This is a genomic window from Paenibacillus sp. cl141a, from assembly GCF_900109305.1.
Lineage (GTDB): Bacteria > Bacillota > Bacilli > Paenibacillales > Paenibacillaceae > Paenibacillus_AQ > Paenibacillus_AQ lautus_A.
The window spans coordinates 173,015-230,685 of sequence record NZ_FNZO01000011.1 but is presented as its reverse complement, the minus strand read 5'-3'; the positions used below and the strand labels follow the sequence as shown (position 1 = coordinate 230,685).

The window sequence follows — 57,671 nt, the reverse complement described above, 5'->3', positions numbered from 1 at the left end:
TTCTCGGCCGGAAATATAATATACCATGCGTCGATTCGGAACGCAAGTGTTTTTTGAAAAAATATTCATAGAGAGAATTCTACTATAATGCAGTTTAGTATAACCTGCGTTTACTGAGCCCCTAATATATTAAACGTACGGTTTCATATTAAAGGCACTTATGGCATGGAGAGAAGCCGTCATTTCGTATTACGGTTTGATGATCTCGCCGCGTACCGCTCACATCATCCAATACCAGCCTGTGCGCTTAGAGGTCATTAAAGCTTCACAGGTTTATTCCGCAGTATAACCTGCGGTTAATCCTTTTTCTTCTTAATTATATAAAATGCTAGCTTAGTTCAACAGATTCTATAAGACTACCGAATCGTTTGTCTCTCAACCGCTGTTGCGGACCTAAGAAAAAAGCGAAAGCTCGGGACTGACTCCCAGAGCTTTCGCTTTATTTGTACATCATTTAGATTCGAATTTAACTATTCTGCACCGAGGAACGCATATCGGATCAAGATGATCACAAACAAGATCCACATCAGCCAATGCACCTTGGTATCCGTGCGGCCAATCAATTTGCCGAATACCGCAAGAACCACATAAGCAATGATACCAGCGGAGATCCCGTTCGCGATACCGCCTGTGAATGGCATCAGGATGATCGTCAAGAATGCCGGGAAAGCTTGCATGAAATCATCCCACTCGATATCGCGTACCTGGCTCATCATCAGGACGCCGACGATGACAAGTGCGGGTGCCGTAGCTGCCGAAGGAACAACCAGCGCAATCGGAGCCAGGAACAATGCCAGAATGAAGAGTACGCCTGTGGTGACCGCAGTCAAGCCTGTACGTCCGCCTTCAGCAACACCGGAAGTACTTTCTACGAAGGCCGTGATCGTACTAGTTCCGAGGAATGCGCCTGCGCTTACGCCGCCCGCATCCACGAGCATCGCTTTGCCGAGCTTTTTCTCGCCTTCTTCTTTGTTCTTCAGAAGTCCGGCACGGCCGGCCGTACCAACCAGCGTTCCGAACGTATCGAACAGCTCGACGAATGTGAAGATGAAAATAACTTCGATAAGACCAATCCCGAGCGCGCCCTTCAAGTCCATCTGACCGACAGCCAGATTATCGAACGAAGGAATCCAGCTCGCGCTGCTCAGACTCGACAAATCGGTAACGCCCATCGGAATACCGATCAGCGTCGTCAGCACGATACCGATAAGCAGAGCGCCTTTCAGCTTCAGGACCATCAGGATGGCAATCAGGAACAGCCCGATGATCGCAAGCAGCGTATCCTTGTTTTCAACGAAATTTCCAAGACCAAGATTGAAGGCACCGCCTGGTACCGGATGAGAGATATCCGTTCCCGGGTTGATGGAAGCCGTAACGATATTGCCCAGCTTCAGGCCAACGATCGTAATGAACAATCCGATACCAACGGTAATGGCGATCTTCAAGTTGTTCGGAACCGCCGTCAACAGCATTTGGCGTACTTTGGTTACCGTAAGAATGATGAAGACGATACCGGAGATGAATACGGCACCGAGCGCCGCCTGCCAAGTAATCGCACCGTTCGAGCTTAATACAACTGTCATGAAATACGCATTCAAACCCATGCCTGGTGCCAGCGCAACCGGAATGTTAACGAAAAAGCCCATGGCCATTGTCACGAGACCGGCACCAACAGCGGTAGCGAAGAATACGCCTTCCTGTGGAATGCCCGCGCCGTCAGGACCCAGGAACAGATTGTTGACCAGCAGGATGTAAGCCATGGTCATAAAGGTCGTCAAGCCTGCGATAATCTCGGTTCTTACATTCGTTCCGTGTTCCTTTAGTTTAAAGAAACGCTCCATTGTAGAGATATCCCCCTTAAATTAATGACCGGCAACATACAAATAGACCCTAAGGATAGATCCCTAGGGCCGTCGCTTGAAAAAAGAGCCGCAAAACAATCTTTCGCATGCTGCCGGGCAGCATCCTTATCGAATAACCGGTCTGCTGCATTGGAGCGTTGCTCCAGCTTGCAGGCCGATCTCGAATGCTGGACGAGTCCGCATCATTATATTGCCGCTCTTCTTTTCGTAGCGAGATCATTACGGTGACCTGTAGAGACTCCCGGGCCCATTCCCGGGATTATACGAAAAAGCTCGTTATTTGTAGTTGTCGTGTCGGTTTCTACACATATTCTAGGACGAGAAGCCCAGCCTTGTCAACAACAAAAACGAATATTAAACTTGTCAGTTTAAAGAAATGTTCGGGAATCGCCCTTCCAAAAGCTTTCTGCTCTAGGACGACCGACCTACATACGACTAAAAATAACCCAAAACCTGGGAAGATGCGCACTTGATCATCGAAATCCGCCCGGTGAGGTGTTTTACATCCGATGGTGGCAGACGCGGGTCGAAACCGACACGCAGGATGAAATCGGAATCGTCTATCTCCTTAGGAGAAACTTATGGCTATTTTACCTACAGCATGGTGGGTCTCACTTAATGCATGGGCATCGTAGAGCCCTTTCCGCGAAAAAGGAAACGTAGCTCCCACGACGGCTCTTACCTTTTTTTGCTCTAACAGATCGGCTATTTCCTGAAGCTGCTGGCCATTCGGATCCAGCCATATATTTTTGGCGGTCACGTCGTATTTTCTTACCAGTTCTTCATCAAAATCGCTGACAATCGATATGATTCGCCCGGTATGCTGTTTCAGTACTTTAAAGCTGTTCTTCTGCACGTCACCGCCCATCGTATCGAACACAACGTCCACATCCGATAATTCATCTTCAAATCGGGTCGTGCGATAGTCAATCATCCGATCAGCACCGAGCGAGGCCAGCAGTTCATGATTGCGTTCGCTGGCGGTCGTCATGACGTAAGCTCCCGCTTGTTTGGCAAACTGGATAGCGAACATGCCGACGCCGCCAGCGCCTGCATGAATCAATACCTTCTCTCCTTTGGTCAGTTCACCATGTGTAAACAGCGCCTGCCAAGCAGTGAGTCCCGCGAGCGGAACGGATGCCGCTTCCTCCCATGAGATAGCAGCAGGCTTGCGTGCCAACAGGTGGTCATCCACCAAAGTAAACTCGGCATATGTGCCAAAACGGGTCGTTTCCGGGCGGGCAAACACTTCGTCCCCCACTTTCCAATCCGTTACCTCGCTCCCGATTTCCGAGATGGTCCCGGCAACATCCCATCCTAAAATAATGGGAAACTCCCAATCCATCATTTGTTTTAAATAGCCTTCACGCAGCTTCCAGTCAATTGGATTGATCGAGGTGGCGGCCACTTTGACTAAGACCTGGTGCGCTTGCGGTGCAGGAGTGGGTACTTCTCTTTCCTGAAGCTCTTCCTTGCCACCATAACGGTCAATGACGATAGCTTTCATTCTTTTCCTCCTTACAGGTTCGGTCTTGGTTCAACTTCCCAAAAGCTCGCTCATACCCATTGCACCTTAACGTAAAATTCATCTTATTAGACAAAAGATGCATGCAATAAACCAGAGCCTCAATCCATTGTTTAAAGAGAAAAGCTCATTGACCAACGCAAAAAAACCTTCAATCCCACGGATGTGGATTTGAAGGTTTTTATGTTTAGTGCGGCAGTATAAAAATTACTCCCACTCGATCGTTGCTGGCGGCTTGGAAGTCACGTCGTACACGATGCGGTTGACGTTCTCGACTTCGTTCACGATGCGGACGGAGATTTTCTCCAGCACATCCCATGGGATGCGCGCCCAGTCCGCTGTCATGCCGTCGATGGAGGTTACGGCGCGGATGCCTACGGTGTAGGAATACGTGCGCGCATCACCCATGACGCCGACGCTCTTCATGTTCGGAAGCGCCGTGAAATACTGCCAGATTTCGCGATCCAGACCGGCCTTCGCGATTTCCTCGCGCAGGATGTAGTCGGAGTCGCGGACGATTTGCAGCTTGTCCTCCGTTACTTCGCCCAGTACGCGAATCGCAAGACCCGGGCCAGGGAAAGGCTGACGATGAACGATCTCGTCAGGCAAGCCAAGCTCTTCGCCGACTTTGCGAACTTCGTCCTTAAAGAGGGCTTTGAGCGGCTCGATGAGCTCGAATTTCATGTCTTCAGGCAGCCCGCCGACATTGTGGTGGGACTTGATCGTATGTGCCGTGTCCGTTCCGCTTTCCACGATATCGGTATACAGCGTGCCTTGAGCCAGGAATGCGAAATCATCGAACTTGCTGGATTCCTCATCGAATACGTAGATGAACTCGTTGCCGATGATTTTACGTTTTTTCTCCGGATCGTCCACACCCTTCAGCTTGGACATGAAACGCTCCTGAGCGTCAATCTTGACGACCTTCATGTCGAACTTGCCGACAAAGGTCTCCATCACGCTCTCGGCCTCGCCCTTGCGCAGCAGTCCATGATCGATGAACATGCATGTCAGCTGATCGCCGATGGCTCTGTGAATCAGCATGGCCACAACGGAGGAATCAACGCCGCCGCTCAGCGCGCACAGCACTTTTTGCTCGCCGACCACTTCACGGATTTCGCGAATCTGATCCTCGATGAAAGTCTCCATGCTCCAGTTGCCTTCGCAGCCGCACACTTCGTACAGGAAATTCTTAATCATTTCATTACCATGGACGGAGTGGCGAACCTCCGGATGGAATTGCACGGCGTACAGCTTCTTGTCTTCGTTACTCATCGCGGCGATCGGAGCCGATTCCGTTCCTGCATCCAGCTTGAAGCCGGAAGGCAGCGATACCACGTGATCGCCATGGCTCATCCATACGGTTTGTTTCTGCTCAATCCCTTTGACAAGCGTCGAGTTCGGAGCGAACTCCAATTCGGCTTTACCGTATTCGCGCTTCGAAGCACGCTCTACTTTTCCGTCCAGCTGCTGAGCCATCAGCTGCATGCCGTAGCAAATGCCAAAGATAGGCAGTCCCAGATCGTAAATGGCAGGATCCACATGCGGTGCATTCTCGGAATACACGCTGGAAGGACCTCCTGAGAAAACAATGCCGCGCGGGGAGAGATCTTTAATCTTCTCGACCGGCGTATTGTATGGCAGAAGCTCACTATAAACGCCAAGATCGCGAATGCGTCGTGCTATAAGTTGGTTGTACTGTCCACCGAAGTCCAAAACAACGATGATTTCATTAGGCTTATTCATTACCGGGCCTCCCTTGATTAATGAAATTAATTATACGCAACCCCAATTCATACCGTCAAGAAAGAGGGCCCTTTGTTTTCATGCCAGTTTTTTTACAATTCGAATGCATTGGCGCAAAAAGAGTACTTTTTCCGTACGGGACCACGGTTCATCCTGGTACGCAGCCCGCTCCCAGCGCGACGCGAATGCCTCCAGCTCCCTCCTGAATTCGGCATCGGCTATCGACAGGGCGCTGACGTATTGACGCAGGGTCTGCCCTCTTTCCAGATCCCCATACGTGCGCTGCAGCTTGTCCCAGACCCATACCGCCGCCGATACGAGTCCCTCCCGCCCGCTGACCGCTATCGTCCGGGCCATCCTCATGAAGGCCCAACTTTGGCGCAGGGCCGGAATTCGGCAAATGACGGCCACAATAAGAGGGAGGATCAACAAAAGCGCGACCCCAAACATCACGGGACCGATGGCGGATATCACAAGGAGCACTTTAACGGCAGCGTAGATCATGGTACTCCACAAGGTATGCCATGACATCATTCCGGCGGAGCCGGAATCGCCGGCAGCCGGAGGCATGGACATCCCCTCGACCCCAAAGCCCGGAGTCGGATCAAACAGGACCCACCCCTGTCCCGGGAAAAACACCTCAACCCACGCATGCGCATTCTTTTGGGCGACCTCGTAACGATCCATCGTGCCGGCCACCCGATCGCCAGGCGCGAATCCCGTTACATAGCGTGCGGGGATGCCCTCGGATCGGAGCAGGACAGTCATCGCCGTAGCAAAATGAACGCAGTACCCTTCCTTCGCATCGAATAAAAAATGATCCGTAAAATCCCGGCCCCCCGGTGGCACGGAGGTTTGCAGCGTATACGTATAGTTCTGCTCCAAATAGGATTCGATAGCTTGCGCCGTTTCATACCTTCCCGCGGCGTCCGATGTAATCTTCTGAGCTAAATCCTTCACCCTGGAGGGCAGCTCCTCGGGAAGCTCCAGATACATTTCTTCCATATATTCGGGATCGTCCCCGTTCGCCCTGCGGAGCGCTTGCTCCTCCGGCTGCGCGTATAAAGTCTCTACGGTGTAACCGGACACCGCCCTCTCGCCTTGCAAGGAAATCGTTTCGGACAGCCTGTCGACGGCCAACCTAGGTGTACCTAGCTCTTTGGAAGAATGCATCTCCTTCACGCGGGTAATAATGCCTCCCGACAGCAAAGACGGGACGGGAGTCTCCTGTACAAAAGTCAGCGACTGCACGATCGTCTCTCCAGAAGGACGCTCCCAATACGGCAGGAAACCGCTCAGGTCCTCGGATAGCTTGACTGGCTTGCGGATGGAGGGATCTGCATCCCATTTCCGACCGTCATATCGATTATACGTGTCTCCGCGCCAATACGTCGGTACAGGCGATTGCGCCGTAAAATACAATGCATCGCTGAGCGTCAGAGGGCCTCCCAAATCTTCTCCTTGGGAAGCATATCCCGCAACCTGCGAGGCAGGAATCGACGGTTCCGCATTTCCGCGGAGCCGATCCCCCCATCCCGCCAGTCGTTCCGCCATTTCCGCCACACTCAATCCCATGCCTGGCGAAGGCTCGCCCAAGCCCCCTCCTACTCGGGTAATCCCCGCGATCAGAACAGAGGCCAGCAGCACAAACAGGCTCCAGCGCAGCACAGGCAGCCCGGACAAGCGGCCGGTTCGCATGGGTTCGGGGAGGTCCATTTCCGAAGAGGTCCCCTCCACGGTTTCCTGTTTCAGCTTAAGGATCTGCATCATGCCCTGGGCCAGCAACATGTACAGCACTGCGCGCAGCATATCCCCATAGACGCTTTCTTCCATGGCAGACTCCAGCACCGCCAAATAAACCAGCGTCGAACCGCCAAACAGCCAAACCGTCCGGCGATACAGAGCCAGCATATGGACTGCAGATACCATAATGCCCCAACCGACAAGGAGGATGATCGTCCTCGTTTCCTGGCTTAAGATCGTAAACTCCCACGCATTTCTGAAAGCCGAAGCGTCGCCTGGAAGTATCAGCGAAACGTAATCGGACAGCCATGCGAACGGATCGCTATATTCAAACAACCGGGAACAAAGCCAGACCACCAGCCCGGCATTCAGCGGCAGCCATACCCAGCCTCGCCATGTAAACAACCCTTGAAGCAGCAGAAACAAAGCCCATAGGAATAAGGTTTCCAGCACAAACCGGCCGCCTGTTTCACCCGCATTCCGAAGGGGCAAGAGCCACTCTGACAGAAGTCCCATCACCGGCAGCGTGATTAATATGCGATGAAGCAGCGTTCCGTGCGACAATCTGGAAACGAATACCGAAGGCACATTCCTTGATCCGAATGACCCTGTTTCCCGACTGCCGCCAGCCCTAACGGGCGAGCTGCCCGGTCCTGTCATGGACGGCACCTCCGATCTTGATAGGGTGCTCTACCTCTACTGCTAGTTTTTCATGTACATACACCAGCTTCCCGCCTTTGCCGAAAAATTCCTGCGCCCACGGCGGATGCGCCTGATTATCTGATGGAGCCGCCAATGTGCTTTCAGCCGATTTCAACCGCCTTACGCTTAGAGTACAATAAATGGTCACCTTTCTGCAGCCTGCATTCAGGAGGCTTATCCCGGTGTCAGCAGCGCCTTGATGGAAGTAACCGGTGATGATAGCCCAATCCGTATTCTTTTGCGGGGAATTAAAGGATTGCTCGAATCTTCGGTTCCGCATCGCATCATTCCCGGTTAGCTGAACAGAGGCCAGAGGCACCAACGAATCCGGCTGCCCCTTGGACCCGTCTTTGCGTTCAATCGATGAACCCTCTAAATCCGTCCCACCCATGCATAATTGATAGGGGATTCCATGGCGTATAAGCCGGGATACCATTCCCGCTGCAGCCGATACCGCTTCTTCAAATACTTCCTGCGGTTTCCGGGCTTCATGGCCCTCATACCCTTGGAGCGACGTATCCAGCACAACGCCCTGCCTTGCTCCAAAGCCCTCATGAGGCATGAAAGATTGCAAGCGGCCAAGCTTCGCGGAATTCTTCCAATGAATCCGGTTCATGGGATCCCCTGGAACATAATCGCGCACGCCCGATCCTCTCATTTCATTCCAAACGCGGAAGCGTACGCGTTCATCTTCCGTATCCATATCGCTTCCATGCACAGGCATCTCGGCCACAGGCCACGCCGCAGGCTTTGGCAGCACGATCAGGCCGCCCGAATCGCTGAGCAGACTTCGGTTTGTTCTGAACCAGCCGAACAGATCACCCCATTCCACCTCGCTATAGATCGAAGACCAGACTCCGCGGGGAACCTGGTTCAGCCGGTAGGTATACTCAAGTCGTCGCCGCATGCCCGGGAACAGCAGTTTGCGATATGTCCTGCTGCCGATGCGGTCGGTGATGATAAGCCATGGCAGGGGAAGCATGCAACGGTAGGCAACATGAACCGTCATCTGGACGGAGTCTCCAGCCTGAATGCACAAAGGGGAGCTTATGTGCGAGATGGCGATTCGGGTCGGACCGAGCAAGCTCGTCATAGCCCCTCCCAGCAATAGAATCGTGGATGCCCACCAAACAAGCCGCAGCGCTTCCCCGCCTAACCAAAGATAGAGCCCCCAAGACACCGACCAGATGGCTATGCCTCTCAACCATTCCAGCAGACGCCGTCTCATGAGATGCTTCCCTTCCGGCTGCGCTGGCGCGGCAGATCAAACCTCGTAAGGATGGATTCTACCATTTCATAAGGAGTCACGCCGGCAGCGCGTGCATCATGACCGAGGTGAATCCGGTGGGTCAGCACCGGTACGGCAACGCGCAGGCAGTCATCCGGGATGACATACATTCGGCCTGTCAAGAATGCGGCTGCCTGCGAAGCACGGAGCCACGCCAATGTCCCTCTCGGACTGATGCCCAGGGATACGCCCTGCTGCCTTCGGGAAGCATCGGCCACACTGACCATGTAGCGTTTGATGGTGTCATCCACGAAGACGCGGGACACGCTCTGCTGCATCCGGATGAGCTCGGAGCCCATCATGATCGGCTTCAGATCATCCAGTCTGGAACTGCCCATTCCCCGCTCCAGCAGCTCCAATTCGCCTTCCATGTTGGGATAGCCCAGCGATAATCTCATCAAAAAGCGATCCAGCTGCGCCTCCGGCAGGCGGCTTGTGCCTTCATATTCGTACGGATTTTGCGTTGCCAGCAGGAAGAACGGGGCAGGCAGCGGATACGTATGACCGTCCACGGTGACGCGCCCCTCTTCCATCGCCTCCAGCAGCGCGGATTGCGCCCGCGGCGATGCCCGGTTAATCTCATCGGCCAACACGATATTGGACATCACCGGTCCGGGCCTAAATACAAATTCTCCCGTGTGCGGATAATAGACCGATGCGCCCGTAATGTCCCCTGGCATCAGATCATAAGTAAACTGAATGCGGCTGAAATCGCAGCCGATTAACGCAGCCACCGACTTCACCAGCATGGTCTTCCCGACTCCCGGCACGTCCTCCAGCAGCACATGGCCTCCGGCCAGCAAGGCAATCATCGTTAACGAGATTTGCTCCTCATGTCCGACGATGACGCTGCCGATCCGTTTGGTAACCCTCCCCAGAAGATCTGGCGCCCACTCCGGATGATCGGCTTCTTCAGCATGAACGGATGAACGATACAAGAACATCAACCTCCAACCCATATTCATAGATTATTTAATAGCGTTAGCTTAGAATCTTGAATCTATGAATAGGTTTTCCAAGAAAGCACGAAGATAGACGTCTTTTGCTAGAAAAGGCTTCGCCTGTCCCGCATGATTTAAAGCGCGCCGCCCGCCTGGCCTGAAGGATCTGCACGAAAAAGGCCACCCGTTGCAACGGGTGGCCTCCATCTCATTCATACGCACATGCTGCTTTTCATCGTTCACGTCCGATCATCGCATTAACGATTCACGGTCTTAATCAGTTCCCAATTCCAAATCCGTTCCAGAATCACGGCAGCCTGGGCACGCGTAAAGTAAGCCTTCGGCGCGATTTTGCCGTTCATGCCGTTCACGATGCCCGACCCTGCAAGCAGAGCTGCACTCGATTTGGCATATTCGGCAACCTCATCCCCATCGGCAAAAGCATCCAGCGCCCCTTCGCCTTCCAGCTTCTTGTCTGCCGCCTCCAGGGCACGCTGCGTGATCAGCATCATGTCCTGGCGCGTCACCGGCGTGTCCGGCGAGAAACGATTTCCGCCGACGCCTTGAACGAGCCCAAGCTCTGCGGCGATTTGCACGTGTTGGTAATAATAGGCCGAAGACGTAACATCTCCGAATGCTGCCCGGCCTTCGCCCGAGCCTTCCAGCTCCAGCGCGCGTACGAGCATAACGAGGAATTCGGCCCGGGTGATTTCGTTCTGCGGATCGAACATCGTTTCGCTTACCCCTTGGATAAATTCGCGGGATGCCATCGTTTCGATCGCATCGATCGCCCACGGCACATGCTTCAGGTCATGAAACGTCTTGAATGCGGAAGCGACTGCAAACGTGCCGCCATGCGGCAGCGTTGCGCGAACGATCCCCTGTTTCGCATCATAACGGCTGTCAGCAAGTGGCCCGCCTTGCCCGTTGGCATCGATCTCCCTGACAAAGATATGATCCGGTTGTGCCAGCTCTTCCTTGGTTGGGTTGTAAGGCACCGACCAGATCAGGCGAGCTTTGCCCGATTTCCACGACAGGGCCCGGTCGCCGGCAAGAGCCTCTACCCGGAACACCGGACGATCACCGATCTCCTCGCGAAGGGCTGCACCCGGATTGCTGCCCGAAGCTTTCGCCAGACGCAGCGTGACGGTTTCCGTATCCTTTACTCCGGCTCCCCGAACCCATGCGCTTGGCAGCTCCAGTGCGCCGAACTCCGTTTGGAGGATCAACACAACCTCCGAGTTCCCCAGCAGCCACTTGCCCGGCAATTGATTTCGTAGGACTGGGCCTCTGTTTGAGCCGGGATATCCACGATTGCTCGCTTCGGTCCTTCCACACCGGCTGCCGCCCTGTCCAATGCCTGCTGAAGGACTTGGCTCGAGAGAACAGCGAGAATCAGCCCGGCGTTGTTCCGGATTTCGAGTGAAGGCGTGTTTGGAGCTGGACTTGTACTGCTTCCGCCTCCGCCCGCGTTCGCACCGCTTCCTCCGTCACCGCCGCTGTTTCCGTCTCCTCCGCCAGGAGCGGAGCTCTTCGTGAATTCCAGCACGCCGAACCTGGAGGTGTTCTGATAGGACTGGCCCGTCGGATCCGACCAGATGGCCACGCTGTCTCTTGTGCCCTGGCCGTCTTCATCGTTGTTCACCTGCAAATCGAATCCGATGACCGTCCCTTTCTCAGGTTTGATCTTGTCGAGGCGGATCGCTGCTTCAACGACATATCCCCCGTCGATCACCTTCGCTGCCGAAGTGAAGTTATCCTCGCCCGCATAACCGCCAAAGGAACGCAGATTGTTGAAGTTCATCCGGTACTGTCCATCATCTTCTTGGTAAGCATCCGTCTTTCCATTATTCTGATCCACAAAAATCTCTACCGAATCCTGCTCCCATACGTTGGGGCTAGCATCCGACAACAAGCTGTCGCTAACCATGGCGTAAACATACAGGTAATTCTCATCCCATAGCGTCCGGAATGTTGCGGTTGCGCCGCTGTTACCCTCGACCCACACGTCGGTTGCCAGTTCCGCGGCGTCCTTCCAGACGCCGTCCAGCTCGCCGTCCACCTTCGGGGTGCCGTAGCGGGCCTGGGCCGATTTCGGCGCAGCAGCGAGCGTAAGAATGCCGAGTCCGTCTTGATCGCTCTCCTGGGCATGCCTTGGATCGCTCCAGGACACCACCGCTCCATTCTTGCCATGCTCGGAACCGTCATCCGAACCGGAATCCGTTACCCTGACATCGAAATAAATGTCGCTGCCCAATGCCCCTGTTCCGTGTAGCTTAAGAAGAGCCTCCCCAGCGTAACCTCCCGCGGTCTCTGCCGTGTTGGCGGCTCCACGCTGAATCCGGACTTCTTGCAGGGTACCGTTCACCACCGCGAAGATATCAACCTGATCCCCCGGGGCTATCGATCCGTCATTCACGTCAACCCTGACATAAATATGGTCCTTGTCCCATAGCGTCTTAAATTCGGCAGACAACGATCCCAGCTTCTCCGTCTTAAGTGCCGGAACCAGATTCCAGGAAGCATCCGGTTGTCCGTCGATGACGGCCTTACCCTCCACAGCCATTCCGGTTTTTCTCACAATCGTTAGCCTGGAGGGATCGACCATTCCCCAATAAGCTGGCTTGGCCTGATATTGCTTGTCAAAAGGAAACGGGGCATCCTGGCGGCCCGTCCCCGCGGGACGATCATGCAGCCAGGTATGGTCGTCTGCAATCCCCCAAAGGGTGACATTGCTGATCCAGCCACCCTCCACGCCTGCATCAACGCCCATTTGGTCCAGCCGCTTCAATTCTTCAAACAGCTCTTTGTACCGATAGCCTTGTTTGTCGAGCAATTCCTGAGGAACGGTCTGGAAGGCGTCGGTATTGTTCGTGTACACCGAAACGTCCAGCTCGGTAAGCTGATTATCAAAGCCCGCCTCGCCGAACATCCGGATGGAATCCGAGATTTGCTGGATGGAGGGCCCGCTGATATTGATATGCGTTTGATGGCCCACGCCATCGATCGGAACGCCTTCCGCCTTCAGCTGTTTTACGAGATTCAGCAAATAATCGCGTTTCTTCGGGTTGTGCGTGCTGTAATCATTGATGTACAGCTTGGCCTCGGGTCCGGCTGCGTCTCGCGCCGCATGAAATGCGGTCCGGATATAGTCGAGTCCCGTTATCCGGTACCACTGGCTGTCCCGCATGCCGTCCGGACGCCCTTCGTCAATGACCTCATTCACGACGTCCCAATCGCGGACATCTCCCTTATAACGGCCGGCCACCTCATGGATATATGCTTCCAGCCTCTGAAGGACGAGCGCTTTATTCTCCGGCGTGCCTTCAAGATATTGGCCCTTGTCGTCCTTCAGCATCCATTCGGCGCCCTGCTGATGCCACAGCAGCGTATGGAACCGGAGATTCATATCATGATCCCTGGCATAATCCCTGATCAGATCCGCGTTGGTAAAGTTATAGGTTCCCTCTCTCGGATTGAGAGATTCCGGTTTCATCACGTTCTCGGCAACAAGCGAGTTGTAGTGGTAATCCAGAAGCTCCTTGTGCACGCCGGACAGATGCTTGGGCTCCACGGCTGCCCCGATCTCGAAATACTCTCGATACACATCCTTCAGTGCGGGTATATCCGTCTGAATGGAGCCCGGCAGAGCGAGCTTAATGTCATCGACATAGAAATTGGAAAGATCCGAGGTTTCCACGTACAGCTTCAATGTTTCCATAGCCGAGCTGAAGCCGAAGGTTCCTTTCAGTTCCACCCACTCCGTGCCGCTCGCGGAGGCTGAGGCGAGGGTCGTATAGGACGTCTCTGCTGCGCCCGCCGCTTTATTCTCCATCGAAAGCGATAGTTTGACAGAAGCGGCAGGAGCCTGCTCAAGCCTGGCATAGGCTGAGATCGTATACGTTTTTTGGCTCACCATGATGTCTTTGACGTCCTGGCTGGGCCCGTTCCAGTTGTTCGTCCGATCATGGACCTTTAAACCGTAGCCGCCGCTATGGGCTGCTTCTGGCAAAGCTTCTACGGTCTCCGAATCGCGAGGTACCCAATCCATCGTCGTTCCGTCTTCAAAATCCCATACGACCGTATTCTCTCCTCCCGGCATCCCATTGCCCGGGTCCGGTGCCGGCTCAATCAGCCGGACTTTGAAGTCGTCCATATAATAAGCGGCGTCCGGACTGCTCGGACTCTGCAAATACACCTGCAGGGCTGATGCATTGGCATCGTATTTGTAACGGCCTTTTACCTCCACCCACCCGTCGGCGGTTACATCGACCGGGCTGCTGAAGTTCACGTATTCGGGCTCGGCCCCGGTTTGCTGCATGGCAAGCTGAAGCTTCTGAGACCCTTGGGTGCCCTCCTTCAGATGGACATAAGCGGAAATTTCATATGTCGCTCCCTTGTCCAGCCGATTCGTGGCGGATAGATTAAACCCCGGTCCGTTCCAGGTCGCTGTCCTTCCCTCCGTCAGCAAGCTCCCTGTTCCTTCATAAGCATAGGTAGCGGAAGTCACCGTCTCCGTCCCCCGTTTGAACCACCCCTCCGTCCCGCCATCGAAATGATGGTGAATCACAAGATTCTGATCAGCGGGCGTTTGGGCCGGTTCAACTGCCGCCGCGCTCCATCTAGGCGGAATAAGCAGCAAGAACGCGATCAGCATCAGGCTGATCTTTCTAATGATCGTTCTCTTAGACACGAAATGCTTGCCTCCTCATCGGTTGCCGTTATGATCTGTCCTCCAGCAAAATCTTGTTCATTCTTTGACGCTGCCCACGTTCAACCCGACAACGAAATATTTCTGCAGAAACGGATAGACCAGCAGAATCGGAACGGATGCCACGACCGTTACGGCAGCGCGAATCGAAATCGGCGTTACCATATTCACCGCAGAGTCCTTCGTCATCCCCGCGCCGGCAGCTACTGCCGGGTTGCTGTTCGCGTTCATACTGGATGATAGGAGCTTCATCAGCTCATACTGCAAAGTACTCAGCTCTTGACGGGAGGAGGTATAGATGAATGCATCGAACCAGGAGTTCCAAGCCCCCACGGCCACGAACAGTGCAATGGTTGCCAGCACCGGTTTACATAGCGGGAAGATGATCCGGATGAAGATTTTGAAATCTCCGGCTCCGTCGATTCTTGCCGATTCAACCAAGCTTTCCGGAATCGTTCCGATATACGTCCGGATAACGATCATATTAAATGCGCTGATCATCGACGGGATCACATATACCCAGAACGAATTAATCAGGTTCAAGTCCTTCATCAGAAAGTATCCAGGAATCAAACCTGCGTTAAAGTACATCGTCAAAATAAAGATCAAGGTAATCGGCTTACGAAATACATATTCCCGGCGGCTCAGCGTATACGCCAGCATCGTGGTCAGACCCAGATTCAGCAGCGTCGACAGCACCGTTCTTGCCACGGAAATCCAGAACGCGTCATATATCGTTCCAGAAGCGAATACCGCCTTGTAATTCTGCCATGTAAATTCCCTTGGCCAGAGATAGATTCCGCCTCGGATCGTATCATTCCCCGCATTCAGGGAAACGACGATCGTATTCAAGAAAGGATATAATGTGACAACGACAAGACCAATCATAAACAAGGTATTGAACGTATTAAATAGGATCGACTCAACGCTTTTTTTTCTGACAGGTTTAGTCGCTGCGGCAGCAGTTGCTGGCCCAGGGCTGATTGTTTGATTGTTCACTATAGCAGCCTCTCTTCCCCTAGCCGTTTCGCGACTCCGTTTGCAATCAATAACAGCGTCACACTAACGACCGTTTTAAATATACCGGCAGCCGTTGCTAATGAGTAATTGCCTTGGGCAAGCCCGTACTTCAGTACGAAAATGTCAATCGTTTGCGACCAGTCGACAACAAGACCGTTGCCCAGCAAGTATTGAACCTCGAAGCCTGCCTCCAGAATGTGGCCAACCTGCATGATCAACAGAATAATGATCGTTGGCTTAATGCCCGGCAAAGTGACATGGAACATTTTCCGATAGCGGCTTGCCCCGTCCATATCGGCAGCTTCATATAGCGCCGGGTCGATGGATGCCATCGCAGCCAAATATATAATCGTATTCCAGCCGACTTCTTTCCAAACATGCGACGCTCCGACGATTCCCCAGAAGTATTTGCCTTCACTGAGCCATTGGATCGGCTCCTTGATGAGATGCAGCTTCATAAGAATATCATTGATGATACCGTCCGAAGCCAAGCTCGTCGCGACAATCCCGGTTACGATAATCCAGGATAGAAAGTGCGGAAGATAGGAGATCGTCTGTACGGTTCTTTTCCAAAATACTTTTCTGATTTCATTCAGTAATAATGCAAGAATAATTGCAGTCGTAAAACCAAGAATTATATTGATAACACTCATTGCCAGCGTATTGCGAAGCACCTGCAGGAAACTATCGTCCTTAAAAAGGAATTCAAAATGTTTAAATCCTACCCACTTCTGTTCACTAAAGTCTCTAGCCGGCTTGTAGTCCTGGAAAGCCATGGTCCATCCCCAAATAGGAACGTAGGCAAACAAGATGATGTATGCCATCAGAGGCACTGACATATAGATCAACTGTCTCTGTTCTTTGAGGACGGCCCAGGTGATTTTCTTGTTTTTCTTAGGCTTGCGGACGGCAGAGTCTTTGACTACGGTCTCTTCCATAAGTTTGTTCTCCCCAAAACCCTATATTTCGTAAAAAGGAAGGCAAGAAGCCTTCCCCATTCCGATTCATGTACCTTCCGCTGCTTTACTTAACAGACCAAGTGTCTCTTCTCCATTGCAGCACTTCATTAATCCGATCCTCGTAAGCCTTGATGTTGAGCTTGCGGATTTCGCTGACGTACTCATCCCAGACGCTGTCGAATTCTTCCGGTTTAGCAAGAATGGCTTTTGGCAAGTACTTCGTGGACAACTCATTTTGCTTCGTATTCACGATTTTCGCCTCAGATCCGTCTACCAGGTCGACCGACCATGCCGGGTAAGCAATCTCGTTCTCAGGAGCTGGACTGAAGAAGTCAACATAGCTGTTGAAACCGTATTGGGCAAGGAAGTTCTTGTCATACTCTCTCAAAGCGGCTACCATTTCTTCAGGCTGTGCAGCGCCGTCCGTAGCGTTGCCGTCCGAGAATAAACCTTCCATTTTTGGTGCTTGACCGTGGAAAGAATCGGCTTTATTCGCGAGCTTCCAGGTTGCATCGGTAAACAGATCGCGCTGCTCTTGCGTTTTCATGAAGCGGCCGTCCTTGACAATGTAATCTTCCCCTTCGATCCCCCAGGACAAGATTTTTTGCCAATCTTCTTGAATCAGCGTATCCAACAATTTGATAATTCTGATCGCCTGCTCTTCGGATGCGTTGACCGTGATCCCGAAACCGTTATTGAGGTTCAGAGCCGGACGATCTTTGTAATGATCCTTGATACTTTCATCAAATACAAGCGGAAGACCGACATACGTTCTTTCATCTTTCTTCTGAGTAATCAGCGCGTCCTCTGCGCTTTGGAAGTTCCAGTGCTGGTCAAACATGCCAAGAACTGCACCGCTGGAGATTTTCGCCATATACTGGTCAAAGTTCTGGGTGAACGTTTCCTTATCGATGATACCCAGGGCATTCATTTCGTTCAGCTTTTTATAATAACGTTTGGCATAGTCCTTATCGGCAAAAATTTCCGCCTTGCCGTCTTTAACAACTACACCGCCGTCATTCGGATGACCGATCAAATGCTGAGGAGCATTGAACAGGCCCCAGTTTTTCCAGTCATAGTTCAGAATTTCAAAGCCGATCGTCGGGGTACCGTCGATGGTCGGATGCTTTTCCTTGTATTGTTTAATGATGTCAAAATATTGATCCAAGGTTTTAACCTCTGGATATCCTGCCTCTGCCAATACGTCCTTCTGAATCCAGAAGGCTGGGCCCGAATAATAAGACGAGGTAACATCAGCATTCGTTACACCGTAGTTTGGAAGATTGTAAATATGACCGTCATTCGGGTCTTTCATCATGTTCCAGTACTTCTCATAATGCTTCTTCAAGTTTGGCGCATGTTCTTCAATCAAATCCTCGAGCGGGATAAAGGCACCGGCAGCTGTCAGCTTTTGATTCGCTGTCATCATGTCCGGATAATCGCCGCCTGCAATCATAACGCCGAGCTTCTGGTCAATATCGCCTGCCAGGAACTCGAATTTGAAGGATGCTCCTGTCTTTTCCCTGATTAATTTATAAATCTTGTTGTCAGGTGTTGGTTGCTGGTCGGGCTGACCGATAAAAACACTCACCTCAAATGGTTCGATCTTATCCCCGTCCGTCCCGGGTGTTGTTTGTTCTGCGGAGTCCTTTGCTTCCGGCTGGGCCCCGCTATTCCCGTTTCCGCCCCCGCAGCCCGTAAGGCCGATGCAAAGCGACAACAGCAACACCGTGCTGAGCCGAAGCCATGATTTTGTCTTACCCCCCATAAAAGCACCTCCGTCATAATGTGGTTACATCGTTGGTCGATACGCCTCTTCATGTAACCTTCCTTTATTTTAAAAGCGCTTTCAAAGGCGGACTATACTATAATTAAAGCATTAACCTTAAAAACTTTAGAACATCCTCTTCTTGAACTCATTCGGTGCCATGCCCCATCTTTTTTCGAAATGCTTAAGGAATTGGTTGTAGTGGGTGTAGCCGACCCTTTCGGCGATTTCGCTGTTCTTCAGCTTGTTCTGCTTCAACAGCGCGGCCGCTTCCTCAATCCGCAAATTATGTATGAGTTCGTTGAAGCCAATCCCATTCTTACGCATCAGCAGCTGGCCGAGATAGACGGGATGCAGATAAAAAAGCTCCGCCAATCGCTTAATGGTCAGATTCTCCCGGTAGTGCTGCCGAATATAATCGTTAATCTCCTGGATTATGCCTTGCGAATGCCGGGCCTGCTCCTTGAGAAGAAGCTCGATGCACTCTTCCCCGAAGCGCAGCAGCTCTCCCATCAAGTCGTTCAAATGGAAGGTTCCGTCCGTTAATCCAGCTGCATTGGATTTGGCTGCCAGGATTCGAGCTTCCGCACCTTCCGCCTCCCTCACCAAATCCATGATTTTATACAAAACATAGATCACCATTTTCTTCACGATCCCCGGCGCGATTCGCTGCTCCGCAAACCTGGACGCAGCCAATCCGACAGCCTCGCGGTATCCCTTCTTGTCGAGGAGTTCCACGGACCTGATGACATCATCCATCAGGTTCGTGGGGTAACGATAATGAAACGGCCGATCCCGTACCTCTTCATATGAAATCATCCCGCCGTACGCCGGATCATAAAATTGATGCTCGATGGCTTCCTTGGCGGTTTCGTAGCAGCGACGGATATGCACCAGAGACTGCTGGCCTTCTCCTACAGCCATAAACAGCCGCTGTCCTGCATAATGGCGGACCAGCTCGCGGATCGTGCCTGAGGGTACGCTTCCGTTGTCAGGGGAATAACCGTTCACCAAACCAAGCCGGTTCGATTCCAGATCGATGACATACTCCGAATTCGCGTGGGCTGACAAGCGGGCGACGGTTTCCTTGACGTCAGGAAACAAGGCAGACTCTGCTTGGATCAGACATACGTTCCACTCTTGATGGGCGGAGGATAAAACCTGAAGCCTCGACAGGCCGCTAGCCCTAAGCGGCATCTCCAAGAGCGTTTGCATGATCAGCGAAACATCCTCTTCCCTCTTAGCAATCGCACTCAGGCTTAATCTGCGATGCTCCTGCATCAGCTCAGCATGAATCTTGCCGAGCTCCTCCTCGGCTTCCTCTGCAATAATAGGCTTCAGCATGTAGTGATGGATGCCGTGCCGCAATGCCTTCCTTGCATATTCAAATTCACTGTAGCCGCTCATGATGGCAAATTTCACACTGCGATCCCGGTGATGCTGCTGCCAGGTTTCAATCATATGAAGCCCGTCCATTAGCGGCATGTTTACATCAGTAATGACCAAATCCGGCGCAAGCCCATGAATCATCTTCAAGCCTTCCACTCCGTTGCCCGCGGTTCCGCAGACGCTAAACCCCAAGCGTTCCCAATCGATCCACAGCGCCAGCCCTTCCAGCGCACCCGGTTCGTCATCGATCAACAGCACTTTGAAAGGCATGGTTCTCCCCCTCTCCGCCTTCATGCTCCCGAGACTCCAACAGCCGGATCGGAATCTCGAATGAAACGGTTGTCCCTTGATTCGGGGTGCTGGCAATGTTGAAAATGACATGATCGTCGTAGTACAGCTCCAGCCGCCGATATACGTTTCGAATGCCGAAGCTGTTGCCCGAGAACTGCTCGTTGCGAACCGAGAGAATAATGTCCCGTAGCTTGCTTTGCTCAATGCCCTTACCGCTATCCGTAATGACGATGCGAAGATACTCACGGGCAACCGAAGCGCTTATGGTCACCAGACCCGCTCCATCCATCGCCTGCAAGCCATATTTGCATGCATTCTCAACGAGCGGCTGAATGCTCATTTTCGGAATTTTATAATGAAGCGCTTCCATATCGATGTTGAATTGATATTCGAATTTATCCCGAAAGCGGAATTTTTCGATTTTGAGATACATTTCGATAAATCTGATTTCCTCCTCCACGGAGACCAAATCCTCTCTCCAGCTCAGGAGTCTGCGAAGCAGCTTGGACAAGCTTTTGATAATATCCGTCACATCCGTGTATCGATTCTTCGTGCAGACCACCAATATCGCATTCAGGGTATTGAACAGGAAATGGGGATTCATCTGGCTCTGCAAAAAGTTCAATTCAGCCCGAACCCGCTCCATCTCCAGGCTTTTCTTCTGAATCTCCAGCTTGTACACATTGTTGATCAGGGAGTTCATCCTCGCTGTCATCTGATTGAAATTCCGGATGAGTCCGCCGATTTCGTCCCGGCCTTCGTCCAGTTCAATCAAGTCGAATTTCTCGTTGCTCACCTTCTGCATATGACGCGCCAAACGCTTCACCCGGTAATTGTAGGATCTCAGCATGACCGTAATAAAGACCGCCGCAACCAGCGTAACAACCGCTGCCAATACAACGGTAAACAGCTGCATATCCAGCATGGCGCTCGTAATCCGGCTCCCCCGGTTGATGCCGATCAGCTTCCACCCCTTCACGTACCTGGCCGTTCCGATCGAGAACACATGCCGATCCTCTTCGTCGTATTGCTCCAGGTCAAGCTTCGAATATGCGCTGTACTTCCCTCTTTCATAACCGCTGCTGGCCGACATAATAATCTCATTGTTCTCGTTCACCAAATACATATCCAGATAATCCCGTTCCCGTACAATGACGTCATAAATCTTGCTTAAATCGATATCGATTCGAAGCAGCTTCTCATAGGTGTCATAGGTATCGTAGTAATCCATCTTCTCAATCACGCTTAAGTACGGAACCGTCGATGCCGAGTTGTTCGCTTCTGCCGCCCTGTACGCCGCCACCAGCACCGGATGGGCCGAGCTGCTCCATAATGCATACCAGTCGCTCTCGAGCACATTATCGTTGATCACATGATAATTGCCGCCGGACACAATGGTGGAATTTTCGGTGAAGATGCTAATCCGCTGAATCTGGTTGTTAACCGGTATGTAGCTCGTTACCCGATTCCGGAGCTGCTCATCAAAGGTTTCGTAGAAGTCCAGCTGGGACTCATACTCGCGATCGAGCATTTCGTAAAGGGTCTTATCCGTACTCAGCGCATGACTTACAGCCACCCCGCCGTCGATGAAATTATGAATATCCTTCCTAGCCCGCTCCATCGAGATATCGAGGTTCTGCTCCTCTCTCTCCCGGATCAGCTCCGACATCCGATCCATAAAGATGAGGTTGACCACCAGAATAGGCAGCAGTACACCAATGACAAAAATAAGAAAAAATTTAGTTTTCAACGGAATATCGTTCACGAAATTTCCCAGCCTGAACATTCTCTTCATGAAGGCACCCTCCCGGTTTAGCGCTGCTTGCTTTCAACATGATTCTTGTAATTCGAGGGCAGAATCCCGGTTGTCAACTTAAACTTATGGATAAAATAGTCCGCGTTCGGGAACCCGACATGGAGCGCAATCTCGGAAACCTTCATTCCGCTCCGTTTCAGCAGCAGCTTGGCCTCCTCGATCCGCTTGTCATTCAGGTATTCCTTGAACGGCTTGCCAGCATGCTTCTTGAACAGCTGCCCCAAATAGGTGGCGTTCATATGGAAATGTCGTGCCAAATCCTGAAGCTGAAGCCTGCTCCGGTACTCCCGGTCGACATACTGAATCACTTGAAAAATGGTGTTGTGCTCGTTAAGCTTGCTTAACTCTTCCAGCTGCGAAGCGGCCTCAAACGCGAGCAACCGCATATAATTCTTCAACGGCGCTTTATGGCAAGCATCACTCAGATGACCAAGCTTCCTTTGCAGCCGGTTCATGAATAGATCCGGATCTCCATTCATTTCCGCGATTCTTCGACACAGCTTCAATTCCAGATCGGCCACATCGGCTTGAAAAGCCCTCAGGTGGAGGAGATGATCGGGCATGGCCGTAAAAATCCGCGCCAAGCATGACTCGATGGACGCATGCTCCCCCGCCATAATCATGGAAAGCAATTCGTCCATCCATCCGCAGGGAAGTCCCCGGAGCCGCTCGGCTCCTCTCGGTTCTTGGCAACAAAACACGCCGCTTCGGCCTTGGCTTCGCTTATCGTCGCGCACCTCCGCGCTCTGCCTGTAAAGCTCTCCGATCGCCTGGATTCCCTCCCCTGTGCCGCTTAACGCCACGATAACCGGCCCTTCAAGCTCCCGGGCCAGAGCAGACTGCAACAGCAGCGCAGTCTCCATGACCTCATCCGGAGTCGAATGCTCGACATGCAGCACCACTCCGATGCTCCCGCTATTGTCCTGGAAGCATCCCAGTAAGCTCGGGGGCCCGTAATCGGTCATCCATTCGATCCAATCCACTCCCGTTTCAGTAATCCCTGTTTCAATCAATAGGCACTGCAGCAGCGGCTCGCCCTGGATTTGCATCGCATTGCTGGCTTGCTCGGCCAAATCAGGACTCAACTCTTCCCGAATGAGCCGGTTCAACAAATAATGGACGGCAAGGCCGGCTTTCTTCCGGTTGCTGCGTTCAGCGTCTCGTTCGTTCTGGATCTCATGGCTGAGCTTGGCAAGCACTGCCTCGATCTCCTCGTCATCAATCGGTTTCAGCAAATACTCGGCGACCCGTTGGCGCATGGCTTGATGCGCGTATCCAAAATCATCATATCCGCTCAAAATAACGAATTTCGGAGGAAGAGGCAGTATCCGTTTGCTGTGCTCAATCAATTCCAGGCCGTTCAGGACTGGCATGTGGATATCCGTCATCACCAGTTCAGGCTTCCATTGTTCCATTAACTTTAGCGCTTCCGGAGCGCTCAGGGCTTCCCCGCATATTTGGAATCCGAACCGTTCCCAGTCGATCATCGTTCTCAATCCCTCCAAGACCCATGGTTCGTCGTCCACCAGAAGCACATTGAACATCGCCCTCGTCCTCCTTAGCGCGATAATGTAAGCGCAATCATTTTTACTTATACTACCATACTAGTATATCCATGAGAATATACTACAGGAACACAAACACAAATAACCGTAAGCGGGGTTCCTTTGTACAAAGGAACCCCGCTTACGGGCTGCTCAAGCTGGCCTATCCCTTAATCCCGGATAACGTAACGCCTTCAATAATATATTTCTGCCCGATGATATACACGATGAGCACCGGGATGAGCGCAATGGAAGCCCCCGCCATCATCAGCGTCCAATCCGTTGCATACATCCCCCGGTACAAATTCAGCATCATCGGCACGGTAAACTTATCCGTGCTGCTGAGAAAAATCAGCGGGTTAAAGAAGTTGTTCCACATCCCGAGGAAGGTAAATATCCCGAGTGCCGATAAAGCCGGCTTGATTAGAGGAATCATGATCCGGGCGTAGATCGTCCAGCGATTCGCACCGTCCACGATGGCCGCCTCTTCCATTTCCTTCGGAATGCCCCTGAAGAATTGTCGGAGCAGAAATACCCCGAAGGCGTTCAGCAGCGCAGAAGGAACGATAATTGCCAGATGTGTATCCAGCCACCCGATATTTTTCATGATCAGATATAGCGGAATAATGGTCACTTGTCCCGGCACCATCATCGTTGCCAGAAACAGGACGAACAGCGGCTCCCGGAACGGGAACGTGATTTTGGCAAAAGCATAAGCCGCCATGGAGCAGGTAACCAGCTGTGAAACCACCACGATGATATTGATGTAGAAGCTGTTGAAATACGCGCGCCCGAACGGCAGAGCCGTCAGCGAATCCTTATAATTGGACCAGATGAACGGGTCTGGAATCCATTTGGGCGGCACGACGAATACTTGCGACAAATCCTTGAGCGAGCTGAGCACCATCCACACAAACGGCAGGGCCATCATGCAGGCGCCTAAAATCAGCACGATATGCAGCACCACGGTGGATATCCTTAATCCCCGATGTATCATTCGTTTTCCTCCTTCCTAGGTTCGAACCGTCAGTCTTCGTAATGCACCCACCGCTTGGACATCTTCATCTGGAACAAGGTGAGCGACAGAATCATCACGAACAGGATGACCGCCGACGCCGTGCTCTTGCCAAAGGTAAAGTCCGCAAAGGCCGTCTCGTAGATGTGATAGACAAGCGTATAACTGGCCTTCGCCGGTCCGCCGGAGGTCATGACAAACGACTGGTCGAACACCTGAAAGGAACCGATGATGGACATGATCGTTACGAAAAAGGTCGTCGGGGACAGCAGCGGTATCGTAATATGGATCAGCTGCTGCCATTTGCCGGCACCGTCAATCTCGGCCGCCTCGTAATAGCTTCTCGATATGCCCTGGAGTCCGGCCAGGAACAGCACCATGTTGCCTCCCAGCCCCATCCAGACGCTCAGCAGGGCAATCGAAGGCATCACGTACCTGGAATCCGTCAGCCAGGAGGGGCCTGTTATCCCGAACCACTGCTGCAGGTACATGTTAATGAGGCCGAAGTCGGCGTTGAACAGCCACATAAACACGACGGCTACGGCGACGGACATCGTAATGTTCGGCATGAAGTAGATCAGCCGGTACAGAATCTTTCCGCGAACCCGGTTTAAGCCCACCGCCACCAGCATGGCGAGAACGATGCCGGTCGGTACCGACAGAATCGTGTAATACACCGTGTTCACCAAAGCGATGTGGAACTCCTCATCCTGAAGCTGGGACACGAAATTTTGGAGTCCGATAAACTTCTTCGCCCCCATGCCGTCCCAGTTCATCATGCTGATGACAAAAGCCGAGATGAGCGGAACCAATGAAAAAGCGATCAAACCGATCATCTGGGGAAAGATAAAAAAGTACCCCCACAAACCGTCGGACGTCTTGCTCTTTAAGGTTGTTCTCCTCTCCGGAAACCGCTCCGGAGAAGGAGCGGCTCCGGAGTTTCCTGCAGGCTGCGTGTTCATTTCATCTCACCGTTCCTCCCCAGAGCTGGATCAATTATTGCCGCTCTTGTAATCCTGAATTTTCTTGTTGGCCATATCCTGTATATCCTTCAAGGAGCTTTCAAGCTCCTGATCTTTCAGCCACAGTGCCTCGAACTTGGACGTTATATCCTGGCTTAGCCCGGGAATGCCCGCCTCGAACGGAGTCAGGGAATACCCGATCTCGCGCGCGTCCAGGAATAACTGGGCATGCTCCGGCAGATTCCCTTCCAGCACCACCTCATCCGTTCCCTGTACCGACGGGACGGCATTGCCGCCGCCCTGCAGGCGGAAGCGTTGGCCCTCTTTGCTTACGTACTCGGAGAAGAAGGTGTATGCCGCTTCCTTATTCTTCGATGCCTTGTTCATCACCATGTATGCGGTCGGGATACCGGCCGGCTCGATCTTATTGCCGGTGTTGGTCGGCCATGTGACCACGTCATATTCAAGTCCTTGATTCTTCTTGAACAGCGGCAGGTACCAGCGGCCTGCAGCAACGAATCCGACCTGGTTGGACATGAACATGGCATCCCCGCCTTGCCCTTTGGGAAGCGTGCCGGAGAAAGTGATGTTTTTGGATTTCACGTTGTCGTACAGGAAGCGGAAAGCCTCCATCGCCTTCGGATCCGAAGCCGCTACGAAATTCCCTTCGTCGTCGTACACCCGGCCGCCGTTGGAAGTAACCCAGCTGTGGTAGCTGTTCCAGGAGTTATCCAGCACGTAGCCGTACTTTTTGCTGTCCCTGATCTTGTCCGCCATCTCCTTGAATTTGTCCCAGGTCCACTGTCCGTTCGCCTGAAGATCGGCCGGCATCTCGGTTATCCCTGCTTCCTTCAGCACCTTCTTGTTGTACCACAGCACCATCGGGTTACAATCCACCGGTACCCCGAAGATCTGGTCATCCCGTACGGCTGCGCCCCACAAGCCTTCGAAATAATCCTCTTTCTTGATCACGCTTTCCGGAGCTTCCATATACGTCGTCAAATTCTCAATGCTCTGATTCTCGATCAGTTTCACGACCAGGGCGTCGCCTGCATAGAAGATATCCGGAGCCGTCCCGCCTGTTAATTGGGTTAATATTTTCTGATCATACTCGCCCGGAATCGGAATAAATTCGACCTCAATGTCCGAGTGATTCTTATTAAATTCCTTCGTCAGCTCCTGAAAGCGGCTAAGCTCGCCGGGATTTCCCCAGGTCGCCCATTTGATCTTGACCTTCTCGCCGCTTCCGGACTCCCCGCCCTCTGATGTTCCGCCGCCTCCACACGCTTGGAGTATGGATGATAGTAGAAGAATGATTGCAAGCAATGACCCTCTCACCTGTTTCCTTGTCATTTCATTTCCTCCATTCAAACCAGATTTGGACTCGCTGGCATAGCTTTTGTAAACGCTTTAATTATAAAATTTTGGCAAAAAGCTTTTGAACGGATTATGTTCCGAAAAAGTGGTTTCTTTTCCGATCCTATGAAATCCCCCTTATTTTCGATGCTGTCCCTGGTACTCAGCTGGCGTCATGCCTACCATCTTCTTGAACAGCTTGCTGAAGTATTTCACGTCATTGAATCCGGAACGATCCGCCACTTCATACACACGCAGCGATGTTGTGGAAAGCAGCTCCTTGGCCCGTTTCAGCCGGAGATCAATGACATAGTCAATGAAGTTGTGTCCCGTGACGCGCTTAAACAATTCGCTAAAATAGTTGCGGCTGACGGCCACTTCGTCCGCCACCTCCTGCAGGGAGATCGGCTCGGTAAAGCGCGCCTTAATATATTGGACGGCCTGCAGCACGATCCGCTCATGCAGCGTGGATTCCGGTACAGGGTGGCGCATGGCTTCCTCCCGCAGCGCATGGAAGCCTTGGAGCACCAGCTTCTTCACTTCCTCCACCGTGCGAAGCTTGCCCACCTCCCCGATCTGCGGAAGCGGCGGGCCGCCGGGAAGATGAAACATAGCAAGTAAGCTCAGAAGGTCCTCTGCCTCCCGGAGGACCGCCGGCTTCTTCATCCATCCGGGACGCCAGCGCTGCATAATGGACTGCAGACGTTCCTCGCTGATGTCCATGTTCCCGACGGTCAGCGCGGCCCTTAGGGCATGCAGCTCGGCAGCCGGCCGCTTCTGAGCCGAATCGGCATCGGTCAGGGGGAGCTCCTCTGCCCGCAATATCTGTTGAGCTGGATGAAAGAAGAGTCCCTCCAGGCTTTCAGCGGCTTCTCTAAACGCTTCTTGCAGCTTATCCATGCTGTTATATCTCCTGCTGAGTCCCATCGTGCTCCGGATCGGCAGGCGGATAGCTCCTTCGTCCCCTGAAGCCTGCCTGTTTGCTTCATCCCTTAACGGTAAGCAGACGGCGATCCGGTCCGTTTCCAGCCGAGCTGCCAGCGCCTCCGGCGCCTGGTCATATAACTGTCCCATGAACCGTTCGATCTCCTCCTGCCAATCCTTTGGCTGTACCCCGGCCGCGGCAGCGCCCAGGTCCGAATCTAGCTGGAGCACGGCCAGCAGATACGGGCCGTTATGGTTCCATGCTTCCAGCTTCGCGAGTGCATCCGCCTCACCGGACAGCGCCTGAAAGAGCATTTTTCCGGCGGCCTTCTTCTTATTCAGCCGCTGCTGCTGCTCATGCTCGGTCAGAATCCGCTGCAACTGCTTCTCCTCTTCCAGCTTCAATCGCATGTGATCAAGCACGGCGACCAGGGAGTCCGCGTCCAGCGTCGGCTTGAGGATATAATCCGATGCGCCAAGCCTGATGCCTTCCCGCACGAATTCGAAATCGCTGTGACAGCTGAGCAGCAGTACCTTCACCCAAGGACAAAGTTCCCTTGTCCGCCGGGTCAATTCCAAGCCGTCCATGACCGGCATCGCGATATCCGTGATCAGAATGTCCAGATCCCCGTTTACGATCCACTTCATGGCCCGTTGTCCATTGGAGGCCTCCCCGACAAGCCGGTAACCGTATTTCTCCCAATCGAAGGTCGAGCGCAGTCCCGTACGCGCGATCGCTTCGTCATCCACGAGCAGCACTCTGTACATAATCGTCCCCCCTTTGTTTCGCGAACGTGACCGTGACCCTCGTTCCTCCGCCTTCCGTGCTCTCCACCCATACCCCGTACCTGCTGCCGTAATACAGCTGGACCGTTTGGTGAACATGACGCAGGCCGATATGGGTCATGCCTTGCTTGGAGTGATCCTGCTCATACGACAGCAGTCCCTTGATCCGTTCAGGCTTAATGCCGATTCCGTTGTCCTCGATCCGCACCATGACATCCTGCTGCTGCAGTGTGATCCGGATCTGAATGACGCCCCCTTCATCAAGCGGGGTAATCCCGTGAAAGATCGCATTCTCCACGATCGGCTGCAGCAGCATCCGGGGAACGTGGAGATCCTCCATGTCCTCGGAGCAATCGATCTGCAGCTCGATTGGGTGGTCATAACGGTAATTCTGGATGATCATATATTTCCGAAGCAGCTCCAATTCATCTCCAAGCCTTATAAACACACCGTTGCGCTCCAGGCTCCCCTCCAGCAGATGAACCAGGGCCGTAACCGATCGGTCCACGTCATTCGTCCGATTCAGCTTGGCCATCCAGCGGATCGAGTTCAGCGTATTGTAGAGAAAATGGGGATTGATCTGATACCGCAGCGCGCGGATTTCGGCTTTTTTCTTCTCGGACTCCTCCGCCGCGATCCGTCTGATGAGCAGATCGATCTGCTCTATCATTTTGTTGAAGCTTCGGCCCAGCTGACCGATCTCGCTGGGTCCTACATTCTTGCTGCGGACCGATAAATCGCCCGCCTCGCTTCTGCGCATTAAGCGGCTCAGCTGAACGAGCGGATTACCGATTCTCCGCGTCATGAAATATCCGATGCCGATCGCGGCCAGAATCGATCCGAATACGATCCAGACCGTGAAACTCCGGATGCTGGCGGAATCGGCCGTCAGCTCCTTAAGCGGCACCATGCCGACCACATGCCAGCCGTTGTTCAGGCGCGAGGGGATCATCAGCGTTTTGTTGTTATTCAGGTTGTATTCCGTCAAACCCGAGGGCAGCTTGATCCGGGACTGCTTCCCGTACATCGAGGGATCGGGATGGTAAAAGTAACGGTTCTCGTCGTTCGCCACGTACATATACCCCGTGTCGCCGAATTGGACATGGTTTAATTCATCGATCAGGACATCCCCCATAATTTCGATGAACATCACCCCGACGATCTCCCCCGTATCCCAGCTCCGGATTGCCCGGCCCAGCCCGAACACGGGAAATCCCATTCCCGTTTGCTTCAGGTAGGAGGTATCCGACAAGCCGAACCATACCGCCTGCCCGTTCGCCTCCAATATCGCCCGGTACCAGGGAGAATCCCACTGGTCCGGGATGGACATCAAGGAATCGGCGCTCAGGACCGAATTGTTCCGCTGCACGTCAAACACGTATACGTCCAAGATCTCCGGCGAATTAATCATGATGGACGTCAGCAGGTCCTTCCCCTCCTTCACCTTCAACGTCAGGTCGTATTTACTGATATCCTGATCCTCCAGTATGCCGTGAACCACTTTGCTGTTCAGCACCATCATCGAGGAGTCATCCAGTTTCTTGAAGAACATATTCAGCTTGTCGCTGACTTGGGTGATCGTGAGGGAAGCCACTTTACTGACCTGCTCCTCCACGATCGAGGCCGATTTGTGATACGAAAGGAAACCCATGATGAGAACCGGGAGTGTTGTGCCGATGAAAAAAAACAAAAACAGTTGAATCACGATCGAATGAAGACGACGGTATCCCCGCATACATGCTCCCTCCTGTTTCATGAAATGAAAATTGCGAACCATTTGAGATAGCGCTTACATAACTATCTGACCTTCTTTCTTCTTCGCTCTGGACGCTCATCCATTCTGCCTTTCTTACCTCCTTCTCCCACATCCCGTCGGGAGCGACGCCCGGGAATCCCTTCCCTGCTTGCATCCTCGCTTCGGGTGTATCCATCGTATTATGTTTTCCTGACGTTGTCCCTAAGTCCATGCGCTTATGTTTGGGCTGCGCAATAAAAAAAGATGGACCCGAATAATTCGGGTCCATCTCTTGTATTTGGATATAATGTCGCCTTCCAGGCTTAATAAGCCAGCGTGAACAAACCGTTGATGTGGGACAGGTAACGCATGTTACTTGCTTCCTTCATCAAGGTTGCAGGCAGACCTTTCAATTGGGTTTTGTTGGCGCCGATGGTGCCGATGGCGTCTTTACGTCCCAAACTGCCGAGCGTACCGGAGAATACCGGATTGAAGGAAGCCGGTGCGCCGCCGTTCAATTGAGCGAAGATGTTGTAGCCGATCAGCTCGCCCATTTGCCATGCCAGCTGTGCCGTTGGCGGGTATGGACGGCCTTCCGGTCCCATAACAACCGCGCTGTCGCCGGCAACGTATACGTCAGGATGGGAAGCGGATTGCAGGAATTCGTTGACAACCGCACGTCCGCGGTTGACTTCGATGCCGCAGTTAGCCACAACGGAGTTGCCCTGTACGCCGCCAGTCCATACCAAGGTGCTGGTTTCAATCGTGCTGCCGTCTTTCAGTTCAACGGTCGTGCCGTCCATTTTGGTAATCGGCAATCCGGTCAGGAAGTTCACGCCGCGTTTTTGCAGGCTTGTTGTCGCACGGTCAACCAGTTCGGCAGGGAAGCCCGGCAGAATGGAAGGAGCTGCTTCAACACAATAAAGCGTGATTTCTTGTGGGTCGATACCGTATTTGCGAGCCAGTTCGCTTCTCATATCGGCATATTCGCCAACAAGCTCAACGCCTGTCAAGCCGCCGCCGCCAACCACGATGGTAGCGTCCGCTTTGTTTTTGGTTTTGCTGTATTCCGCAATACGGGACTCGACATGAGCACGCAGACGGTTAGCATCGTTCACGGACTTCAGAATAAAGCTGTTCTCTTGCAGTCCCGGAATGCCGAAGAATGCCGTTTCGCTGCCCAGTGCGATAACCAGGGCATCATAGGTAAAGTTTCCGCCATCGTCGAGGGAAACCGAACGCTCATCCGGCTTGATTTCCTTAACGTTGCCGATGCGCAGGTCAACGTTCGCGCCGCGCAGAAGCTTGTCGAGCGGCAAAGCTACTGCCTTCTCTGCGATGTTGCCTGCTGCCAGACGGTGCAATTCCGTAATGATCTGATGGGTTGGGAAACGGTTGATCAGCGTGATTTTTGCGGCAGCACCAAAATGCTCGCGTGCAGAAAGCGCACTAAGCAAGCCGCCATAGCCTCCGCCCAAAATTAAAATATGTTTAGACATGACCATCCTCCGTTCTTCGTATGATTTATGGATTAACGCTTGTTTTGTTGGTCGCGCTCGTTAAGAACGTCCAAAAAAGCCTGAGCATAGCGAAGACCCTTTTGAACCTGAGGATCTTTCAGCATTTTCATCAGACCAAATACGCCGATCTGAGCTTGGTCGCCTTGAGCGTGTACGCGGTCTCCGGCTTCGATGGCTGCAGATGCAACGCTTTTTGCTGTTGTCGTGATCGGCTTCGCGAATCCGCTCAGGGAAGCCATGGTGTCTTCCGCTAGCACGGGATCCGTAGCTACGGATTTACCAAAGTCATACGCCTTAGTCATGACGGTCAGCATTTCCGTAAGTTTTGGAAGATTGTCCACGAGAGTTGTGAGGGATTCCTGAACCTCGGGCTTGAGCAGTTGTTCGAGCAGCACATCAGGACGGCTGGACGCCGCAGCTTCTTGGTTTCCTACAACATTTTCCGGAGTTTCGGACGGCTGTGGAGAAGATGTTTCTGTCATAATGAATTGCCTCCTTTTCTTTAAGTGAATTCCCAAGATGAACTTGGCGACGATCGTACCGGCTAGCTTTAATTTTGGGATAACCGGTATCTATTATGCATCACTTACAAAAGTGCGAACTTATGGGTGACTCACTATCGCCAAAAATAAAGCAGGGGGAAACTTCCCCCTCCTTTATCTGAAACAATCTTAGGGATTGTGATAAATATCTCTAAGTACTAGTCTATAACTTGTGAAGCATAATTACAAACATAAAATACAATTTTCGACTACAAAGTTAGAACGCGATACTCGCCTTCTTCATATGTCACTCTTGTAACAGGCCGGCCGGAAAAGTCAAGCGCTTCCCGAAGCGGAATCCAAGCGGTGCCGCCGATTAAATGAACATCGGAGGACACCGGTTTGCCGCCGGTTTGCATGGGGAACAGTAAGCCTCCCACCGGGTCGGCTTCCCAGCGATTCCCTGCCAGCGTCACCTGCACGGTCTTGTTGTGAGACTTCCAGGATACGCTTCCGCCAAGCCGCTCCACCAAAGCGCGCAGCGGAACCATCAGCCGGCCGTCGACCAGCTTGTATTCGCCTGCCGCAAACGCGGTTTCAAGCCCTCCGAATTCCACGGCCAGCATTCGCCCGGTCCCGAATAGCGCGGCGTTGACGGCGACGTGTTCGCGAATCCACTGCTGTGAAGGCTGTGAAGCCTTGCGGGCGGTCTGCTGAGCACGAAATTGTACGGGCTCGGTTTCCGGAGACAGCACGTCAAAGGCATAGCCTTGCTTTTTATAATAAGAAATAATGTCCGGCAGAGCTTTAACGCTTTCGGCATGGCCTTTACCGTCATGGAGAAGCACGATCGCCTCCTTGCCGTTCACTTTCGTGGTCGCCCCCTTTACGATGTCCTTAGCCGGGACGCCCCTATACCTGGAATCGCCGCTGTCGACGTTCCAATCGAATACATGATATCCCCCCTGCTTCATGTATTGAAAATAAGCTTCGTCGAAATGTCCGGCCGTCCCCCCGGGAGCTCTGACCAGCTGCGGCCGTTCCCCTGTAATCAAACGGATGATTTCTTCGGTTTTCTTGATCTGTCCCCAGAAATTCTGAAAATGCCCGTAGAGCTCGTCATAACGATGATCATATGTATGATTCCCGATCACATGGCCTTCCTCATAGATGCGGTTGATAATTTCGGGACGGGTCTCCGCCTCCTTGCCCAGTACAAAAAACGTGCCCTTGATTCCTTCCCGCTTCAAAATATCCAGCACGTCGAGCGTTAAATCCGATGGTCCGTCATCAAATGTCAGGTATACCGTTTTGTCGCTAGGCTTCTTCTTATATTGAACAGGTGCGGCGTTCACGGCCGATGGTTTCTTGAATGCAGCGGTGGCGACCGGCTTGCTTGCCTCCCGGGTCTTTGCTTGAACATTCTGCTCTGGCCCTGCTGTCAGGGGTGCCGCTGCTAAAGGGGCCTGCTCCGCGTAGTCTGCCATCGGCGCTTGAACCTCAAGTCCCATGCCGATCATGATCAGCACTGCCACAACGCCGAAGAATACCGCTATCGATGTAACCCGCACCATATTTTTCATTATCAACTCTACCTCCATCGTTTCTATGAGTTCGGCTTCCTGATAGATTATATGGAGGGCGATTCAAAAAAAGACTAGAATCTGATATTTTCTTACGTCCCTTGATTCCTATTCACATTACTAGTAAACTGAATTCAAATCCAGAACTCGGAAGGGATGATAGACATATGAATCACCAAGCGGTCATTCAGCGTGATATTACGGAAGTCCGGGATGTCGTTCTTCGGCGGCACAGCTCCATCCATGCCTCAGGACCCGTCATCGAATTTGGGAACTGGAGCAAAGCCGATCCGTTTCTCGGGATGATGGAGGACAAGTTCCAGGCCGGTTCATTCGACGACCATCCCCATCGGGGAATCGAAACCGTTACTTTTGTCATCGATGGAACCGTTGAACACTATGACAGCCTCTCCAAGGGCGGCGTGCTGGGGCCTGGGGACGTGCAGTGGATGACGGCAGGAAGCGGCGTCATCCACAACGAAGTGCCGTCAGAAGGCATAACGGCCCAAGTCCTGCAGCTCTGGATCAATCTGCCCCGCGAGCAGAAGATGACGACTCCCCGCTACCAGAACCTGAAAGGCGCGGATATGCCGATCCGACAAGAGGATGGCGCGGTCGTGCGAGTCTTCTCCGGTTCTTCCGGCGATGTCGTATCCGCCACCCAAAATCATGTTCCGGTTACGATGGTCGAGGTGCTGCTGGAGCCCGGCGCGTCCATCGCGCAGGACCTGCCCGGCAGTTATAACGGCTTCATCTACATCCTTGAGGGCAGCGGAACCTTCGGAGGCAATGGCGTAAATGCGGCTAAAAGCCAGGTGTTGTGGCTGGGCGCTGGAATCGACGGAAAACCTAGCGAAATACGGGCAGCGGCTGCGGAGCCTCTTCGCTTTGTTCTGTACGCAGGCGAGCCGTTGCGGGAGCCCGTGGCGGCCCGCGGTCCCTTCGTCATGAACACGGAGGAAGAAGTGAACGAAGCCTTCCGCGAATATCGGACGGGTACGTTTTTGAAGTTCTAAAGTTCTGATTCATTCAGGCTTGCCAAATCCTCTGATTTAGGTGATAAGCCCCTCATTCGAGGTCTCTGCTTGCATTATATATTCAAAAAAAACGGTCCCTCGGCATGCCTGTTCAGGCATGCCGAGGGACCGTTCTTCATATATAGCTATGACAGCACGGCTGCGAGAACCGCTTCGACATGGCCTTTCACTTTCACCTTCCGCCACTCGCCGGCCAGCTTCCCCTTCTCATCAATCAAGAAGGTTGAGCGTACAATACCCATATATTCACGGCCGAACATCTTCTTCATCTGCCATACGCCGAACATTTCGCTTACCTTATGCTCCTCATCAGACAAGAGCAAATAGGGCAGGCTATGCTTATCGATGAATTTGGCGTGGGATTTCAGCGGATCGGGGCTGATCCCGATCACAACTGCGCCGGCTTGCTCCAACGCACCATAGTTGTCCCGGAAGCTGCAAGCCTCCTCGGTGCAGGTTGGGGTCATATTTTTCGGATAGAAGAACAGCACGACTTTGCGCCCACGAAAATCGCTTAATGCTACCTTCTCCCCGTTCGAAGCCGGAAGTGAAAAATCCGGCACCTTGCTTCCAATCTTCAACTGCTTTTGGTCTGCGATAAGGCTCAACTCCTGCTATACGGACTTTAGGCCCGTAAAATTGATTGTCTTTTCGAAAAAAATTATAATAGAATGAATGTCGAATATTCAAATGTTCTATCGAATTTATTCATCAGCGTAATCCGAAAGGAAGAACCCAATGACCAAAAAAACAAAGAAGACGATTATATGGAGTGTCAGCATCATACTGGCCGCCGTCATCGGTTACGGCATCTATTATGCGGCCTCGTTTTATGACGGCTTGCAAAGTCTTCAGAAAACTGGCGAAGCCTCCCCTTTTCGGGAAATCGAGAAGGTGGATGCCAAAGTCCCTGCCCCGCCGGAGTGGGAAGGCAAGGAGACGGTTAACATTCTGCTGATGGGCGTCGATGCGCGCGGTTTCGAGGAAGGGGAAATTCCTCGTTCCGACAGTATGCTTGTTGCCTCGATTGATCCCCTAAAGAAGAAAATGCACTTATTCTCTATTCTGCGCGATACTTACGTAGAAATACCCGGGTATGACCGAAACCGAATCAATACGGCCATCACGCACGGCCCGAACACGGCCATGAAGGCGGTAGGCGATCTGCTGGGCATACCGATTCAATACTACGTCTATACGGACTTCCAAGGCTTCATGAAGCTGGTTGATTCCGTCGGCGGGGTTGATTTTTACGTGGAGAAGGACATGAGTTATTCAAGTAAAGCGGACAAGAACGAGTACGACATTGATTTGAAGCAAGGCATGCAGCATCTGGACGGCAACGCGGCACTGCAATACGTTCGGTTCCGCTATGATGCGATGGGCGATTTCACCCGCACCGAGCGGCAGCGCGAGCTCCTGAAGGCCGTAGCCAAGAAAATGCAGACCACCACTTCCATCATGAAGCTTCCGGACATCCTGAAGTCCGTCAGCCCTTATATTGATACGAATCTCGATGTCGAGGATATGTGGAAGCTTGCGAACGTCGCCTACAAGAGCAAAATGAGCGGCAGCGAGCAGGTACCTCCGATGAAACTCCTGAAGGAAGAGCATATCGGCGGCGCGGCCGTCTTAACGGTCGGCAATCCGGATACGCTGAAGCAGTATATCCAGGACATCATGAACCCGCCGACGCCAGACCCTGAGACCGAAGGCGGCGAAGGCACGGAAGGTGATTCCGGGAACACCGATACCGGGAATACCGACTCCGAGAACAGCGACTCTGAAAGCTCCGCAACACCATCTGCGACAACGGATCGCAACTAATACACTTACAGCAATCAGGACAGGGCGCTACGTCAATCTAGCTTCCTGTCCTGCTTCATGAAGAAAGGAAGTTTACTATCATGTCAACCTCAAGAAACCGTTCCGAAGCCCTGTATCAAGAAGCGCTGCAGCATATCGTAGGCGGCGTAAACAGCCCCTCCCGTTCGTTTAAAGCCGTAGGCGGCGGTGCCCCCGTCTTCATGAAACGCGCAAGCGGAGCCCACTTCTGGGACGAGGACGGCAACCGTTATATCGATTACTTGGCGGCTTACGGCCCGATCATTACCGGACACGCCCATCCGCATATTACGGCGGCGATCACGGCGGCTGCCCAAAACGGCACCCTATACGGAACGCCGACGGAGCTTGAAATTACCTTGGCCAAAATGCTGAAGGAAGCCATCCCTTCCATGGACAAGGTACGTTTCGTCAATTCCGGCACCGAGGCCGTCATGACAACGATTCGGGTCGCCCGCGCTTACACCAAGCGCAACAAAATCATCAAGTTCGCCGGCTGCTACCATGGCCACTCCGATCTGGTCCTCGTGGCTGCGGGCTCCGGGCCTTCCACGCTCGGCATTCCGGACAGCGCCGGCATCCCGGCCAGCATTGCCACGGAAGTCATTACCGTTCCTTTCAACGATCTGGAAGGCCTGCGCGCTGCCCTCGAAGCATGGGGCGAAGATGTGGCCGCCGTGATGGTCGAGCCGATCGTCGGCAACTTCGGAATGGTCATGCCAAAGCCGGGATTCCTCGAAGGCCTGTGCCAGATGACGCACGACAACGGGTCGCTGGTCATCTATGACGAAGTTATCAGCGCCTTCCGCTTCCATTACGGATCCACCCAAACCTATGCGGGTCTGGCCAATCACGAGGCGATTCAGCCGGATCTTACGGCTCTCGGCAAAATCATCGGCGGCGGACTGCCGATCGGCGCTTACGGCGGCCGGAAGCACGTGATGGAGCAGGTTGCCCCGCTCGGCCCGGCTTATCAGGCGGGAACCATGGCTGGCAATCCGGCCTCCATCGCGGCCGGAATCGCCTGCTTGGAGGTATTGCAGGGCGAAGGCGTGTATGAGGAGATGGAGCGCTTGACCATCAAATTGACGGAAGGCCTGCAAGTGTCCGCAGACCGCCATGGCGTTCCGCTCACGATCAACCGCATCCGGGGCTCCTTCTCCACGCACTTCTGCGATCATCCGGTAACGAACTATGACGAAGCGCAGGATACCGACGGCGAAGCCTTTGCGGCCTTCTTCCGCCACATGCTGGACCGCGGCGTGAACCTGGCCCCTTCCAAATACGAAGCCTGGTTCATGACCACGGCCCATACGGATGCGGACATCGAGGCAACGCTTGAGGCCGCGGAGGAATCTTTTAAGGCAATGAAGAATTAACCTAGATAAATTCAAAGAACGCGAAAGGAGATTTCCTCATGAAAAAGCTGTTGAACAAGTTATAACCTGCTCCACATCCATGCCATGCTTCTGCGATCCGGATCCGTGGACCTCCTGACCTGTTCGATTCGAATCGTCGGTAGTCCAAATACGAATACGGAGGCTACGAACACATGAGAAGCGAGCAAGAAATGATGGATTTGGTATTGGGCTATGCAGCCCGCGATGAGCGGGTTCGGGCCGTGACCCTGGAAGGCTCCCGAACGAATCCCAACGTGCCTAAGGATATTTTTCAGGATTACGACATCAGCTTTCATGTTACGGATATGGAGAGCTTTATCCAGGATCCAAACTGGATTGACGTCTTCGGGGAACGGTTGATTCTGCAGACGCCGGAAGATATGGACCTGTTCCCTCCCGACCTTGGAGGCTGGTTCTCATACCTGATGTTATTTACCGACGGGAACCGGATTGACATGACCCTGATCCCCATCGAGGAGAAGGAGAAATACTGCAAGGAAGACAAACTGATCCGGATCTTAATGGATAAAGATCAAACCTTTCCCAAGGTTCCTGCTCCGTCCGACGAGGATTTCTGGGTACAGCGTCCGTCGGCGGCCTTTTTCGAGGATTGCTGCAACGAGTTCTGGTGGGTATCCACGTATGTCGCCAAAGGCTTGTGGCGTGAAGAAATCCTGTATGCCCAGGACCATCTTCACAACATCATGCGTCCGATGCTGATGAAAATGCTGGAGTGGCAGGTGGGCACACAGACCGATTTCTCGCTCAGCGTGGGCAAGAACGGCAAGTACCTGAAAAACTATATGTCTGCGGACAGCTGGAACGAGCTGATGTCCACCTACCCTCGCGGAACCTACGAAGAGGTGTGGGAGGCGCTGTTTACGATGGGAGCGCTGTTCCGCAGAACCGCGCTGGATGTCGCCAAGCAGCTGGGCTTTGAATACGATATGGGGCAGGATCAGCGCGTAACGGGCTTCCTGCAGCATGTCCGGCAGCTGCCGGCGGATGCGAGCGAGATCTACTAAGATTTGCGGGACGTTGCGGTACCCTTGATTCCCAATATCGAATCAGCCAATCGGGCTTAACGAGGACGGACTCCCGGTCCAAATGAAGCTCCGATTGCTGAGGAAATGAATCAGCAGAGAGACGCCACTCCGGCGTCTCTTTTTTTATTCTGCAGAATCTCATCCTAGCAGCGTCCCCTTCCCTACTCCTACTCCTACTCGATTTTGCCAAATGCACGCTCCTGCCAATAATATTTATTGAATCCGTTTGTCACATTTGTCCTTTGCCCAAACGTAATACAAATTGTAAAGGGGTGAAACCACTTGGATGTACCAGCATTCCATCAGATCGTTGCTGATGTTTTGAAGGGAGAGATCGACAAATATGAGCTGATCATGAACCGATTCCATAAAGCCATCTTCAACTATTGCTATCACATGCTCGGCGACTATGCCGAAGCAGAAGATTGCACCCAGGAAGCTTTTTTGAAAGCTTACCGCAATCTATCTAAATTCGAACCGGACAAGCCCTTCGAAGCCTGGCTTTACCGCATCGCCTGCAACCAATGCATCGACTTGCTCCGCAAGCGAAAACTATCTCGATACCTCCCCTTTCTATATCAGAAGGATCAGGATAACAGGCATGTCGATCAGGTCATCGAGCACAAATACTATAATCCTTCTGTGCTCCGGGCGCTGGCTAAGCTGAGCGCCGAGGAACGAAGCCTGCTCATCCTGCGCTGTGTTGAGGACAAGAGCTATCATGAGATCAGCCTTATTTTGCAACAAAACACAACCTATCTAAGGAAAAAATTTGAGCGGGCCGCAGCCAAGTTCCGCAAACATTACGCCATCGCCGAGGGGGAAGAAACGAATGAGCATGGAAAACGGCCAAGACCTGAAACCACTCTTTCAAAGGGTTGAGCCGCCCGGGACGGTCCTCCAGAAACGTGTCATGAACCAGATTCGGAAAAAACAACTTAAAAAGGAGCGATTTTTCGTGAAATACAAAGTAAGCATTCTCATGATGGCCGGTATGCTGCTTACCGCGTCAACCGGATTTGCCGCAGTACAGTACCATTCCTTAACTAACAGCAAGGGAGAAGTTCTTTATGAGGAAAAATCGAACGCTCAGGCGCCTTCGCCGAAAAGCTATTCGAAAAAGGAACTAAACCGCATACATCTCATGAACACCATCTGGGACGAACAGATCCAGCCGGGCGAAGCCGCCATCATTTATGTCGTACCGGACAATCCCGAGCACGTCATCGACATCAAGTCCACTCCGCATGCCGTCAAGGATTTCGCCAAGCTGCAAAACATGGTGAATGTGCCTGGCTTTCCGCTAGCCAAGGAGCTGTCCGGTTCGGGCACATATTCGTTCACAAACGCCAACGTGCACATGGAGCGTGAGACTGACGTGAACCCGCTGACCGAGCAGGAAAAAGCCGACATCGCCAAAAAGCTGCATGAGAAAGCCAAAGCTTCCGGGAAGGACTACGCGCTGATGCCGGTGAAGTTCACCGATCAATTCTGGCTTTCGACGGTATATTATGCCAGCGGCAACAAAAATGTCTCCCTTACCATTCTGAATAACGGGGACCACGGAAGCGTGACCTCCTACTGGGATGAGAACACGGGCATGACCAGCCGGAAAATCGTGATCAACGGGCAGGACGTGCTGCAAAAAACGTGGAAAGGCGGAAACTCGGCGGAGCTGGCGCAGCTGGACTGGGTCTATGAAGAACCAACCACTGGTCATCACTACATGTTTTCGCTCAACGCTACCGCAAGTGACATCGCTGTCGAAGAGTTGATACGCATCGCGAAGACGATCATTCCGAAGGCGGATTCCAAGTAAGCCGCATGGTTCTTGGCTTAAGGCCGTCATAATAGCAATCATTAGACAATATGGCTCTTTTCTCGTTGGAACGCTGAAAATGAAAGATAATACAAAGAAAGTTGCCTGTGGGGGTAGAGAATCGGAACACCAATCAGGCGGCCTTGCTTGAAGGGCTGAACTTTCGCCCGGTTTTAGCAACTATTGCCAGGGATATGAGAAAGCGAAAGAGAGACGCCGCTCCGACGTCTCTCTTTTGTACTGCCATATTCCCCAATCCCATCCTGGGTAGCCTCTTTCCTACTTCTGCTCGATCTTATCAAAGAAATTCTCCTGAACCAGTTTGGCCGTTTCGTCCAGCTGCTTCTTGGAATCCGTGCCTTCCTTCGAGAACGATTCCTGCACCACGTTGGACATGGCCGCATAGTAATCCTGCGTGCCGAATTGCGCTTCAGGCTTTCCTTCCAACAGGCTGAAGAGCTGTGGATCATATTCGTAGACGTTGTCGTACTTATCGTAGATCGCCTTCACCTTCGCCGCATACTCCGAATCGTCGCTGAAATATTCCAGCGGCGTCGGCACAAAATATTTGCCCTCGGCCTTGCGGGCATTGATTGTATCTTCCACCGATTTCAGCGCATCATCCGTAAAATAATCAAACGTGATATAGCGGAATGCCATTTCCTGTTCTTCCTTCGTGGCATTCGGATTGATGACCAAATAGTTGCCGCCCAAAATGCCGTGGTGCGCTCCGCCTTTCTCCATCGCAGGCATCGGATACGCAAGCACGTCCTCTGGCTTCATGCCGCCCTCGTTCAATGCCGGCTGGATCACGTCAAATGCGCCTGCAATGACCATCGCCGTCCGTCCTTGCTGGAACGAGCTGACGGCATCGCCCCAGCCGAGAGCCCAGTCCTGCGGAATGGCGTTTGCTTCCCATCTCAGCTTCTTGTAGAAATCCAGCGCCTTCACGCCGGCTTCCGAGTTAAACACCGCTTTCACTTTGCCGTCCTCGTTCACTTCGATATCCCCGCCGGCTTCGAACAAGAAGTTGGTCCAGTTCCAGCCTGCTTCATTGCCCTTGCCCATCGGCGCGATTCCGGAGATGCCGGCCTTCGGATCCGCAGCGCCTTTCGCCGTGTTGTACATATCGTCCCATGTCCAATCCATCGGCGGTACGGGCACGCCCTTCGCGTCCAGCAGCTTCTTGTTCACGATCGTAGACGTGATATAACCGTTCTGCGTAACGCCGTACACCTTGCCGTCCACGATGAATTGATCCTGCAGCACGGGATTCATGTCGTCCTTGTACTCCCATTCGTTCCAGAACTCCGTAATGTCGGCCACCCAGCCCCGCTCCACGAGCAGCTGTGCCTCCGTGGCCCAAGTGTTATAAAATGTCGGCGCTTCGTTCGAAGCCATCTTCACCCCAATTTCGTTGACGCTGTACTGCCAGTCGTCCTTCACGATGGTCACGTTCGGATATTTCGCCTGGAAACGGGCGATTTTATCATCCTCCTGCTGACGCAGCGTTGTATCATCCGGCAGCGGATAGTGAATCTTGATCGTGATCTTTTGATCCGCGATATCCTCCTTCGGCTCTTCCGTCTGCGTTGTAGCCGTCCCGCCCGAATTGGCGGTGCCTCCCTCTTTATTCGTGACCTCCGGCGCCGCTTTACCGCCGCCGCATGCGGCGAGCAAGGAGCTGAACAGCATAAGGCAGATCAGTAATGCTGAGAACTTGCGCATGGATACTCCCCTTTTCCTTATTGAAATAATGATGTCCTTTCCTCTCTCCATCATAAAAGCCAAATCCGGAAAGGACGATGTGCATTCATATGACGATCGTGTGCAGTGCTACGATGTGTACCGCTGCCGCCCTACCCTTTGACGGCTGAGAGGCTGACGCTGCGCATGATGAATTTCTGGAACGCCAGAAATACGAAAATCGGCGGCACCATCACCATGAACAGGATCGAAAATTTAACGCTGCTGTCCAGGCTCCTTGCGTTGATGACATACTTGTAAATGGCCGTAGCCAGCGTATATTTGTCCTGGGTCTGCATGACGAGCGACGGCCAGAACCAGTCGTTCCATGCCGTGGAGAATGTAAAAATCGCCAGCGTCGCGAAGATCGGAACGGATAGCGGTATGGCGATCCTTAGGAAGCTGCTCATCTCCGAAGCGCCATCGATGCGGGCCGCCTCGAAGATCTCCGGGTGAATGCCGTCGAAGAAGTTTTTGATCAGCAGGAAGAAGTACGCGTTCGCTCCGGCCGGCAGCCAGAAGGCCCAGTAGGAATTCAGCAGGCCGAGCTCCTTCAAATTGACGAAATTCGGAATCATGTAACTCGATGCCGGAATGAACAAGGTCATTAGAATGAAGAAATAGATGGCCCGGTGATACGGAACCCGGATGCGGGAAATGCTGAAAGCCGCCATGCCCAGCACCAGAATCGTGACCAGCAGATTACCGCCGAAAATGAGCAGCGTATTCTTCAGAAACATCGGCAGGTCGATGTATGCCCACCCCTTCGGGAAGTTCTCCCAATGCCATTCCGACGGAAAAAAGCGCGGCGGAAACGTGTTGATCTCCTGATTGCTCTTCAATCCGTTGAACATCGTCATGCCGATCGGGTACAGCATCGTGAAGGTCATCACGGCAATGCACAGCACCATAAACCCGTAAACCGCCTTATTCCACGGTTTTCTCAAATCCGAAGCGGACAGAATGCCTCTCTCTTTCATCCTAGTACTCCTCCCTGTTCATCTTGAATTGCAGGATGCCCAGCAAACTCAGCACAAGGAACATCAAGATGCCCATCGCGGTTCCGGCCCCGTAATCCAGTTGGTTAAACGCATATTTTACGGTAAGGAGCGCATAGGTGAGCGTGGCCTTGTTCGGTCCGCCGTCCAGCATCGCCAGCTGCGATTGATACGCCTGTGACGTGCCGATCAGCTGCAGAATCAGCATGAGCACAATCAGATTGCGCATCGAGGGAAGCGTGATGTATTTAATCCGGGCCCACACGCCGGCACCGTCGATTTCGGCGGCTTCATACCAATCCTTCGGTATGCTCAGCACTCCTGCCAGATAGATCAGCATCGCCGATCCGAATTGCTGCCATGTCTCCATGACGACCAGCGACACCATCGAGAAGCGGCTATCCGATATGAACGATACCGGCTCTGCCCCGAAGAAGCCGAACAACGCATTGACCGGACCCACCGGATCGTACATCCATCGCCACATGCCGTAGAGCACGACCCCGGGCACGACAAACGGGAGATACGCGGCAATCCGGGCGAACCCTTGAAACAGCTTCAGCTCCGAGATGGCAATGGATGCGGCGATGGGCACCCAGAAGCCGATGACAAGCGTTAACAGCATGAAATACAACGTATTCCTGACCGATAGCAGCAGGTCGGGATTGCTCAGAACGTTGGCGTAATTATCCAAACCGACAAAGGTATTGCCTTTTACGAAATCGATATGAAAAAAGCTGTAAAAGATCCCTTTGAAAATCGGCACCCATAAAAAGACGATAAAGATCGCTATGGCCGGGACAAGGAACAAATACCCCCATATATACTTCCTCCACAGCGGCTTGCGCTTATGTTCCTTCCGGGCGCGGCGGCCGGGCTCGATCCGAGCCTGGCCTTGTGACATGATCGTTTCTTCCATCCGACTCCCTCATTCCTTTATTCAATGTCTAGCTTTTATTGTAAAAAAGCCGGGGAGCCTTCGAACATGTCTAAAACTATGTGAAGTATGACGGATCTTACTTCTTTAGCTCGCTTGGGCTGACGCCGTAGTATTTTTTGAAGATTTTGCTGAAATGTTCCGGGGATTCATACCCCACCCGCTCGGCTATCTCGTACCGGCGGAGATCCGTGTTCAGGATCAATGCCCTGCTCTCCTCCATTCGCAGCTTCACCACATACTCCCACAGGCTGCTGCCGGTATATTTTTTGAACAGGTAACTCAAATAGTTGGGGCTCACGTGATTGTTCTTTGCTACATCGTGAATGGTCAATCCCTTCTGGCGGTAATGCTCATCGATATATTGCCTCGTATTCTCCACGATCCGGTTGCTCTGGCTCGAAAGCACCTCCTGCGACGTCTCCTGGGCATAATTGTGCCAATTGAAATCCCCGTAATAAAAGACATGGAAATCATGCAGCTGCTCGCTCCACAGCATCGCTTTGTCTGCCTGGCGGCTGAGCACGCTCAAGAATTCCCGCCCCCTCAATATTTGGCTGATGCCCACGGTACAGCTCCGTTTCAGGTGCAGCTCCACATGGTGGTGCAGACTCCGGCCGATCATCTCCAGGTGGTGGATTTTCCCGCTGGCGTTCTCCTCCATTTCCTGCTCGCTCCATTGAAGGATGATGTTGACGTCCCGTTCCGGCGAATAGAACACTAAGGTGTGCGGCTCCTGCTCCAGCAGCTCCTTGGCGATATTCAGCGCGGCATATTGAATCAGGTGTATATCATGACTGGAAAAAGAAGCGCTGCGCTCTTCCGCCAGGCCCAGTTTCATCTTGATAACGGCAAAATAGGGGCCGACCAGGCCCAGCTCCGACTCGTCGGGACCGACAGCAGCCGATGGATCCGGCTCCCTGGCGAGTCGCTCGTTCAGCCGCTCTATTCTTTCGGACGGCGGCTCCTCCATCCGGAAATGCTCATTATCGGCCATAAGAAACGGCTCGACCTGGGGAGCCGGCCGGTCCATCTTGAGCAGCACGCTGCGGACCGAATCCAGAAACTGCTCGCTGTTCAGCGGTTTGATCAAATAATCCTTGGCTCCGAGTTGAAGCGCCCGCTGCGCATATTGAAATGTTTCATGGGCTGAAATAATGATTGTCTGTACCCAAGGCTTCACGATCTTCGCCTGCTGCATCAGCTCAATGCCGTTCATCTCGCCCATCTGGATATCGGTGACCAGCAGGTCGATATCTCCCATCCGTATGTAGTCCAGCGCTTCCTGCCCGCTGTAGGCCGTGGTTATGTCATCGATGGCAAGGCCCGAGGACGTTAACAGCCCTGCCAAGCCCTTGCATATCAAAGGTTCGTCATCTACCACCAAAATGTTGTACATCAGGAAACCTCCTGTCCGGTTGCTGTAATGGTTGCTGCTTCTGTTCGCGGTATCGTGATCGTCACGCGGGTTCCCCCTTCTTCCCCGGGTTCATACTGCAGCCCGTAGCAGCTGCCGAAATGCAGCCGGATCCGCTCCTGAATATTGCGGATGCCGTAGCCCAGCGAATGATCGGGTGCATCATCATGGAGCAGCCGGTGAATGGACTCGTAGTTCACGGGGCGGAAGCCGTTATCTTCAATGACGATCCGGCATCGATCACCCTCCAGATGACCCGATACGCGGATCATTCCGTCCTCGCCCATATTTTTAATGCCATGAATGATCGCGTTCTCCAGCAGCGGCTGCAGCGTGATCTTCGGCACATGATTCGCCAGCAATGCCTCGGGAACGTCCCAGCGGATCGTAAACTGATAATCATAACGATTCAGTTGGAGATTCATATAAGCCCCCGCATGCTCAAGCTCTTCCCCAAGCGTGATAAGATCCCGGCCCCGGCTGAGACTGATCTTCATCAATTTGGATAAATCCTTGATCATTTCGGCGGACTCGGTATTGCCCTCCATCGTGCTCTTCCAGTAAATGCTCTCCAGGGTGTTGTACAGCAAGTGGGGATTGATCTGCTGATAGAGCAGCTGCAGCTGCGCTTCCTTCTGCTTCAAATCCATATTGTATTTGTAATGGATCAAGTCATTCAGTCGGCGGGCCATGTCATAGATCGTGGAGATCAGGACGCTGACTTCGTCTTTTCTGCGCCGATAAGGAGTTTCCGGTACGACGTTTCCCGGTTCGTACCTCCTCACGAAATGCGCCAGCTTCTGGAGCGGCGTCATCAGCGACTGCCAGAAGTAAAAGACGATAATGAGGCCCACGGCAAAATAAGCGACGGAAATGACCTGTATGACGCGCTTCATCTCGCTTTGCTGGGCAAGCAGCGTTTTGACGGGCACCTTGTAAACCAGCTTCTGCTGGAGCACGTAATTGTAATCGATGACATAGATGAAATCCGACGTGATCACGTCCATGACGCCGATCGTGGAATGGCCCGGATCCGCTTCGGGCGGCAATTCCAGCTTGCCCGCCGTGCCCTGTACCGACGAGGTCAGGATATTATCGTCCCAATCCGTAAAATACAGCTCCCCATCCGGAATCGAGACCGTCGACAACGACTCGCCGATCCGCGCGTCCAAATTGGTGACCAGCAGTACGCCGATGGTACCGCCCCGATAGATATTGTTAACGGCCCGCACATAGCTTAAAGTCTCTTGATCCTGGCGTCCTTGCACCGGCGGCGACAGATTGGCCATGCGCTTCAGATACCCGTTCCCCTTCATGGCCACGGCTTCATCGAACCAGGCGGGTTTCTCCTTCTCGTCGGAGAAAAAATATACCCCTGCTTTTCTGCGGTCAGGGTAATACGGGGCAAAGAAGTAGCTGTTGTCCGGGTCGTACACATAAAGCGAGTAATAGACCGGTTCACGCTCATCCGTTTCTTGAGAGAAGGAAATCAGCATCTTTTCGAGCCGCTCGTAATTTTTGACGCGTTCCAGTACGGTAACCTCGGCAAAGGGATCCAGCTGCTGGATCTGCGAGTTCTGGATGACCGTGGAGGTTACTTTGTTAACGGTTTCAATGTCACGGTTAATCAGCTTGAAATTTTGTTTGTTCAGTTCGATATAAGCATTGGTCACATGGCGCTTCAGGATCTGACCGGCCATGGAATTCCCGTAGGCGTTCAGCCCGAATAACGGAATGACCAGCACCAGGAACAGCAGAATCATCTGCTGTTTGATGTTCATGCGGCCCAGCGGATTTTTGAAGCGGTTCTTCATCGGCTCTTGCACCTCCGGCTTTATCAAGCATAGCAACAATCCAGCGGGATCAGCGTAGTCATTTCTACGGAAATGATGCGCATTTTTACGATTAGGCAGGATGTCCTAAGTGGATGTATTAGCCCTGCGGCAGGCGATTTCCTGCAAAAGGGGCAGGAGCGTCTGGCGGGAGTCGATCTGTCGAGGTATGAGGAGTATTGACCGCCCGTCTTCCACGCTATCTACCCTCAAAATGGAATAACACCCGCATGCGCGATCCTCATCGGATTGAACATGCGGGTGTTAGGTGCCGGTTCCCTTTTTTAAAACGGAAAGAACAGCGGCAGTACCGCCATCATGACGAGCCCGATCGTCAGTTGAAGCGGCAGGCCGACCTTCACGTAATGGCTGAATTTATAACGTCCTGCCGACATGACGAGCGCGTTGGGCGGCGTGGAGAACGGGGACGCAAAACACATGCTTGCTCCAATCGAAACGGCGAACAGAAACGGATACGGACTGGCTCCCATCTGGATCGCAGCCGATAACGCAATCGGCGCGAATAATACCGCGCAGGCCGTATTGCTGATAAACAGCGTTAGCAGCGAAGTGGTGAAATACACCCCTGCCAGCAGGGCAAGCGAACCATAGCTGCCCAGGGAATGAACCAGCATATCCGAGATCAGCGTGGCGGCTCCCGTCTTCTCGATGGCAATGGACATCGGGATCATCCCTCCAATAAGGACGATGCTCTCCCAGTTGACCGTCTTATAGGCTTCCTCCATGTTGCGCACGCAGCCGAACACCACCATCAACACTGCGGCAATCATCACGGAGGCCACCGCCGGAATCCATTCCGTCACGAGCAGGATCACCATCAGCAGCATGATCCCCGCCGCGATCGGCGCTTTGTGATCCATCGTCAATTTGCGCGACTCCTCTGCAGGCTGCCCCACCACCACGACATCCGTCTGCTCCGCTGCCAGCAGGGCAATGTCCTTCCACGTGCCCTGCACGAGCAGCGCGTCGCCAAAGCGCATTTTCTCTTCCTTCAGATGATGCAGCAGATACTGTTCTTTACGCTGGATGCCCAGAATGTTCACCCGATACTTCTCGCGGAATCCCGAATGCTTGACGAGCCGGCCGATCAGACGCGAGGACGGCGTCAGCATCACCTCCGCAATGCCGACGTCGCTTGTGGCGTACTGCGACTCTTCGGCATGTTTACGATGCTCGGGCACACCCTGGTCCAGCATGACAAGCCCGTATGTCTCCGCAAACTCCGAGGCCCGCTCGAATGGACCATTCACGTACAGAATATCCTCTTCCTCTATCACGGTCCCGGGACCTGCGATCTCCTGGTTGATCGTTTTGAAGAATTGATTCTTGGCCGACATTTTACGGCGGATTTCAATGATGTTGATTTCGAACCGTGCCGGAATATCCAGCTCCCGCAGCGTCTTGGAGCGAATGGAGGAATCGGCTCCGACCTGAATCCGATACAGGTTCTGGGTCAGCCGATACTGCTTGGCCAGCTCCCTGAGCGAGCGTCCGCCCTGGTCCCCCGTTCTTCCTTCTTCATTGCTGGGAAGATAACGGCGAAGGAACAATATCGCGAGAATCCCGGTTGCCAGACACACCAGGCCGATCGGCAGAAAAGCAAAAAACGACAACCGTTCGTACTCTGCGTTAATCAGCGTCTCCTGAATCACAAGGTTCGGCGGCGTTCCGATCAAGGTGAGCATGCCGCCCAAGCTGCTTGCAAACGCAAGGGGCATCAGCAGCCGCCCCGGATTGATCTCAGCGCTGTATGCCAGACTGACAACGATGGGGAGCATCACCGCTACCGTGCCCGTATTGCTGACGAATCCGCCGATGAGCGACGTCACCAGCATGATCATGATCAAGAGCCGGGTCTCGCTTCCTCCGCCAAGCTTCAGCAGCTTCCCGCTGGCCATCTTGGCCAGCCCGGTCTGGAAAATGCCGCCCCCCACAACAAACAAACCGATCATCATGATGACAACCGAATTGGAAAAGCCCGACAGGGCTTCAGCCGGACTTAAAATGTCCGTTAGCATAAGTACCATCAACACGCCGATCGCGACCAAATCCGACCGCACTTTTCCCGACATGAACAATACGGATGCCGCGGCCAAAACAGACAACGTAATGATCATCGGTCCATTCATTCCTTGATCCCCCTATAATGCCATATCTATGTTTCTTCCAAGATTCGACATTCGATAAGCCTTTCCCTGCCCATTTCACGGATCTGCCACTTTCCGGTCCGGAGCGGGCGGCCAATCTGCGCCAACGTCACACCACCCATTCAAGGGAAATGATGTAGTATTGTAACACCTGCCGGGAGCATCTCATGTTAAAAACGTCACAACCCTGTGTGCAAATCTCTAGACGATATCCCCATCCGATCCTCTATCGCACCGTCGACCATAACGAGGGAAAAAAAAGGATTGCTCTCGTAGGCCGTCACGGGGAAATCACAAAAAAAGCTGCATCGGCTCCTTCCAGCCGGTGCAGCTTGCTCATGGAATTACAAATTGATGAATGCGGTACGCAATTTGGAACTGTACTGAACGTCAAAGCCCAGGCCGGATGCAATCACGGCGAGCGGCACGTAGGTTTTATCCTCTTTTCCTACCTTGTGCAGGAAAGCCGGCGTATCGATCGGTACGGCCGTTCCGTTGACTTGAACGGTTTTGTCGCCGATCTTCACCACGACCGTCTGGTCTCCGAAAGTAATCGTTGCGCTGGATGTTTTATTCTCCCATTTGGTAGTCGCCCCCACGGCGTTTACGATGTCTTGTATGGCTACGTAATTCAGGTTGTCGCGGAGGATCGGCTTGTAAGGCGTATTCAGCTCCTGCCCTTTCACGACGATGCGCATCGGCTGCCCCTCATTTTGAACAGGAGGTTTCTGATAGCTGCCCCAGATCGTCTCGGCAAACACGCTGGCCATCGTTTCATATCCGTATTGGTTCGGATGGATGTCATCCTTCAGGATATGGGTCATCGTCAGCTCGGAGCCCACGAATTTCTTCGCGACATGCGCTACCTTGATGTCTACGCCCTGGCTTGCAAAACCGCCGGCCACCCCGTCCACCAGCTTCGTGAACTCACCGGATGCCGCAACCAGTTTCGCGTACGCGACTTCATCGGCGATTTTGGGAACCGGATTATACTGGTCGGCCACGACGATCGCGGCATCCGGATTCAAGGAATGCAGGCCCGTAATGACGGATGACACGTTGTCCTTATAGATCTGGAACAGTTCCTGCATCTTGGCTTGCAGCTGCTCATCGCTTAACGTTTCCACGGTGCTGACAAGACTCATCATGTCATTGCCGCCGATCGTAATGGTGATCAGATCGGCTTCGGCGATCATCGGCTTGGCTTTCGCTGCATCGGCGCCGATCTGCTTGGTCCGCGGATCGATGCTGCTGAGTCCCGGCTGCAGCTCCTCCGGCGTGATCGCCCGTTCATCCAGGACGGCCTTAACGTAGTTGTTCAGCCCGTCGGTCTTCAACCCGCCGATCCCCAGATTCGTGACTTCGGTCCGGCCATGGAACAGCCCTTGCTCATACAACCGGTCAACAAAACCGTAAGGCTTGCTGTTCAGATCCATTCCCGGCTCATACCCGACGGTCAGCGAATCCCCCAGCGCTACGATACGATATGTATTCTTAGCTGCAGCCTCATCGGCATAAGCCGGCGCAACGCCCGGTCCGACTAGCGCCACCGCGAGCGTCAAGCTGCCGGTTACTGCCGCCAGCCCCTTCTTCCATTGTTTGAACATGATTTCACTCCCTTAACGTCGAAAATCTTGATACAGCCTTATTTTACCACCACCACCAGGAGAATGGTACCGGATCAAGTCGGGCGATACGGCTTCATGTGAAGATAAGCGAATAGATAGCCTATGGAGGTAACTCCAAACCAAGCAAATATCCCTGGCGTGCCTGCCATATACAGTCTTGGCAGTATCGACCATCCAAAAGCAATCAGCAGCAGCAATCTGTACGAATACACCATCGCAATCAACGCCAAGCAGCCCGGCAGAAAGAGCATAATGAACGTATTCAGGGCCGGACTCCAGTTCATAACGTCCGTGTACGGATTAAAGATGATAAGTATGCACCACAACAGGATGGAACCCATGCCTGATAATCCTGCCAAAAAATGAGAAGCCTTCAGCTGAACCCGCATTGATCTCCCCCCCCCCTATATGGACAATGTCGCACATCCTGACTCCGACATGCACCGTCATGAAGAGTCTTATCTTGATTGCTGCACAAAAAAATGGACAGCCCGTTTCATGCTGTCCATTCCTGATACCGAACTAGGATGATGTTAGGCTCCAATACCGCAATATTCCTTGAAGCGCTATCACACGTCTTTGCCTGAATCCTCAGGCTTATCCTTCTTAACCGCCTTATTGATATACTTGTCATAGCGGTCATCCAATTCCTTTGCCATGCTACGGTATTTGAGCGTCTCCTCCACGATGGGATCGAGCTGCGTCTGAATCCGGATCTCATATTTCGGAGAGAGCAGCCTGCGCTCCTCCTTCTCCCGATCCTTCTTCTCCATTTCACCGTCCGTTAACATCTCGCTGAGCTGGCGCTCCAAATCCTGATCCGACTTCTCATTCATCGTACGCACACTCCTTTTATCAAGCGGTTAATAGTGAACGGCATTCCTCTGCGGATGGTGACCGTTTAGCGGACCAAAGCCTCGCCCGCATCTTTTAGCGTATCCAAAAAACGCTGATGAATCAACCCGTTGGTTGCCGCTAAATGACGCACCGACAGATCGTAGGGCCGTCCTTCCGTATCGGTTACTTTGCCGCCGGACTCCTGAACCAATAGCGCGCCCGCGGCAACGTCCCAGGCACTCAAGCCGTGCTCCCAGTATCCGCTCAGCCTGCCGGCCGCCACATAAGCAAGATGAAGCGCGGCGGAACCGCCCGCCCTTATATTGCGTACCATCGGCAGCAGCGCCTGAAGCTCCGCCATGTTGAGCGGCAAGTTGACCTTGCTGTCCAGCGGGAAGCCCGTGGCCAGCAAGCTGTCCGACAATTGCTCCTCCGTGGAGACATAGGTCGGATTGCCGTGAACGTAAGCCCCTTTGCCTTTTTCCGCCACGAACAACTCGTCCCGGGAAGGGTCGTAGATAACGCCGACAATCACTTCTCCATGATGAGCCAGCGCGATGGATACCGAGTAAAACGGAAATCCGTGAACATAGTTCGTCGTGCCGTCCACAGGATCGATAATCCAAAGATACTCTTCGTCTTTGGCTTCCTCAAGCGCCTTCGCATAGGCATCCGTACCCGGGGCAACCCCTTCTTCTCCCAGGATCGCATGATCCGGGAAGTGCGTCAGGATCAGCTTGCGGATCATCTGCTCCGCGCCTTTGTCGACCTCGGTTACGATATCCTGTGCCGAAGACTTGGTGCTCAGCTGCTTGACGGTGCCCAATTTGCTCTTAATCCATTCTCCCGCTTTCGCGGCGCAATTAATCGCAACGGCGGTATAACTCTTACTGCTGACAACATAAGGAATCTTTTCATTCTCGTTCAAAGCACTCACTCTACTTTCTATATAAATCTAGTAATCTTGGAAATCTCTACATCCTATTCCGTCATTACGGCAGCCGAAAGGGCAGCCACGCGAAAATTCCGCCTATTTCAATAAAAGTCCGTCCTATGCTGTGCACCTGAATGCTTGGCGAGAACGAACTTTTTAGTCCAATGTCATTATCTTAAGGGGAATCCCTGTTTGGCTACTTCCAACGTAACCCAAAACCCATCAACTTGCAAGTGTTAACAAGCTCAACTTATCGGTTAAGGGTTCACTTCGATGGAAGCGCCGTCGAGTATGGTAATGCCCTCTTCCGTATAATTTCCCAGATCCTTCATCAGGTCAAACAAGGCGCCGTCCTTCATCTTCGCTTCGATCATCACGTCCACTTTCGGCGTAGCCCCGGCAATATTCCTTAAAAAAGCCAGCAGCGGCACGACATCCACCCCGTCCGCATGGCTGCGGATATCGGTCTTGCTCTTGGGGCTGGAGACATGAATCTTAGGCGGGAGCGGCTGCGCCGGCTCCGAATCGGCCTGCGCCAGCGGCGTCTCCCAGGTGCGAAGGATATCCGGCCACAGCTCCCAGGGCGCCTCGCCGTCGTTATTGACCCACTGGTGATGGATGTCCAGCACCATCGGCAGCCCGGTCTGCTTGCATACGGCCAGCGTTTCCTGGGCTGTAAAGGTTTTATCGTCATTCTCAAGGGTCAGCCGTTCCTTGATGTGCGGGTCAAGCTCATGAAAATGTTCAACGAATCGGGCGGCTGCCGAAGGCTTGTCCCCATAAGCTCCCCCGATGTGAATGTTATTCTTCATGGAAGCAGGAAGCTCCATCGCCTGCAGCATGCGGACGTGCGACTCCAAGTCGCGAACCGAATTGACCAGCACTTCGGGACGCGGCGTGCTCAGCACCGTGAAATGATCCGGATGGAAGGAAACCCGCATCCCGTGTTTTTTCACGAATTCCCCAATGGCCTGAAAGCCTTCCCGCAAAGCCGGGAACGGGTCCCAGTCCCGCATGTCATTATGCGTGGACAGGGGAATCAGCTTGGACGAGAAGCGGTATACCTTGATATCGTGAGCCGCATTATGCTTCAGAAGCCGTAGGGTATTATGTAGATTCTCATTCGCGATCCGCTCCAGTTTGTGCAGGCCGGCCTCACGGTCATTCAGCTTCATGAAACTCTTCATCGTCATCGTCTTGGAAGGAGAAGCATTCTGCACGACCGTGGACATGGCCACATAACCGAAACGGACAATCATGCATGGTCTCCGAAGAACATCTCGTGCGCGAGCGCGGTCTGTACGCGCGCTTCCTCATCCGTCAATTTGCGGATGAGCTGCAGCTCGACCGAAGTGACCTCCCGCCCCTGGAAGTTGATCTCCGATACGCATGCGGTGATCAGGACGATGGCCACCGCCCGGTTATCCGGCGTATAGGCAATGACCTTCTGTCCCGTCGGAAACACCCGGAGCCCGTCCTTCAGCATTTTCCCGCGGCCGTATTCCAGCAGCTCGTAGAGCTCCTGCTCGCTTTTAAACTTACAAACGGAATTGAACTCGGTTTGAAATCCCATATCATGTCTCTTCCTTTCATCCCAAAATATTAGACTCAAGGGGAGCCGTAATGAATAGCGCGGACTCCCCCTGGTGTTTCATATCCTATTGTGACGGCTTACGCCTGGTTCTCATAAATCAGGGATTGCTTGCGATGGTACCGCTCAAGGCCCAGCTCGATCATCCGGTCAAGCAGCTCGCGATAGGAAACGCCCGTCTCCCGCCACAAGAGCGGGTACATGCTGAACGGCGTGAAGCCCGGCATCGTGTTCACTTCGTTGATCAGTATCGCACCGTCCGAACGGCGGACAAAGAAGTCGGCGCGGGTAATGCCCCCGCCCTCAATCGCTTTGAAGGCGGCAATGGCCAGGTCGCGCAGCCGATCCGCCGTATCCGGGTCGATCTCGGCCGGAATTTGCATCTGCGATTGTCCATCCGTATATTTGGCCGCGTAGTCATAGTATTCACTGGAAGAGACGATTTCACCCGGAACGGACGCCATCGGCTCGTCATTGCCGAGCACGCTGACCTCCACTTCGCGCGCATCGACGAACTCTTCAACGATGATCTTGTCATCGAAGCGGAGCGCGGATTCAATCGCTGCCTTCAGCTGCTCCCGGTTCTTGGCCTTGGAAATCCCGACGCTCGAGCCGAGGTTAGCCGGCTTGACGAAACTCGGGAATCCGAGTTTGTCCTCGATGTTCTTGAGCACTTCATGCTGGCTCCGCTCCCACTGGGTGCGGTTGAAATAGCAGTACTCGCATTGCGGCAACCCTGCCTGGGCAAAGAGCTTCTTCATGACGACTTTGTCCATCCCGGCAGCGGATGCAAGCACGCCGGTTCCCACGTAAGGGATGTCCGCCATTTCGAACAGCCCCTGGATCGTCCCGTCCTCGCCGAACGTCCCGTGAAGCAGCGGGAACATAATATCGACCGCCTGATTCTCTTCCCCGTACAGTCTGCTGAACACGGCGTTCAGCGCCGTTTGCGTGCCTTCCCCTTCGGCCAGCTTCAATTCCTCCTGCCGGGCGAAAGGAGCCGACATCTTGCTGCCGATTCTCCAGGTTCCCTGCTTTGAAATATAAAACGGGACAATCTCGTATTTATCAAAATCAAAAGCGTTCATGACCGCGAATGCCGTGGATAGCGACACCTCATGCTCGCCGGATTTTCCCCCATATACTAAACCAACCGTCAATTTATCCTGTCCCATGTTAACCTCTCTCTTGTCCGTATTGCAGCATGACATGCTGTCATCTTAAAAATAATCGGGAATATGGTAAAACCGGTATTCGGTGTTATCGTTCCAAGCATAGGAATCCCGGTAGTCCCAATAGCGGTGGCGGCTCGATACCGTATGCGCATTAACCAGCGGCATCCCGCCCGCGTCAAACGCCGTCACGATGGTGCTGTGCTGAAACGCGCCGTCGCCGTCCCAGTCGTACACGATGACGTCCCCCAGCATCAGCTGTTCGGGACGCTCCACCCGCTCGGCCCGAAGCCCCGTGGTACTGGCATTCAGATAATGCGCGAAGCTGTTCGACACCGCCCAGCTGTAGCTCCACCACTCCCGTTTGTTGACGTATCCCTTGTACCACCATCCCGTTTCTCTTTTACCAGTATAGTGGATTGGGGCTTTGCCTGCAAAGAGGCACTGGGAGATATAGTTCGTGCAATCCACGTCGAATTCCTCAAACTCCGGATTCCCCGAATCCCACCAACGGTCGGCATAGGCAGCTGCGGCTTCCCGTTCGTAACGTCCTGATCGCGGACTGCTGCCAGCGGCGTATACGCGTCCGTTCATGAAAGGAGTGGACGGCTCCCTTCCGGCCGCGTCCGAGCCTGCTCCCGGAATATCGGCCCTTTGCAAAGGATGGCGTTCATCCTGCAGACGTTCAATACCGACGATCAGCCAGGCATCCCCGTCCCGAATCAGCGTCAGCCGTTCCCCGACAACCGTGTCTTCCCGATGCGTCATCCCTCTTTTTTCATAATAAAAGACGCTGTGGAGCCGCACGTCGGCGACTACATCATCCTCCGTTTCCCTCAGGATGCGCTGAAGACGGGCACGGGTCTCGCTCTTAAGCGGCGTTGCCTCCCGCTCCGCATACCACGATTGCAGGCGAAACTGCCTCTCTCCTCTCTCTACCAGGTAGTTCAGGTCCGCCACAATTTGCTCTTTCAGGCCTGAGGAATAGTCCACGCGATTTTGGTTATATTGATTGACGTAAATATATAGAGCTTGCTTCCAAGGCTTCTCGGCTTGCTTCAAACTGTTCATCCTCTCTCCTCCTCTAACCTTGCCATTCACGCCGTTCCCTATCACAACTATATGAAGCAAATCTTCAGGCTATGAACTTCGGTCAAGAGAATGCAGAAACGCGGGTTTGCACGCGGGATTGCAGCGGCTGCTTTCGGTAAGAAAACAGGCTTGTTTTCATCTTTTTGAAATGCGTTTCTTCTATAAAAAATGCTTTACGCGGGGAGTTGAAAACGTTATACTTAAAGTAGTCAATTTATGAAATTAGGTTTCATCTAGTGAAACCAAAAAGGATTTAACCCTAACTGTCTTTATTCGATTTATGAAATGACTTAAGGAGGTTCATCAATGCCAGCAAAGGATCAATTCTCCATCTCTCGCAACCTAGAGGTGGGCGGTAAAAGTTACCGCTATTTCAGCCTGCAGGCGCTCGAAGAGCAAGGATACGGCAGCGTGTCCAAGCTCCCTTTCTCCATTCGGGTGCTGCTTGAAGCTGCCGTTCGCCAGTTTGACGGACGCGCGATTACCGAAGATCACGTAAAACTC

Annotated in this window: 44 protein-coding genes and 1 riboswitch (1 of these 45 cut by a window edge); of the genes, 7 read left to right on the top strand and 37 right to left on the bottom strand. The window is 53.0% G+C overall.

The annotated features are described in order from the left end of the window. Window positions 1-470 precede the first annotated feature (470 nt). The 22 genes from BMX45_RS25080 to BMX45_RS24980 form a co-directional block, all read right to left on the bottom strand. On the bottom strand, window positions 471-1,841 hold the full coding sequence (locus BMX45_RS25080) for an NCS2 family permease (protein ID WP_090912823.1): 1,371 nt from the start codon (window positions 1,839-1,841) through the stop codon (window positions 471-473). 209 nt (window positions 1,842-2,050) lie between these two features. Next, window positions 2,051-2,149: riboswitch (purine riboswitch) on the bottom strand. 281 nt (window positions 2,150-2,430) lie between these two features. Then, window positions 2,431-3,369, bottom strand: coding sequence for an NADP-dependent oxidoreductase (locus BMX45_RS25075; RefSeq protein ID WP_090912822.1), 939 nt, complete (start codon window positions 3,367-3,369; stop codon window positions 2,431-2,433). A gap of 225 nt (window positions 3,370-3,594) precedes the next feature. Further along, window positions 3,595-5,133: a glutamine-hydrolyzing GMP synthase gene (guaA, locus tag BMX45_RS25070; protein ID WP_090912820.1), complete on the bottom strand. Its 1,539-nt coding sequence runs from the start codon at window positions 5,131-5,133 to the stop codon at window positions 3,595-3,597. A gap of 78 nt (window positions 5,134-5,211) precedes the next feature. Beyond that, window positions 5,212-7,536 carry a transglutaminase-like domain-containing protein gene (locus BMX45_RS25065; RefSeq protein WP_090912818.1) on the bottom strand — a complete coding sequence of 775 codons (2,325 nt, stop codon included), beginning with the start codon at window positions 7,534-7,536 and terminating at the stop codon, window positions 5,212-5,214. Further along, entirely contained in the window at window positions 7,508-8,806 is a 1,299-nt protein-coding gene (locus tag BMX45_RS25060; protein ID WP_090912816.1) for a DUF58 domain-containing protein, read from the bottom strand. Before BMX45_RS25060 ends, BMX45_RS25065 begins: the two co-directional genes overlap by 29 nt. Continuing rightward, the gene (locus BMX45_RS25055) at window positions 8,803-9,810 is read right to left on the bottom strand and encodes an AAA family ATPase (RefSeq protein WP_090912814.1); all 1,008 of its coding nucleotides are present in this window, start codon (window positions 9,808-9,810) and stop codon (window positions 8,803-8,805) included. Before BMX45_RS25055 ends, BMX45_RS25060 begins: the two co-directional genes overlap by 4 nt. A gap of 254 nt (window positions 9,811-10,064) precedes the next feature. Further along, on the bottom strand, window positions 10,065-11,075 hold the full coding sequence (locus tag BMX45_RS31995) for an S-layer homology domain-containing protein (RefSeq protein WP_254778255.1): 1,011 nt from the start codon (window positions 11,073-11,075) through the stop codon (window positions 10,065-10,067). Beyond that, window positions 11,033-14,500: an endo-1,4-beta-xylanase gene (locus tag BMX45_RS25050; protein WP_254778253.1), complete on the bottom strand. Its 3,468-nt coding sequence runs from the start codon at window positions 14,498-14,500 to the stop codon at window positions 11,033-11,035. The genes BMX45_RS31995 and BMX45_RS25050 overlap by 43 nt, the downstream gene beginning before the upstream one ends. Before the next feature lie 57 nt (window positions 14,501-14,557). Then, a complete protein-coding gene (locus BMX45_RS25045) occupies window positions 14,558-15,517 on the bottom strand; it encodes a carbohydrate ABC transporter permease (RefSeq protein ID WP_090912812.1) in 960 nt (319 codons plus the stop codon). Then, on the bottom strand, window positions 15,517-16,476 hold the full coding sequence (locus BMX45_RS25040) for an ABC transporter permease (protein WP_090912810.1): 960 nt from the start codon (window positions 16,474-16,476) through the stop codon (window positions 15,517-15,519). Before BMX45_RS25040 ends, BMX45_RS25045 begins: the two co-directional genes overlap by 1 nt. An 85-nt stretch (window positions 16,477-16,561) precedes the next feature. Continuing rightward, a complete protein-coding gene (locus BMX45_RS25035) occupies window positions 16,562-18,265 on the bottom strand; it encodes an extracellular solute-binding protein (protein WP_090912808.1) in 1,704 nt (567 codons plus the stop codon). Between the two features lie 126 nt (window positions 18,266-18,391). After that, the gene (locus BMX45_RS25030; protein ID WP_090912806.1) at window positions 18,392-19,924 is read right to left on the bottom strand and encodes a response regulator; all 1,533 of its coding nucleotides are present in this window, start codon (window positions 19,922-19,924) and stop codon (window positions 18,392-18,394) included. Continuing rightward, window positions 19,896-21,740, bottom strand: coding sequence for a sensor histidine kinase (locus tag BMX45_RS25025; RefSeq protein WP_090912804.1), 1,845 nt, complete (start codon window positions 21,738-21,740; stop codon window positions 19,896-19,898). Before BMX45_RS25025 ends, BMX45_RS25030 begins: the two co-directional genes overlap by 29 nt. 17 nt (window positions 21,741-21,757) lie before the next feature. Next, window positions 21,758-23,305 carry a helix-turn-helix domain-containing protein gene (locus BMX45_RS25020; protein ID WP_090912802.1) on the bottom strand — a complete coding sequence of 516 codons (1,548 nt, stop codon included), beginning with the start codon at window positions 23,303-23,305 and terminating at the stop codon, window positions 21,758-21,760. Window positions 23,306-23,468: 163 nt separating this feature from the next. Next, a complete protein-coding gene (locus BMX45_RS25015) occupies window positions 23,469-24,302 on the bottom strand; it encodes a carbohydrate ABC transporter permease (RefSeq protein ID WP_090912800.1) in 834 nt (277 codons plus the stop codon). A 29-nt stretch (window positions 24,303-24,331) separates the two neighbouring features. Beyond that, a complete protein-coding gene (locus tag BMX45_RS25010) occupies window positions 24,332-25,282 on the bottom strand; it encodes a carbohydrate ABC transporter permease (RefSeq protein WP_090912799.1) in 951 nt (316 codons plus the stop codon). Between the two features lie 30 nt (window positions 25,283-25,312). Beyond that, entirely contained in the window at window positions 25,313-26,635 is a 1,323-nt protein-coding gene (locus tag BMX45_RS25005; protein ID WP_009591115.1) for an ABC transporter substrate-binding protein, read from the bottom strand. A 141-nt stretch (window positions 26,636-26,776) separates the two neighbouring features. Continuing rightward, on the bottom strand, window positions 26,777-28,330 hold the full coding sequence (locus BMX45_RS25000) for a response regulator (protein WP_090912797.1): 1,554 nt from the start codon (window positions 28,328-28,330) through the stop codon (window positions 26,777-26,779). Further along, window positions 28,305-30,083 carry a sensor histidine kinase gene (locus tag BMX45_RS24995; protein ID WP_090912795.1) on the bottom strand — a complete coding sequence of 593 codons (1,779 nt, stop codon included), beginning with the start codon at window positions 30,081-30,083 and terminating at the stop codon, window positions 28,305-28,307. The genes BMX45_RS25000 and BMX45_RS24995 overlap by 26 nt, the downstream gene beginning before the upstream one ends. Before the next feature lie 323 nt (window positions 30,084-30,406). Next, a complete protein-coding gene (locus BMX45_RS24990) occupies window positions 30,407-31,582 on the bottom strand; it encodes an NAD(P)/FAD-dependent oxidoreductase (protein ID WP_009591109.1) in 1,176 nt (391 codons plus the stop codon). Between the two features lie 32 nt (window positions 31,583-31,614). Next, window positions 31,615-32,085, bottom strand: a complete 471-nt coding sequence (locus BMX45_RS24985) for a DUF1641 domain-containing protein (RefSeq protein WP_009591098.1) — start codon at window positions 32,083-32,085, stop codon at window positions 31,615-31,617. A gap of 269 nt (window positions 32,086-32,354) precedes the next feature. After that, window positions 32,355-33,668, bottom strand: a complete 1,314-nt coding sequence (locus BMX45_RS24980; protein ID WP_090912793.1) for a polysaccharide deacetylase family protein — start codon at window positions 33,666-33,668, stop codon at window positions 32,355-32,357. 167 nt (window positions 33,669-33,835) lie between these two features. Here BMX45_RS24980 and BMX45_RS24975 point away from each other — a divergent pair, with 167 nt between their 5' ends. Further along, window positions 33,836-34,684, top strand: coding sequence for a pirin family protein (locus BMX45_RS24975; protein WP_090912791.1), 849 nt, complete (start codon window positions 33,836-33,838; stop codon window positions 34,682-34,684). Window positions 34,685-34,830: 146 nt separating this feature from the next. Here the strand turns inward: BMX45_RS24975 and bcp are convergent, their stop codons facing one another. Then, window positions 34,831-35,313 carry a thioredoxin-dependent thiol peroxidase gene (gene bcp, locus BMX45_RS24970; protein WP_012819045.1) on the bottom strand — a complete coding sequence of 161 codons (483 nt, stop codon included), beginning with the start codon at window positions 35,311-35,313 and terminating at the stop codon, window positions 34,831-34,833. Between the two features lie 130 nt (window positions 35,314-35,443). On the opposite strand from bcp, the gene BMX45_RS24965 reads away from it, so the two are divergent. The 5 genes from BMX45_RS24965 to BMX45_RS24945 all read left to right on the top strand — a co-directional run bounded on the left by BMX45_RS24965 (window position 35,444) and on the right by BMX45_RS24945 (window position 40,815). After that, window positions 35,444-36,532 carry an LCP family protein gene (locus BMX45_RS24965; protein WP_090912788.1) on the top strand — a complete coding sequence of 363 codons (1,089 nt, stop codon included), beginning with the start codon at window positions 35,444-35,446 and terminating at the stop codon, window positions 36,530-36,532. A gap of 80 nt (window positions 36,533-36,612) precedes the next feature. Continuing rightward, the gene (locus BMX45_RS24960) at window positions 36,613-37,929 is read left to right on the top strand and encodes a glutamate-1-semialdehyde 2,1-aminomutase (RefSeq protein WP_090912786.1); all 1,317 of its coding nucleotides are present in this window, start codon (window positions 36,613-36,615) and stop codon (window positions 37,927-37,929) included. A 173-nt stretch (window positions 37,930-38,102) separates the two neighbouring features. Further along, window positions 38,103-38,975, top strand: coding sequence for an aminoglycoside 6-adenylyltransferase (locus tag BMX45_RS24955; RefSeq protein ID WP_090912783.1), 873 nt, complete (start codon window positions 38,103-38,105; stop codon window positions 38,973-38,975). A 303-nt stretch (window positions 38,976-39,278) separates the two neighbouring features. Then, window positions 39,279-39,878, top strand: a complete 600-nt coding sequence (locus BMX45_RS24950) for an RNA polymerase sigma factor (RefSeq protein ID WP_090912781.1) — start codon at window positions 39,279-39,281, stop codon at window positions 39,876-39,878. A 76-nt stretch (window positions 39,879-39,954) separates the two neighbouring features. Continuing rightward, window positions 39,955-40,815: a DUF4367 domain-containing protein gene (locus tag BMX45_RS24945; RefSeq protein WP_254778251.1), complete on the top strand. Its 861-nt coding sequence runs from the start codon at window positions 39,955-39,957 to the stop codon at window positions 40,813-40,815. A gap of 279 nt (window positions 40,816-41,094) precedes the next feature. On the opposite strand, the gene BMX45_RS24940 is transcribed toward BMX45_RS24945, so the two are convergent. From BMX45_RS24940 to BMX45_RS24875, 14 genes are all read right to left on the bottom strand, one after another. Next, complete coding sequence (locus BMX45_RS24940; RefSeq protein ID WP_090912777.1) at window positions 41,095-42,543, bottom strand: ABC transporter substrate-binding protein; 1,449 nt, start codon at window positions 42,541-42,543, stop codon at window positions 41,095-41,097. 131 nt (window positions 42,544-42,674) lie between these two features. After that, entirely contained in the window at window positions 42,675-43,541 is an 867-nt protein-coding gene (locus BMX45_RS24935; protein WP_090912776.1) for a carbohydrate ABC transporter permease, read from the bottom strand. 1 nt (window position 43,542) lies between these two features. Then, window positions 43,543-44,478, bottom strand: coding sequence for a carbohydrate ABC transporter permease (locus tag BMX45_RS24930; RefSeq protein WP_090912774.1), 936 nt, complete (start codon window positions 44,476-44,478; stop codon window positions 43,543-43,545). 97 nt (window positions 44,479-44,575) lie between these two features. Continuing rightward, complete coding sequence (locus BMX45_RS24925) at window positions 44,576-45,895, bottom strand: response regulator (protein ID WP_090912772.1); 1,320 nt, start codon at window positions 45,893-45,895, stop codon at window positions 44,576-44,578. Continuing rightward, window positions 45,895-47,727: a sensor histidine kinase gene (locus BMX45_RS24920; protein WP_090912769.1), complete on the bottom strand. Its 1,833-nt coding sequence runs from the start codon at window positions 47,725-47,727 to the stop codon at window positions 45,895-45,897. Before BMX45_RS24920 ends, BMX45_RS24925 begins: the two co-directional genes overlap by 1 nt. 302 nt (window positions 47,728-48,029) lie before the next feature. Then, on the bottom strand, window positions 48,030-49,895 hold the full coding sequence (locus BMX45_RS24915; protein ID WP_090912767.1) for an SLC13 family permease: 1,866 nt from the start codon (window positions 49,893-49,895) through the stop codon (window positions 48,030-48,032). A 362-nt stretch (window positions 49,896-50,257) separates the two neighbouring features. After that, window positions 50,258-51,520, bottom strand: coding sequence for an SGNH/GDSL hydrolase family protein (locus BMX45_RS24910; RefSeq protein ID WP_090912764.1), 1,263 nt, complete (start codon window positions 51,518-51,520; stop codon window positions 50,258-50,260). A gap of 74 nt (window positions 51,521-51,594) precedes the next feature. Continuing rightward, complete coding sequence (locus BMX45_RS24905) at window positions 51,595-51,930, bottom strand: hypothetical protein (RefSeq protein WP_090912763.1); 336 nt, start codon at window positions 51,928-51,930, stop codon at window positions 51,595-51,597. Window positions 51,931-52,110: 180 nt separating this feature from the next. Continuing rightward, window positions 52,111-52,377, bottom strand: coding sequence for a hypothetical protein (locus BMX45_RS24900; RefSeq protein WP_090912761.1), 267 nt, complete (start codon window positions 52,375-52,377; stop codon window positions 52,111-52,113). 65 nt (window positions 52,378-52,442) lie between these two features. Further along, window positions 52,443-53,306 (bottom strand): inositol monophosphatase family protein, encoded by an 864-nt coding sequence (locus BMX45_RS24895; protein WP_012819032.1) that lies wholly within the window; start codon window positions 53,304-53,306, stop codon window positions 52,443-52,445. 263 nt (window positions 53,307-53,569) lie between these two features. Further along, window positions 53,570-54,571: a UV DNA damage repair endonuclease UvsE gene (uvsE, locus tag BMX45_RS24890; protein ID WP_090912759.1), complete on the bottom strand. Its 1,002-nt coding sequence runs from the start codon at window positions 54,569-54,571 to the stop codon at window positions 53,570-53,572. Beyond that, the gene (locus BMX45_RS24885; protein ID WP_009591113.1) at window positions 54,568-54,885 is read right to left on the bottom strand and encodes a hypothetical protein; all 318 of its coding nucleotides are present in this window, start codon (window positions 54,883-54,885) and stop codon (window positions 54,568-54,570) included. The genes uvsE and BMX45_RS24885 overlap by 4 nt, the downstream gene beginning before the upstream one ends. A 98-nt stretch (window positions 54,886-54,983) precedes the next feature. Then, window positions 54,984-56,078, bottom strand: a complete 1,095-nt coding sequence (locus BMX45_RS24880; protein ID WP_012819030.1) for a D-alanine--D-alanine ligase — start codon at window positions 56,076-56,078, stop codon at window positions 54,984-54,986. 45 nt (window positions 56,079-56,123) lie between these two features. Then, window positions 56,124-57,146 (bottom strand): amidase domain-containing protein, encoded by a 1,023-nt coding sequence (locus BMX45_RS24875; RefSeq protein WP_009591119.1) that lies wholly within the window; start codon window positions 57,144-57,146, stop codon window positions 56,124-56,126. A gap of 327 nt (window positions 57,147-57,473) precedes the next feature. On the opposite strand from BMX45_RS24875, the gene acnA reads away from it, so the two are divergent. Then, window positions 57,474-57,671, top strand: the 5' end (the start) of a protein-coding gene (acnA, locus tag BMX45_RS24870) for an aconitate hydratase AcnA (protein WP_090912757.1). 2,520 nt of this gene lie beyond the right edge of the window; only the first 198 of its 2,718 coding nucleotides appear in the window; its start codon is at window positions 57,474-57,476; its stop codon lies off the right edge, out of view.

What these genes read in the sequence shown, in the direction of transcription:
- BMX45_RS24875 (WP_009591119.1), bottom strand. Translation starts at nt 57,146, where the DNA reads ATGAACAGTTTGAAGCAAGCCGAGAAGCCTTGGAAGCAAGCTCTATAT.
- BMX45_RS24960 (WP_090912786.1), top strand. Translation starts at nt 36,613, where the DNA reads ATGTCAACCTCAAGAAACCGTTCCGAAGCCCTGTATCAAGAAGCGCTG.
- BMX45_RS25055 (WP_090912814.1), bottom strand. Translation starts at nt 9,810, where the DNA reads ATGTTCTTGTATCGTTCATCCGTTCATGCTGAAGAAGCCGATCATCCG.
- BMX45_RS25040 (WP_090912810.1), bottom strand. Translation starts at nt 16,476, where the DNA reads ATGGAAGAGACCGTAGTCAAAGACTCTGCCGTCCGCAAGCCTAAGAAA.
- BMX45_RS24920 (WP_090912769.1), bottom strand. Translation starts at nt 47,727, where the DNA reads ATGAAGAACCGCTTCAAAAATCCGCTGGGCCGCATGAACATCAAACAG.
- BMX45_RS24980 (WP_090912793.1), bottom strand. Translation starts at nt 33,668, where the DNA reads ATGAAAAATATGGTGCGGGTTACATCGATAGCGGTATTCTTCGGCGTT.
- BMX45_RS24990 (WP_009591109.1), bottom strand. Translation starts at nt 31,582, where the DNA reads ATGTCTAAACATATTTTAATTTTGGGCGGAGGCTATGGCGGCTTGCTT.
- BMX45_RS25080 (WP_090912823.1), bottom strand. Translation starts at nt 1,841, where the DNA reads ATGGAGCGTTTCTTTAAACTAAAGGAACACGGAACGAATGTAAGAACC.
- BMX45_RS24940 (WP_090912777.1), bottom strand. Translation starts at nt 42,543, where the DNA reads ATGCGCAAGTTCTCAGCATTACTGATCTGCCTTATGCTGTTCAGCTCC.
- BMX45_RS24995 (WP_090912795.1), bottom strand. Translation starts at nt 30,083, where the DNA reads ATGCGGGGATACCGTCGTCTTCATTCGATCGTGATTCAACTGTTTTTG.
- BMX45_RS25030 (WP_090912806.1), bottom strand. Translation starts at nt 19,924, where the DNA reads ATGCCTTTCAAAGTGCTGTTGATCGATGACGAACCGGGTGCGCTGGAA.
- BMX45_RS24880 (WP_012819030.1), bottom strand. Translation starts at nt 56,078, where the DNA reads ATGGGACAGGATAAATTGACGGTTGGTTTAGTATATGGGGGAAAATCC.
- BMX45_RS24930 (WP_090912774.1), bottom strand. Translation starts at nt 44,478, where the DNA reads ATGGAAGAAACGATCATGTCACAAGGCCAGGCTCGGATCGAGCCCGGC.
- BMX45_RS25005 (WP_009591115.1), bottom strand. Translation starts at nt 26,635, where the DNA reads ATGACAAGGAAACAGGTGAGAGGGTCATTGCTTGCAATCATTCTTCTA.
- BMX45_RS24955 (WP_090912783.1), top strand. Translation starts at nt 38,103, where the DNA reads ATGAGAAGCGAGCAAGAAATGATGGATTTGGTATTGGGCTATGCAGCC.
- BMX45_RS25020 (WP_090912802.1), bottom strand. Translation starts at nt 23,305, where the DNA reads ATGTTCAATGTGCTTCTGGTGGACGACGAACCATGGGTCTTGGAGGGA.
- BMX45_RS24905 (WP_090912763.1), bottom strand. Translation starts at nt 51,930, where the DNA reads ATGCGGGTTCAGCTGAAGGCTTCTCATTTTTTGGCAGGATTATCAGGC.
- BMX45_RS25065 (WP_090912818.1), bottom strand. Translation starts at nt 7,536, where the DNA reads ATGACAGGACCGGGCAGCTCGCCCGTTAGGGCTGGCGGCAGTCGGGAA.
- BMX45_RS25035 (WP_090912808.1), bottom strand. Translation starts at nt 18,265, where the DNA reads ATGGGGGGTAAGACAAAATCATGGCTTCGGCTCAGCACGGTGTTGCTG.
- BMX45_RS24935 (WP_090912776.1), bottom strand. Translation starts at nt 43,541, where the DNA reads ATGAAAGAGAGAGGCATTCTGTCCGCTTCGGATTTGAGAAAACCGTGG.
- BMX45_RS25015 (WP_090912800.1), bottom strand. Translation starts at nt 24,302, where the DNA reads ATGATACATCGGGGATTAAGGATATCCACCGTGGTGCTGCATATCGTG.
- BMX45_RS24965 (WP_090912788.1), top strand. Translation starts at nt 35,444, where the DNA reads ATGACCAAAAAAACAAAGAAGACGATTATATGGAGTGTCAGCATCATA.
- BMX45_RS24915 (WP_090912767.1), bottom strand. Translation starts at nt 49,895, where the DNA reads ATGAATGGACCGATGATCATTACGTTGTCTGTTTTGGCCGCGGCATCC.
- BMX45_RS24900 (WP_090912761.1), bottom strand. Translation starts at nt 52,377, where the DNA reads ATGAATGAGAAGTCGGATCAGGATTTGGAGCGCCAGCTCAGCGAGATG.
- BMX45_RS25075 (WP_090912822.1), bottom strand. Translation starts at nt 3,369, where the DNA reads ATGAAAGCTATCGTCATTGACCGTTATGGTGGCAAGGAAGAGCTTCAG.
- BMX45_RS25010 (WP_090912799.1), bottom strand. Translation starts at nt 25,282, where the DNA reads ATGAACACGCAGCCTGCAGGAAACTCCGGAGCCGCTCCTTCTCCGGAG.
- BMX45_RS25060 (WP_090912816.1), bottom strand. Translation starts at nt 8,806, where the DNA reads ATGAGACGGCGTCTGCTGGAATGGTTGAGAGGCATAGCCATCTGGTCG.
- BMX45_RS24925 (WP_090912772.1), bottom strand. Translation starts at nt 45,895, where the DNA reads ATGTACAACATTTTGGTGGTAGATGACGAACCTTTGATATGCAAGGGC.
- BMX45_RS24910 (WP_090912764.1), bottom strand. Translation starts at nt 51,520, where the DNA reads ATGTTCAAACAATGGAAGAAGGGGCTGGCGGCAGTAACCGGCAGCTTG.
- BMX45_RS24985 (WP_009591098.1), bottom strand. Translation starts at nt 32,085, where the DNA reads ATGACAGAAACATCTTCTCCACAGCCGTCCGAAACTCCGGAAAATGTT.
- uvsE (WP_090912759.1), bottom strand. Translation starts at nt 54,571, where the DNA reads ATGATTGTCCGTTTCGGTTATGTGGCCATGTCCACGGTCGTGCAGAAT.
- BMX45_RS24885 (WP_009591113.1), bottom strand. Translation starts at nt 54,885, where the DNA reads ATGGGATTTCAAACCGAGTTCAATTCCGTTTGTAAGTTTAAAAGCGAG.
- guaA (WP_090912820.1), bottom strand. Translation starts at nt 5,133, where the DNA reads ATGAATAAGCCTAATGAAATCATCGTTGTTTTGGACTTCGGTGGACAG.
- BMX45_RS25000 (WP_090912797.1), bottom strand. Translation starts at nt 28,330, where the DNA reads ATGTACAGAGTGCTGCTCGTGGATGACGAAGCGATCGCGCGTACGGGA.
- BMX45_RS24975 (WP_090912791.1), top strand. Translation starts at nt 33,836, where the DNA reads ATGAATCACCAAGCGGTCATTCAGCGTGATATTACGGAAGTCCGGGAT.
- BMX45_RS25025 (WP_090912804.1), bottom strand. Translation starts at nt 21,740, where the DNA reads ATGAAGAGAATGTTCAGGCTGGGAAATTTCGTGAACGATATTCCGTTG.